This is a genomic window from Ruegeria sp. BHSC276, from assembly GCF_059612945.1.
The window spans coordinates 1-55,815 of sequence record NZ_JBXWRP010000006.1; the positions used below are offsets into that span (position 1 = coordinate 1).

The 55,815-nt window shown below is 62.7% G+C and carries 55 protein-coding genes, 3 tRNA genes and 1 pseudogene (1 of these 59 only partly in view); 28 read left to right on the plus strand and 31 right to left on the minus strand.

What is annotated here, in order from left to right:
- Together AC2FMD_RS10850 and AC2FMD_RS10855 are read left to right on the plus strand one after the other, a co-directional pair.
- Positions 1–642 (plus strand): aldehyde dehydrogenase family protein (locus AC2FMD_RS10850; protein WP_496794994.1); only part of this gene is annotated, 642 nt, incomplete at its 5' end.
- A 192-nt stretch (positions 643–834) separates the two neighbouring features.
- Positions 835–1,431 (plus strand): L,D-transpeptidase, encoded by a 597-nt coding sequence (locus AC2FMD_RS10855; RefSeq protein ID WP_496741287.1) that lies wholly within the window; start codon positions 835–837, stop codon positions 1,429–1,431.
- A gap of 60 nt (positions 1,432–1,491) precedes the next feature.
- On the opposite strand, the gene AC2FMD_RS10860 is transcribed toward AC2FMD_RS10855, so the two are convergent.
- Entirely contained in the window at positions 1,492–1,968 is a 477-nt protein-coding gene (locus AC2FMD_RS10860; RefSeq protein ID WP_490360983.1) for a fasciclin domain-containing protein, read from the minus strand.
- Between the two features lie 72 nt (positions 1,969–2,040).
- On the minus strand, positions 2,041–2,892 hold the full coding sequence (locus AC2FMD_RS10865) for a class I SAM-dependent methyltransferase (protein WP_496794995.1): 852 nt from the start codon (positions 2,890–2,892) through the stop codon (positions 2,041–2,043).
- Positions 2,893–3,033: 141 nt separating this feature from the next.
- On the opposite strand from AC2FMD_RS10865, the gene AC2FMD_RS10870 reads away from it, so the two are divergent.
- Positions 3,034–4,149 (plus strand): carboxylate-amine ligase, encoded by a 1,116-nt coding sequence (locus AC2FMD_RS10870; protein WP_149775208.1) that lies wholly within the window; start codon positions 3,034–3,036, stop codon positions 4,147–4,149.
- A 3-nt stretch (positions 4,150–4,152) separates the two neighbouring features.
- Here the strand turns inward: AC2FMD_RS10870 and AC2FMD_RS10875 are convergent, their stop codons facing one another.
- Entirely contained in the window at positions 4,153–5,010 is an 858-nt protein-coding gene (locus AC2FMD_RS10875) for a hypothetical protein (protein WP_496679829.1), read from the minus strand.
- Between the two features lie 176 nt (positions 5,011–5,186).
- Here AC2FMD_RS10875 and AC2FMD_RS10880 point away from each other — a divergent pair, with 176 nt between their 5' ends.
- The 4 genes from AC2FMD_RS10880 to AC2FMD_RS10895 all read left to right on the plus strand — a co-directional run bounded on the left by AC2FMD_RS10880 (position 5,187) and on the right by AC2FMD_RS10895 (position 8,739).
- Entirely contained in the window at positions 5,187–6,329 is a 1,143-nt protein-coding gene (locus tag AC2FMD_RS10880; RefSeq protein ID WP_496741289.1) for an acyl-CoA dehydrogenase family protein, read from the plus strand.
- Between the two features lie 7 nt (positions 6,330–6,336).
- Positions 6,337–7,371, plus strand: a complete 1,035-nt coding sequence (locus AC2FMD_RS10885; RefSeq protein WP_496741290.1) for an enoyl-CoA hydratase/isomerase family protein — start codon at positions 6,337–6,339, stop codon at positions 7,369–7,371.
- 3 nt (positions 7,372–7,374) lie between these two features.
- A complete protein-coding gene (mmsB, locus tag AC2FMD_RS10890) occupies positions 7,375–8,247 on the plus strand; it encodes a 3-hydroxyisobutyrate dehydrogenase (RefSeq protein WP_496727571.1) in 873 nt (290 codons plus the stop codon).
- 102 nt (positions 8,248–8,349) lie between these two features.
- Entirely contained in the window at positions 8,350–8,739 is a 390-nt protein-coding gene (locus AC2FMD_RS10895; RefSeq protein ID WP_496741292.1) for a hypothetical protein, read from the plus strand.
- 12 nt (positions 8,740–8,751) lie between these two features.
- Here the strand turns inward: AC2FMD_RS10895 and uvrA are convergent, their stop codons facing one another.
- The 3 genes from uvrA to AC2FMD_RS10910 all read right to left on the minus strand — a co-directional run bounded on the left by uvrA (position 8,752) and on the right by AC2FMD_RS10910 (position 11,993).
- A complete protein-coding gene (gene uvrA, locus AC2FMD_RS10900) occupies positions 8,752–11,610 on the minus strand; it encodes an excinuclease ABC subunit UvrA (RefSeq protein WP_496688273.1) in 2,859 nt (952 codons plus the stop codon).
- A 179-nt stretch (positions 11,611–11,789) separates the two neighbouring features.
- Positions 11,790–11,866 (minus strand) — tRNA-Asp (locus AC2FMD_RS10905).
- A 50-nt stretch (positions 11,867–11,916) separates the two neighbouring features.
- Positions 11,917–11,993 (minus strand) — tRNA-Asp (locus AC2FMD_RS10910).
- Between the two features lie 448 nt (positions 11,994–12,441).
- Between AC2FMD_RS10910 and AC2FMD_RS10915 the strand changes: the two genes are divergently transcribed.
- A complete protein-coding gene (locus AC2FMD_RS10915) occupies positions 12,442–14,292 on the plus strand; it encodes a M10 family metallopeptidase C-terminal domain-containing protein (RefSeq protein WP_496794996.1) in 1,851 nt (616 codons plus the stop codon).
- A 222-nt stretch (positions 14,293–14,514) separates the two neighbouring features.
- Positions 14,515–14,589: transfer RNA gene (locus AC2FMD_RS10920), tRNA-Val, on the plus strand.
- A 141-nt stretch (positions 14,590–14,730) separates the two neighbouring features.
- Here AC2FMD_RS10920 and lon read toward each other — a convergent pair.
- The 3 genes from lon to AC2FMD_RS10935 form a co-directional block, all read right to left on the minus strand.
- Positions 14,731–17,139 (minus strand): endopeptidase La, encoded by a 2,409-nt coding sequence (lon, locus tag AC2FMD_RS10925; protein WP_496741296.1) that lies wholly within the window; start codon positions 17,137–17,139, stop codon positions 14,731–14,733.
- A gap of 211 nt (positions 17,140–17,350) precedes the next feature.
- Entirely contained in the window at positions 17,351–18,481 is a 1,131-nt protein-coding gene (gene tgt, locus AC2FMD_RS10930) for a tRNA guanosine(34) transglycosylase Tgt (RefSeq protein WP_496688270.1), read from the minus strand.
- A 63-nt stretch (positions 18,482–18,544) separates the two neighbouring features.
- Positions 18,545–19,456, minus strand: coding sequence for a nucleoside hydrolase (locus AC2FMD_RS10935; RefSeq protein WP_496741298.1), 912 nt, complete (start codon positions 19,454–19,456; stop codon positions 18,545–18,547).
- A gap of 175 nt (positions 19,457–19,631) precedes the next feature.
- On the opposite strand from AC2FMD_RS10935, the gene AC2FMD_RS10940 reads away from it, so the two are divergent.
- The 3 genes from AC2FMD_RS10940 to AC2FMD_RS10950 all read left to right on the plus strand — a co-directional run bounded on the left by AC2FMD_RS10940 (position 19,632) and on the right by AC2FMD_RS10950 (position 21,257).
- Entirely contained in the window at positions 19,632–20,522 is an 891-nt protein-coding gene (locus AC2FMD_RS10940; RefSeq protein WP_496679807.1) for an SPFH domain-containing protein, read from the plus strand.
- A complete protein-coding gene (locus AC2FMD_RS10945) occupies positions 20,522–20,800 on the plus strand; it encodes an NfeD family protein (RefSeq protein WP_496679805.1) in 279 nt (92 codons plus the stop codon). The genes AC2FMD_RS10940 and AC2FMD_RS10945 overlap by 1 nt, the downstream gene beginning before the upstream one ends.
- A gap of 94 nt (positions 20,801–20,894) precedes the next feature.
- Positions 20,895–21,257 carry an SUF system Fe-S cluster assembly protein gene (locus AC2FMD_RS10950; RefSeq protein ID WP_005983465.1) on the plus strand — a complete coding sequence of 121 codons (363 nt, stop codon included), beginning with the start codon at positions 20,895–20,897 and terminating at the stop codon, positions 21,255–21,257.
- A gap of 204 nt (positions 21,258–21,461) precedes the next feature.
- Here the strand turns inward: AC2FMD_RS10950 and AC2FMD_RS10955 are convergent, their stop codons facing one another.
- Positions 21,462–21,629: a hypothetical protein gene (locus AC2FMD_RS10955; RefSeq protein WP_496741300.1), complete on the minus strand. Its 168-nt coding sequence runs from the start codon at positions 21,627–21,629 to the stop codon at positions 21,462–21,464.
- A gap of 194 nt (positions 21,630–21,823) precedes the next feature.
- Between AC2FMD_RS10955 and AC2FMD_RS10960 the strand changes: the two genes are divergently transcribed.
- The gene (locus tag AC2FMD_RS10960; protein WP_149775221.1) at positions 21,824–22,189 is read left to right on the plus strand and encodes a HesB/IscA family protein; all 366 of its coding nucleotides are present in this window, start codon (positions 21,824–21,826) and stop codon (positions 22,187–22,189) included.
- Here AC2FMD_RS10960 and AC2FMD_RS10965 read toward each other — a convergent pair.
- Positions 22,186–23,100, minus strand: coding sequence for an isopenicillin N synthase family dioxygenase (locus AC2FMD_RS10965; RefSeq protein ID WP_496741302.1), 915 nt, complete (start codon positions 23,098–23,100; stop codon positions 22,186–22,188). The genes AC2FMD_RS10960 and AC2FMD_RS10965 overlap by 4 nt on opposite strands.
- 133 nt (positions 23,101–23,233) lie before the next feature.
- Here AC2FMD_RS10965 and tpiA point away from each other — a divergent pair, with 133 nt between their 5' ends.
- Positions 23,234–23,980, plus strand: coding sequence for a triose-phosphate isomerase (gene tpiA, locus AC2FMD_RS10970; protein WP_496741304.1), 747 nt, complete (start codon positions 23,234–23,236; stop codon positions 23,978–23,980).
- A gap of 64 nt (positions 23,981–24,044) precedes the next feature.
- Entirely contained in the window at positions 24,045–24,851 is an 807-nt protein-coding gene (locus AC2FMD_RS10975) for a hypothetical protein (protein WP_496794997.1), read from the plus strand.
- 42 nt (positions 24,852–24,893) lie between these two features.
- Here the strand turns inward: AC2FMD_RS10975 and AC2FMD_RS10980 are convergent, their stop codons facing one another.
- The 5 genes from AC2FMD_RS10980 to AC2FMD_RS11000 all read right to left on the minus strand — a co-directional run bounded on the left by AC2FMD_RS10980 (position 24,894) and on the right by AC2FMD_RS11000 (position 31,291).
- On the minus strand, positions 24,894–26,270 hold the full coding sequence (locus tag AC2FMD_RS10980; protein ID WP_496688260.1) for a TRAP transporter large permease: 1,377 nt from the start codon (positions 26,268–26,270) through the stop codon (positions 24,894–24,896).
- Positions 26,270–26,947 carry a TRAP transporter small permease gene (locus tag AC2FMD_RS10985; protein ID WP_496679794.1) on the minus strand — a complete coding sequence of 226 codons (678 nt, stop codon included), beginning with the start codon at positions 26,945–26,947 and terminating at the stop codon, positions 26,270–26,272. The genes AC2FMD_RS10980 and AC2FMD_RS10985 overlap by 1 nt, the downstream gene beginning before the upstream one ends.
- Positions 26,948–27,058: 111 nt before the next feature.
- On the minus strand, positions 27,059–28,060 hold the full coding sequence (locus tag AC2FMD_RS10990; protein WP_496713163.1) for a DctP family TRAP transporter solute-binding subunit: 1,002 nt from the start codon (positions 28,058–28,060) through the stop codon (positions 27,059–27,061).
- A gap of 271 nt (positions 28,061–28,331) precedes the next feature.
- Positions 28,332–29,561, minus strand: a complete 1,230-nt coding sequence (locus AC2FMD_RS10995; protein ID WP_496794998.1) for a sigma-54-dependent transcriptional regulator — start codon at positions 29,559–29,561, stop codon at positions 28,332–28,334.
- On the minus strand, positions 29,558–31,291 hold the full coding sequence (locus AC2FMD_RS11000) for a sensor histidine kinase (RefSeq protein WP_496794999.1): 1,734 nt from the start codon (positions 31,289–31,291) through the stop codon (positions 29,558–29,560). Before AC2FMD_RS11000 ends, AC2FMD_RS10995 begins: the two co-directional genes overlap by 4 nt.
- A 47-nt stretch (positions 31,292–31,338) precedes the next feature.
- Between AC2FMD_RS11000 and AC2FMD_RS11005 the strand changes: the two genes are divergently transcribed.
- On the plus strand, positions 31,339–32,520 hold the full coding sequence (locus tag AC2FMD_RS11005) for a cytochrome P450 (protein WP_496795071.1): 1,182 nt from the start codon (positions 31,339–31,341) through the stop codon (positions 32,518–32,520).
- Here AC2FMD_RS11005 and AC2FMD_RS11010 read toward each other — a convergent pair whose 3' ends face one another.
- Positions 32,521–33,000, minus strand: coding sequence for an Lrp/AsnC family transcriptional regulator (locus AC2FMD_RS11010; RefSeq protein ID WP_149775231.1), 480 nt, complete (start codon positions 32,998–33,000; stop codon positions 32,521–32,523).
- Between the two features lie 162 nt (positions 33,001–33,162).
- Between AC2FMD_RS11010 and cobA the strand changes: the two are divergent.
- The 7 genes and pseudogenes from cobA to infC all read left to right on the plus strand — a co-directional run.
- A pseudogene (gene cobA / locus AC2FMD_RS11015) lies at positions 33,163–33,921 on the plus strand (uroporphyrinogen-III C-methyltransferase); the annotation flags it as partial.
- Positions 33,921–34,235: a DUF2849 domain-containing protein gene (locus AC2FMD_RS11020; protein ID WP_496679783.1), complete on the plus strand. Its 315-nt coding sequence runs from the start codon at positions 33,921–33,923 to the stop codon at positions 34,233–34,235. The pseudogene cobA and the gene AC2FMD_RS11020, both read left to right, overlap by 1 nt.
- Positions 34,236–34,301: 66 nt before the next feature.
- Positions 34,302–35,966 carry a nitrite/sulfite reductase gene (locus AC2FMD_RS11025; RefSeq protein WP_496741314.1) on the plus strand — a complete coding sequence of 555 codons (1,665 nt, stop codon included), beginning with the start codon at positions 34,302–34,304 and terminating at the stop codon, positions 35,964–35,966.
- Positions 35,956–36,717 (plus strand): phosphoadenylyl-sulfate reductase, encoded by a 762-nt coding sequence (locus tag AC2FMD_RS11030; protein WP_496741316.1) that lies wholly within the window; start codon positions 35,956–35,958, stop codon positions 36,715–36,717. The genes AC2FMD_RS11025 and AC2FMD_RS11030 overlap by 11 nt, the downstream gene beginning before the upstream one ends.
- Positions 36,714–37,121, plus strand: a complete 408-nt coding sequence (locus tag AC2FMD_RS11035; protein ID WP_496679776.1) for a DUF934 domain-containing protein — start codon at positions 36,714–36,716, stop codon at positions 37,119–37,121. The genes AC2FMD_RS11030 and AC2FMD_RS11035 overlap by 4 nt, the downstream gene beginning before the upstream one ends.
- Positions 37,122–37,210: 89 nt before the next feature.
- A complete protein-coding gene (locus tag AC2FMD_RS11040; protein ID WP_496741318.1) occupies positions 37,211–38,044 on the plus strand; it encodes a ferredoxin--NADP reductase in 834 nt (277 codons plus the stop codon).
- Positions 38,045–38,288: 244 nt separating this feature from the next.
- Positions 38,289–38,750, plus strand: coding sequence for a translation initiation factor IF-3 (infC, locus tag AC2FMD_RS11045; RefSeq protein ID WP_496741392.1), 462 nt, complete (start codon positions 38,289–38,291; stop codon positions 38,748–38,750).
- A gap of 63 nt (positions 38,751–38,813) precedes the next feature.
- On the opposite strand, the gene AC2FMD_RS11050 is transcribed toward infC, so the two are convergent.
- Together AC2FMD_RS11050 and AC2FMD_RS11055 are read right to left on the minus strand one after the other, a co-directional pair.
- The gene (locus tag AC2FMD_RS11050) at positions 38,814–40,130 is read right to left on the minus strand and encodes an aspartate aminotransferase family protein (RefSeq protein ID WP_496741320.1); all 1,317 of its coding nucleotides are present in this window, start codon (positions 40,128–40,130) and stop codon (positions 38,814–38,816) included.
- Between the two features lies 1 nt (position 40,131).
- Positions 40,132–40,896, minus strand: coding sequence for a beta-keto acid cleavage family enzyme (locus AC2FMD_RS11055; protein ID WP_496741322.1), 765 nt, complete (start codon positions 40,894–40,896; stop codon positions 40,132–40,134).
- A gap of 88 nt (positions 40,897–40,984) precedes the next feature.
- Here AC2FMD_RS11055 and AC2FMD_RS11060 point away from each other — a divergent pair, with 88 nt between their 5' ends.
- Positions 40,985–41,884: a MurR/RpiR family transcriptional regulator gene (locus AC2FMD_RS11060; RefSeq protein WP_496741324.1), complete on the plus strand. Its 900-nt coding sequence runs from the start codon at positions 40,985–40,987 to the stop codon at positions 41,882–41,884.
- Between the two features lie 36 nt (positions 41,885–41,920).
- Here the strand turns inward: AC2FMD_RS11060 and AC2FMD_RS11065 are convergent, their stop codons facing one another.
- The 7 genes from AC2FMD_RS11065 to AC2FMD_RS11095 form a co-directional block, all read right to left on the minus strand.
- Entirely contained in the window at positions 41,921–42,712 is a 792-nt protein-coding gene (locus AC2FMD_RS11065; RefSeq protein WP_496741326.1) for an FAD binding domain-containing protein, read from the minus strand.
- Between the two features lie 100 nt (positions 42,713–42,812).
- On the minus strand, positions 42,813–45,173 hold the full coding sequence (locus tag AC2FMD_RS11070) for a xanthine dehydrogenase family protein molybdopterin-binding subunit (protein ID WP_496713134.1): 2,361 nt from the start codon (positions 45,171–45,173) through the stop codon (positions 42,813–42,815).
- Between the two features lie 81 nt (positions 45,174–45,254).
- Positions 45,255–45,740, minus strand: coding sequence for a (2Fe-2S)-binding protein (locus AC2FMD_RS11075; RefSeq protein ID WP_073279505.1), 486 nt, complete (start codon positions 45,738–45,740; stop codon positions 45,255–45,257).
- Positions 45,741–45,888: 148 nt separating this feature from the next.
- Positions 45,889–46,893, minus strand: coding sequence for a molybdopterin-binding protein (locus AC2FMD_RS11080; protein WP_496795000.1), 1,005 nt, complete (start codon positions 46,891–46,893; stop codon positions 45,889–45,891).
- Complete coding sequence (locus AC2FMD_RS11085) at positions 46,890–47,858, minus strand: XdhC family protein (protein WP_496795001.1); 969 nt, start codon at positions 47,856–47,858, stop codon at positions 46,890–46,892. Before AC2FMD_RS11085 ends, AC2FMD_RS11080 begins: the two co-directional genes overlap by 4 nt.
- A gap of 107 nt (positions 47,859–47,965) precedes the next feature.
- Positions 47,966–48,559, minus strand: a complete 594-nt coding sequence (locus AC2FMD_RS11090; RefSeq protein WP_496741332.1) for a DUF6691 family protein — start codon at positions 48,557–48,559, stop codon at positions 47,966–47,968.
- 3 nt (positions 48,560–48,562) lie between these two features.
- Positions 48,563–49,114, minus strand: a complete 552-nt coding sequence (locus AC2FMD_RS11095) for a YeeE/YedE thiosulfate transporter family protein (RefSeq protein WP_496679757.1) — start codon at positions 49,112–49,114, stop codon at positions 48,563–48,565.
- A gap of 175 nt (positions 49,115–49,289) precedes the next feature.
- Here AC2FMD_RS11095 and AC2FMD_RS11100 point away from each other — a divergent pair, with 175 nt between their 5' ends.
- Positions 49,290–49,790 (plus strand): hypothetical protein, encoded by a 501-nt coding sequence (locus AC2FMD_RS11100; RefSeq protein WP_496679754.1) that lies wholly within the window; start codon positions 49,290–49,292, stop codon positions 49,788–49,790.
- A gap of 3 nt (positions 49,791–49,793) precedes the next feature.
- Here the strand turns inward: AC2FMD_RS11100 and AC2FMD_RS11105 are convergent, their stop codons facing one another.
- Both AC2FMD_RS11105 and AC2FMD_RS11110 read right to left on the minus strand, forming a co-directional pair.
- Positions 49,794–51,047, minus strand: a complete 1,254-nt coding sequence (locus tag AC2FMD_RS11105) for a vWA domain-containing protein (RefSeq protein WP_496741334.1) — start codon at positions 51,045–51,047, stop codon at positions 49,794–49,796.
- A gap of 37 nt (positions 51,048–51,084) precedes the next feature.
- Positions 51,085–51,993, minus strand: a complete 909-nt coding sequence (locus tag AC2FMD_RS11110) for an AAA family ATPase (protein ID WP_496741336.1) — start codon at positions 51,991–51,993, stop codon at positions 51,085–51,087.
- 144 nt (positions 51,994–52,137) lie between these two features.
- On the opposite strand from AC2FMD_RS11110, the gene pyrC reads away from it, so the two are divergent.
- Complete coding sequence (pyrC, locus tag AC2FMD_RS11115) at positions 52,138–53,175, plus strand: dihydroorotase (RefSeq protein WP_496741338.1); 1,038 nt, start codon at positions 52,138–52,140, stop codon at positions 53,173–53,175.
- Here pyrC and AC2FMD_RS11120 read toward each other — a convergent pair.
- Both AC2FMD_RS11120 and AC2FMD_RS11125 read right to left on the minus strand, forming a co-directional pair.
- Positions 53,172–54,467, minus strand: a complete 1,296-nt coding sequence (locus AC2FMD_RS11120; protein ID WP_496795002.1) for an MmgE/PrpD family protein — start codon at positions 54,465–54,467, stop codon at positions 53,172–53,174. The two genes, pyrC and AC2FMD_RS11120, sit on opposite strands and share 4 nt — an antisense overlap.
- A 38-nt stretch (positions 54,468–54,505) precedes the next feature.
- Positions 54,506–54,952, minus strand: a complete 447-nt coding sequence (locus AC2FMD_RS11125) for a type II toxin-antitoxin system RatA family toxin (protein WP_496688227.1) — start codon at positions 54,950–54,952, stop codon at positions 54,506–54,508.
- A 75-nt stretch (positions 54,953–55,027) separates the two neighbouring features.
- On the opposite strand from AC2FMD_RS11125, the gene hpt reads away from it, so the two are divergent.
- A complete protein-coding gene (gene hpt / locus AC2FMD_RS11130; RefSeq protein ID WP_149775254.1) occupies positions 55,028–55,570 on the plus strand; it encodes a hypoxanthine phosphoribosyltransferase in 543 nt (180 codons plus the stop codon).
- Positions 55,571–55,617: 47 nt separating this feature from the next.
- Positions 55,618–55,767: a hypothetical protein gene (locus AC2FMD_RS11135; protein WP_496795003.1), complete on the plus strand. Its 150-nt coding sequence runs from the start codon at positions 55,618–55,620 to the stop codon at positions 55,765–55,767.
- Here AC2FMD_RS11135 and AC2FMD_RS11140 read toward each other — a convergent pair.
- On the minus strand, positions 55,757–55,815 hold the 3' portion of the coding sequence (locus AC2FMD_RS11140) for an amidohydrolase (RefSeq protein ID WP_496795004.1). The gene runs 1,096 nt beyond the window's last position; only the last 59 of its 1,155 coding nucleotides appear in the window; its start codon lies beyond the right edge, outside the window — the gene reads right to left on this strand; it ends in the stop codon at positions 55,757–55,759. The genes AC2FMD_RS11135 and AC2FMD_RS11140 overlap by 11 nt on opposite strands.

Below are 55,815 nucleotides of genomic sequence, written 5' to 3' on the forward strand. Positions count from 1 at the left end.
GCCGTTCCGGTGGGCGAGGAAACCGCCGACGCGCTGATTGAAAAGCTAGTGCCGCGCATCGAAAAACTGAAGGTCGGACCCTATACCGCAGGCGATGACGTCGATATGGGGCCGGTCGTGACCGCCGCCGCCAAAGAACGCATCCTGGGCCTGATCAACTCGGGCGTTGAACAAGGCGCGAAGCTGGTGGTCGACAACCGCGACTTTAAGCTGCAAGGCTATGAAGACGGTTTCTTTGTCGGCCCGCATCTGTTCGACCATGTCACCCCCGACATGGACATCTACAAGCAGGAGATCTTCGGCCCCGTCCTGTCCACCGTCCGCGCCGGATCCTACGAAGAGGCGTTGAAGCTGGCGATGGACCATGAATACGGCAACGGCACCGCGATCTTCACCCGCGACGGCGACACCGCCCGTGATTTCGCCCACCGGGTCAACATCGGCATGGTCGGCATCAACGTCCCGATCCCGGTCCCGCTGGCCTATCACACATTCGGCGGGTGGAAGAAATCCATGTTCGGCGACCTGAACCAGCACGGCCCCGACAGCTTCAAGTTCTACACCCGCACCAAGACCGTGACGTCGCGCTGGCCGTCGGGCATCAAAGAAGGTGGCGAGTTCAACTTCAAGGCAATGGACTAACTATCCAAAAACAAATTAAAAGGCCGCCCAATCGTTGGCGGCCTTTTCTTTTTCTGAAACCTCTGTTCGGCGACGATGCGCCGGCACGGTCCACTCTCACGAAAAATTCAGCCAAGCCCTCTGGCCCAGCGTCCGCCAACGTCATAGATTGCCGGCCGAAATAAAAGAGCAGTCATTCGTCAGGAGGCTCCGTTGACCAGCAAGATCACCCGCCGCTCGGCCCTTTTGGGCGTCGTGTCTGCCCTGGCCGCTCCGTCGGTGTTGCGCGCTCAAAGCCAGGATGCGTTCCCGCAGTCCGAGGACGCGATCAGCGTGCAGCCGCCCGTGCGTCGGAACATCTCGTCCTTTTCGCAGCAAAACTGGCAGGACCATTTTGACGAAATCGGCGTCGGCTGCCTGCTGGCCGACATCACCAGCCGCGCGGTGCACTACTGGGGGCCGGACGGGACCTACAAGCTCTATCCCAGCTCGGTTCCGATGAGCGAGGAACTGACCAAGCGCGGCTATACCGAGGTGGTGCGCAAGGCGGAAAATCCCAGCTGGACCCCGACCTCGTCCATGCGCGAGCGCGACCCGACCCTGCCGCAGCGCGTCGAGGGCGGCGACCCAGGCAACCCGCTGGGCACCCGTGCCATGTATCTGTCATGGCCCGCCTATCTAGTTCACGGCACACATGATACGCGCAAGATCGGGCGTCAAAGCTCGTCGGGCTGCATTGGCTTGTACAACCAGCATGTCGAGGAGCTGTATCCGATGGTCCAGATCGGCACTCAGGTGCGGCTTTTGTGAATTGAAAAAGCCCCGGGCCGCGCAGGCACCGGGGCTTGTCTGCCTAGGTGAGTGGTAGCTTTATTCAGGCAGCAGAACCTTGTCGACCACGTGGATCACGCCGTTGCTGGCCTCGATGTCGGCCTGCACGACATTTGCGCCGTCAACCTTGACGCCGTTCTTTGCGTTCACGCTCAGGCGGTCGCCCTGAACGGTCAGCACCTTCGCGCGCTTGCCGGCGATGTCCCCGGACATTACCTTGGCCGGGACGACGTGATAGGTCAGGATCGCAACCAGCTGATCCTTGTTCTCGGGTTGCAGCAGGCTCTCGACAGTGCCCTCGGGCAGAGCGGCAAATGCTTCGTCCGTAGGCGCGAACACGGTGAACGGGCCCTTGCCCTTCAGCGTGTCAACCAGACCGGCGGCCTGTACGGCTGCGACCAGCGTGTTGAACGAGCCGGCGGCAACCGCGGTATCCACGATGTCTGCGGCCTTGGCATTGATCGGCAGAGCCAAGGCGATGGCGGCGGCTGCGCCCATGAAAGTGCGACGGAACATGGCTGATGTCTCCTCTCCAGCGTGTTATGGAAAGGGGTACGGCGCTTCCGTGAAACCGGATCACGAAAAATTTCAGGCCCCGGCCCGTTGCACCCAGATGCTCTGCGCCCTGCCTTCCTTAAGAAACGGAAGCGCCTCGACCGCGTCGGGGCGGGCGCGTTGCAGGAAATACCCGGGCCAAAGCATTGAAAACGCACCCGATTGCAGCAGCGCGTGCAGCATGTACTGCTCGCCCCATCCGGGGCAATCGTAGAAGAACCGCTTGGGGTATTCGTAGGGCAGAAAAACATCGTGCACATGGATCACCACCCCCGGCTTGAGGGTGGGTATGATCCGGCAGAACAGGTGCGCCACGTCGTTGCTCATCCGCACGACATGGCTGGAGTCGACGAACAAGACGTCGCCCGCCTCCAGTTCGGCGAACAGAGACGGGTCGACGTCCTCCAGCCGCTTCTGCTCGAACCGGTCGACCACATGGGCGATGTCGGCGCGGGGATAGGGGTCGATGGCCGTGAGTGTCGTGGCCAGCCCACCGTCGATGATCGCCTGCCGGGTCACACGGGTCGAGTTGCCGCAGCCGACCTCGATCACCCGTTCGGGGCGAAACCGCCGGATCATCAGATACAGCGCATCCGCGTCCGGGCTGTCATAATAACCGTTGCCGAAGCGGTATCCCGTCTGGTTGCGGGCCGGGTCCTTCAGGGCCGCCAGCGCATCCTTGTGCGCGGCGTATTCGGCAACCAAGGTTCTGATGTCGAAATCCTGCATCCCCGGAGACAGGGCATAGGCCGGACGCTCCAGCCCGCCGGCCCGCTCGAAGGACTCGAGCCGCGCGCGCTCATCTCGTTCCGGCGCCTTGTCGATCAGCTTGACACCGAACCGGTCCAGAACGGCGTTCAGCTTGGGAAATTTCCTGGGTTTCACGGTGGCGGCTCCGGCTTGGCATTTGGCTGCGGGCTGCTTACCGCCGCAAGCGGTGTCAGCGCAAGGCGGATCACCACAAACCCTTGGCAAATTAAGAAATTGCGTATTCACTGATCCCGAATGGGAACAGGGAGGCCCCGCATGCAGCAGGATTTCACCGTCGGCATCGAAGAGGAATACCTGCTGGTCGACCGCGACAGCCTGCAACTGACCGAGGCGCCTGCCGCGCTGATGGAGGCATGTCAGGCCGATTTCGAAGGCCAAGTCAGCCCGGAATTCCTGCAATGCCAGATCGAGGTCGGCACCCGCCCCCATGCCACGATCAAATCGGCGCGCGAGGATCTGAAACGCCTGCGGTCCTGCGTGGCCCGGCGCGCCGCCGAACACAACATGGCGCCGATCGCCGTGTCCTGCCACCCGTTCGCGGATTGGAAGGATCAGCACCACACGCGCAAGGAACGCTATGACAACCTGCAGCACGCCCTGGGCGGCGTGGCGCGGCGGATGCTGATCTGCGGCATGCACGTTCATGTGGGCGTCGAGGACAAGGCGCAGCGGGCCGACCTGATGCCGCAGCTCAGCTATTTCCTGCCGCACTTGCTGGCCCTGTCCGCCTCGTCCCCGTATTGGAGCGGGCGCGACACCGGGCTGTCCTCGTACCGGTTGACGGTGTTCGACAACCTGCCCCGCACCGGCCTGCCGCCCGTGTTCGGCAGTTGGGCAGAATATGAACGCACTACTGGGGTGCTGGTCGAGCTGGGGGTGATCGAGGACACCTCGAAGATCTGGTGGGACCTGCGCCCCTCGCACAGCTATCCGACTTTGGAAACGCGGATTATGGACGTGCAGCCGCGGTTGGAACACGCCCTGTCACTGGCGGCGCTGGTGCAGGCGCTGACCCGGATGCTGTGCCGACTGAAGGACCGCAACCTGCGCTGGCGGGTCTATGACCGGTTCCTGATCGGCGAGAACCGATGGCGTGCGCAGCGCTACGGCGTGGGCGAAGGTCTGATTGATTTCGGCGACCGGTCGATCAAGCCGATGCCCGAGCTGATGGGTGAGCTGATGGGCATGCTGGCCGAAGACGCCGAGGCCCTTGGCACGATGGCGGAGTTGGCGCAGTTGCGCCAGATTGCCGAAACGGGCACGTCGGCCACACGTCAACGGCGCGTACACGCCGAAGCCCAGGCCAGGGGCGATGACCCCGGCCAGGCGGTCGTGCGCCACCTGATCGAGGAATTCCACGCCGATCTCTGACCGTCAAACCGCCGCCAGAACCTTCTGGATGCGGGCGGCCACCGGCTCGTAAAGGTCGCGGTCTTTCCAGTATCCGTTGTGCGAGAGCGGGTTCCACGAGGTGAAGATCTTGCCCGCGTTGATCGGCAGGTCGCGTATGGCCTTGGATTGCACCAGCTGGGCATAGCTGGGCGCGATCTTGCCCAGCGGAAACCCAAGAACATCGTGCTTGTCGAAATAATTGTGCCACCAGGTACGGAACCGCAGCGCAGCAGGCAGGGCCCGATTGGGCGGCTGGATCGGAAAAATGCCTGCCTCGGGATAGGCGAACAGAAAGATCGGTATGTTGCAGCCGAAGGTGATCAACCCGGCCACGGTTTCCATGTTTTCGATCGGGGTCGCATGTTTGGGCGGGCCGCCGTTGCGCAGGTATCGCTGCGCGTCATAGATGTAGTTCGACATGATGTGACCGCCCAGCGAATGCGCCAGAATCAGAACCGGTGCCCGGTCGCTGATCTGGTGGCGCAGAACCTGCATCACCAGTTCCACCTTCTTGTGGATCTCGTCATAGGTCTTGTCGCTGGCATCCGGCGTCTGCCGGTACGAGGCCGCGTCCGACAGGTTGCACACCACGAACTCGCGGAGTTGATCATAGCCGGTGCTGCGCTTGATCTTGCGCAGATAGTCTTTTTGACGCTCCTGCAGGATCTGCGCCCAGACCACCTCGTGCCAGGCGACCTTGTTCATGTCCGCGCCGACCCGACGCGCCACCCGGCGGTGCAGGTCCTTCGAAAAGGTCGGCACCGAGGACGGCGGATGCGGCTTGCGGTACTGGCTGCCCATGCCGTGAATGACGACAACGGCCATCTTGTAGTTCGGCATAATACGCTCCGTATTAATTCCTGAATGAAAGACCCCATCATATCAGCCTTCGGCGCATGACCCAAATAAAGGTCCAAGCGGGTCATGGGGTTTGCCCCGCGTGAAAAAATTCTGTAAGGATTGAGCAATAAATAAACAGTTGTTCAATTCACGTCGCCACAAGGGGGAGACCGGCCATGGATTTCGCGCTGACCGAGGAACAGACGGCCATTTTCGATATGGCCTATGCGTTCGGGCAAGAACAGATCGCACCTTTCGCCCACCAGTGGGAGGCCGAGGGCACCATCCCCAAGGATCTTTGGCCCAAGGTCGGCGAACTGGGCTTTGGCGGGCTGTATGTGTCCGAGGAAAGCGGCGGCTCTGGACTGACCCGACTGGACGCCACGTTGGTGTTCGAGGCGCTGTCGATGGCCTGCCCCTCGGTCGCGGCCTTTTTGTCGATCCACAACATGTGCGCCAAGATGCTGGACAGCTTTGCCAGCGACGAATTGAAATCGCGCATCATGCCCGACGTTCTAAGCCTGAACACGGTTCTCAGCTATTGTCTAACCGAACCGGGCTCGGGCTCGGACGCGGCGGCGCTCAAGACGCGGGCCGAGCGCACAAACGAGGGCTATACGCTGAACGGCACCAAGGCCTTCATCTCGGGCGGCGGCTATTCCGATGCCTATGTCTGCATGGTCCGCACCGGCGGCGACGGGCCCAAGGGGATCTCGACCGTCTATGTCGAGGACGGCACACCAGGCCTCAGCTTTGGGGCGCTGGAACAGAAGATGGGCTGGAAAAGCCAGCCCACCGCGCAGGTCCAGTTCGACGACTGCAAGATCCCGGCCGAAAACCTTGTCGGGACCGAGGGCGACGGGTTCAAATACGCGATGATGGGCTTGGACGGCGGGCGCCTGAACATCGCCTCATGCTCGCTGGGTGCGGCGCAGGCGGGGCTGGACATGACGCTGCAGTACATGTCCGAACGCAAGGCCTTCGGCCAGACCATCGACCAGTTTCAGGCCCTGCAATTCCGGCTGGCCGACATGGAGATCGAGCTGCAGGCCGCTCGAACCTTCCTGCGTCAGGCGGCATGGAAGCTGGATCAGGGCGCGCCCGACGCCACCAAATTCTGCGCGATGGCCAAGAAGTTCGTGACCGAGACCGGATCGAAAGTGGTCGATCAGTGCCTGCAATTGCATGGCGGCTACGGCTATCTGGCCGACTACGGAATCGAAAAGCTTGTGCGCGATCTGCGGGTCCATCAAATTCTGGAAGGCACGAACGAGATCATGCGCGTGATCGTTGCCCGCCAACTACTCGCCCATCGCTGAGGTTTCCATGTCCGATATCGACATCCGCACCACGGGCCGTGCCGGCCGGATCACCCTGACCCGGCCCAAGGCCCTGAATGCGCTGAGCTACGAGATGTGCATGGCCATCGACACCGCCCTGCGCAATTGGCGCGAGGATGACGAGGTCGATCTGGTCATCCTTGATGCCGAGGGCGAAAAGGCCTATTGCGCGGGCGGAGACATTGCCGAGTTGTACGCAACGGGCACAAAGGGCGACTATGCCTATGGGCAGAAGTTCTGGCGCGATGAATACCGCCTGAACGCGATGATCTTCGAATATCCCAAGCCGGTGGTCAGCTTCCTTCAGGGCTTTACCATGGGCGGCGGCGTGGGCATCGGCTGTCACGGGACGCACCGGATCGTCGGCGAAAGCTCGAAGATCGCGATGCCCGAATGCTCGATCGGGCTGGTGCCGGATGTGGGCGGTTCGCTGCTGCTGGCGCTGGCGCCGGGGCGGCTGGGCGAATATCTGGGCGTCACCGGCGCGCGCTTGGGTCCGGGCGACGCGATCTATGCCGGGTTCGCCGACCATTTCATCCCACAGGACCAATGGCCTGACATGATCGAGATGCTCGAGGCCTCGGGCCAGGCCGACCTGCTGGCCGAACACGCCGCCCCTGCCCCTGATCGCACCTTGCCGCAGGACGAGATCGACCGTTTCTTCGGCGGTGAAACCCTGGGCGACGTTCTGACCGACCTGCGCAATGGCGACACCGAATTCACGCGCGGCGCACTCAAGGCGATGGGCCGCAATTCGCCGCTGTCCATGGCCTGCACGATCGAGATGCTGCACCGCCTGCGCGGTCCTGCCCTGACCATGCGCAAGGCGCTGGAGCTGGAATACCGCTGCACCTTCCGGTCGATGGAGCATGGCGACTTTCTCGAAGGCATCCGGGCGCAGATCATCGACAAGGACCGCAACCCGAAATGGCAGTTTGCGGACATGAACGTGCCGGCCACGGCAGTATCACGGATGCTGATGCCGCTGGGCGCGGACACGCTGACATTCGAGGAGGAGTGAAACATGAAGATCGGATTCATTGGCCTGGGCAACATGGGTGCGCCGATGGCGGCCAATCTGGCCAAGGCCGGTCACGACGTGACCGGGTTCGACACCGCGGGCGTGTCGGTCGAGGGCGTGACCAAGGCCGAAACGGCCACTGATGCGGTCCGCGGCGCCGAGGCGGTCATCACCATGCTGCCCAATGGCGACATCCTGCGCGCGGTGGCCGATCAGATCATTCCGCATATGGAAAAAGGGACGGTTTTCATCGACTGCTCGACCGTCGATGTGGACAGCGCCCGCGCCGTGGCGGATCAGGCCGAACAGGCCGGGCTTCTGGCCGTGGACGCGCCGGTTTCGGGCGGAATCGGTGGCGCGGCCGCGGGCACGCTGACCTTCATGGCCGGCGGCTCGAACGCGGCCTTTGCCAAGGCGGCCCCGCTGTTCGACATCATGGGCCAGAAGGCGGTGCATTGCGGCGCGGCGGGCGCCGGTCAGGCCGCCAAGATCTGCAACAACATGATCCTGGGCGTCACCATGATCGCCACTTGCGAGGCCTTTGCCTTGGCCGACAAGCTGGGCCTGGACCGGCAGAAGATGTTCGACGTGGTCAGCACCTCGTCGGGCTACAGCTGGACAATGAACGCCTATTGCCCCGCCCCCGGTGTCGGGCCGCAAAGCCCCGCCGACAACGGCTACAAGCCCGGTTTCGCTGCCGAGCTGATGCTCAAGGACCTGCGGCTCAGCCAGCAGGCCGCCGAAAGCGCCGATGCGGACACGCCGATGGGCCAGATCGCCACTGCACTGTACGAACAGTTCGTCGAATCCGAAGACGGCAAGGGCATGGATTTCTCGGCCATGCTGCCTCGGTTCGAAAAGCGCGGCCGCAGCTGAGCTTGGGCGGCATTTCGCCACCCAGGGCTTGCACTTCGGGCGGGCATTCCAAAATACTGGGAAACGCGGCATGACGGCGCGACGAACCGAGGGGAACCGCCCATGAAGACACTGTTGCATATTGCACTGCTTGCCGGCCTGTCACTGACCCCGGTCGCGACGCTGGCTGACAACGGCAAAGGCAAGGGAAAGAACAAGGACACGTTCTCGGTCGAGCGCGTGGCCCCGCAGAAGGGCGCAAAATCCGTTGCCAATTGTCCACCCGGGCTCGCCAAGAAGGCCGTGCCCTGCGTCCCGCCCGGACAGGTCAAGAATCGGTACAAGGTCGGCGATCGGATCGACCGCGATTATGTCTGGATCGACGATCCGTACCGCTATGGTCTGAAACGCGGCGGCAACTACGTTCGCGCGGGCGACTACGTCTACAGCATCGACCCCGATACGCGCAAAGTGCTGAACCTGATCGGCGCGGTGGCGGATATTCTGTACTGACGCCCAGGCAGCCTATTCGGCCGCCACGCGTTCGGGGTTCAGCATCGGTTTGAGGTATCGCCCGGTGTGGCTGCGCTCGCATTCGGCGACCTCTTCCGGGGTGCCGACGGCCACGATCTCGCCGCCGCCATCGCCACCCTCGGGGCCGATGTCGATGATCCAGTCGGCTGTTTTCACAACGTCCAGATTGTGTTCGATCACCACGACCGTGTTGCCTTGGTCGACCAATTCATGCAGCACTTCCAACAGCTTGCGCACGTCTTCGAAATGCAGGCCGGTGGTGGGCTCGTCCAGAATATACAGCGTGCGCCCGGTGGATCGCTTGGACAGTTCCTTCGACAGCTTGACTCGCTGCGCCTCGCCGCCCGACAGGGTCGTGGCCTGCTGGCCGACCTTGATGTAGCCCAGCCCGACCCGCGCCAGAGCATCCATCTTGTCGCGGATCGCCGGAACCGCCTTGAAGAACTCCTGAGCATCTTCGACCGTCATGTCCAGCACATCGGCGATGGACTTGCCCTTGAACTTGATCTCGAGCGTCTCGCGGTTGTAGCGCGCGCCCTTGCAGGTCTCGCAGGTGACGTAGACGTCGGGCAGGAAGTGCATCTCGATCTTGATGACCCCGTCGCCCTGGCAGGCCTCGCAGCGCCCGCCCTTGACGTTAAAGCTAAACCGCCCGGGCTTGTAGCCCCGCGCCTTGGCCTCGGGGAGACCGGCGAACCAGTCGCGGATCGGGGTGAAGGCGCCGGTATAGGTGGCCGGGTTCGACCGTGGCGTGCGTCCGATAGGCCGTTGGTCGATGTCGATCACCTTGTCCAGATGTTCCAGCCCCTTGATCGTTTCGCAGGGCGCAGGCGTTTGACGCGCGCCGTTCAGACGCATCGAGGCAGTCTTGAACAGCGTCTCGATTGTCAGGGTCGACTTGCCGCCGCCCGACACCCCGGTCACGCAGACGAACTTGCCCAGCGGAAACTCGGCCGTCACGTCTTTGAGGTTGTTGCCCGAAGCCTTTACAACCGTTACCTTTTTCTTGTTCCCCTTGCGCCGCTCGGCGGGCACCGGAATCTCACGCACCCCTGACAAATACTGCCCCGTGATCGAGGCCGCATCGGCCGCGATCTGCTCGGGTGTGCCGTGGCTGACCACCTGCCCGCCATGCACGCCGGCACCGGGGCCGATGTCGAACACATAGTCAGCCTCGCGGATGGCTTCCTCGTCATGTTCGACGACGATCACGGTATTGCCCTGATCGCGCAGGTTCTTCAGCGTGCCCAAAAGGCGGTCATTGTCGCGCTGATGCAGCCCGATCGAGGGTTCGTCCAGCACGTAAAGCACACCGGTCAAGCCCGAGCCAATCTGGCTAGCCAGCCGGATGCGCTGGCTTTCGCCCCCTGACAGGGTGCCACTTGAACGAGACAGCGTAAGGTATTCCAAACCAACGTTATTCAGGAATCCCAACCGTTCGCGGATTTCTTTCAAAATGGCGCGCGCAATCTCGTTTTTCTGGGCGCTCAGATGGTTCGGCGCGTCCTCGACCCAGGCCAGAGCTTCTTTGATCGACATTTCGACCACCTGGCCGACATGCAGCCCAGCGATCTTGACGGCCAACGCCTCGGGGCGCAAGCGGTAGCCCTCGCATGTGTGGCACGGCCGGTTGTTCTGATACCGTTCGAATTCCTCGCGGATCCACGCGCTGTCGGTTTCGCGATAGCGGCGCTCCATGTTCGGGATCACGCCTTCAAAGCTGCGGGTCACCTGATAGACCCGTCCGCCCTCGTCATAGCGAAACTGGATTTCATCATCGCCCGAGCCATACAGAAACACTTGCCGCACATGCGCCGGAAGGTCCTTCCACGGTGTGTTCTTGTCGAACTCGTAGTGGCGCGCGATCGCCTCGATCGTCTGCAGGAAATACGGCGATTTGCCCTTGCGCCACGGGGCAAGCGCGCCGTCATACAGTTTCAGCGTCTGATCGGGCACCACAAGCCGTTCGTCAAAAAACAGCTCGACCCCCAGCCCGTCGCAATCCGGGCAGGCACCAAAGGGCGCGTTGAACGAAAACAGGCGCGGTTCGATCTCGGGGATGGTGAACCCACTGACCGGGCAGGCAAAGTTCTCGGAAAACGTAATACGCTCGGGCTCTCCCTCGCGCGGGGCGGTCTCCAGAATCGCGATGCCATCGGCCAGATCCAACGCGGTGCGCAGGCTGTCGGCCAGGCGGGTCTCCATCCCCTCGCGCACGACGATCCGGTCGACGACCACGTCGATGTCATGGCGGAACTTCTTGTCCAGCGTCGGCGGCTCGTCCAGCTCGTAGAACTGGCCATCGACTTTGACGCGCTGGAACCCCTGCTTGCGCAGTTCCAGAAACTCTTTCTTGTACTCGCCCTTGCGGTCGCGAACAATGGGCGCCAGCAGATAGCCGCGGGTGCCCTCCTCCATCGCCATGATCCGGTCGACCATGTCCTGCACCTGCTGGGCTTCGATCGGCAAACCGGTGGCGGGGCTGTAGGGCGTTCCTGCGCGCGCGAACAGCAGGCGCAGATAATCATAGATTTCGGTGACGGTTCCCACGGTCGATCGCGGGTTTTTGGACGTGGTCTTCTGCTCGATCGAGATCGCTGGGGACAGGCCGCTGATGTGATCCACATCAGGCTTTTCCATCATGTCCAGAAACTGGCGCGCATAAGCCGACAGGCTTTCGACATAGCGGCGCTGGCCCTCGGCATAGATCGTATCGAACGCCAGAGACGACTTGCCCGACCCAGACAGACCCGTGATGACAACCAGCTGATCGCGCGGAATGTCCACGTCGATGTTTTTCAGGTTGTGCTCGCGCGCGCCGCGCACCTCGATATTCTTCAGCTCAGCCATTCAGGCCCCCAACACACAAGTGCCCTAGAGATAGGCGAGCGATGCCGAGTCTCCAACCAAAAAATCAGAACAAAGTGTGAACGCGCGACTTTTCTCCGATATCCGCATTCATGCCAGCAAGACAAAACGCAAAACCGTTTGTGCTTCAGGGGATATACCTGCGATTTCACTTGAAGAAATGGCGCGGTTGACGGGGCTCGAACCCGCGACCCCCGGCGTGACAGGCCGGTACTCTAACCAACTGAGCTACAACCGCGCATTAGGGTCTATGTCGATCCGTTTGCCCGGATCAAAGGCTAGCAGCGATGGCGCGGTTGACGGGGCTCGAACCCGCGACCCCCGGCGTGACAGGCCGGTACTCTAACCAACTGAGCTACAACCGCCCGCTGCCCGTTCATTGCTGAACGTTGGGGTGTATTATGGCCCCGCCCCGGCGTCGTCAAGCGGGGTTTTGAAGTTTTTTTTCGAGAACGAACGATTTTGTTCGATCCACCGCATCGAACGGGCCAAGCGCGCGCAATACGCTCCAACTACACGTATCTAATTGGCGCTCGCGAGGGTTGTTTACGACATCACGTTCATATTTAGCGGTCAAAATTATCGTTATGAATGCAAGAAATGAACGCTCTAGAAAACGCGGCTAAAATGATGCCCCACTTGAAAAAATCATGATTTTGCCTTGCTCCGACTAATCTGACCGTTCATGATTTGTAGTCAGTCGGCAAGCCGGTCTGGGCGATCAGAGCTGCCATATTCGTCTCAACCCCGAGCGTCCTTGATTATTCGTCCAAAGACCAAAACTGTTAGGAACAGAAAGCAGCACTAAAACCAATGGCAATTGCAAGACCAACCACGCCCGGAACGAACCCGACCGGGAATCCATTTCTCGACAGCCTGATCTGGGGCTCATCCTGGGGCGGAAGCACGATTACCTTTTCCTTCGACAATGGAACTGTCGGCGACCGGGGCTTTACCAGCGCCATGAAAAGCGCCGTGCGCATGGCCTTCAATACGATCGAGAAGATCATCCCCGTCACCTTTCTGGAACGGCCGTTCCTGACCCCCGTCGGGCAAGTGGCCGAGGTGAATGTCATTTATGCCCTGACCAGCGTGGATACCTTGGGTGGCGCCGTCGGCTTTCACGAAGTACCTGGTGAGACACCGTATCTTGCCAATTATGGGCTGAACACACTGATCGGTGTCTTCGGGTTCGATTCGCCGATCTTCACGGCACCTGGCTTGAAGAAGGGAGGCGAAGGATTCGCGACCATTCTGCACGAGATCCTGCACGGGCTTGGCCTTGCGCATCCGCATGACAACGGCGGAGGATCGTCGACTTTTCCCGGCGTTACCGCAGCGTTCGATGACTATGGCAACCACGGCCAAAATCAGGGCATTTATACGATCATGTCCTACAATTCGGGGTATGCGGAAAAGCTGCCGTTGAAAAGCTATGCTTACGGCAGCACCGCTACGCCGATGGCTTTGGACATCGCTGCACTGCAGACGATCTATGGCACCACCGCGCACAAAAACGGCAACAACGTGTACGACCTGCGCGACGTGAACGGCGCCGGCACCTATTGGTCGTGCATCTGGGATACCGGCGGCGTCGACACGATCTCGGCTGCCGGTCTGAATCGGAACACCGTCATCAACCTGAATGATGCGGATCTTTCTGGCTCGGATGCCGGAGGTGTTCCGTCTTATGCCGGCGGAATTCGCGGCGGGTATACCATTGCAAACACGGTCGTGATCGAAAACGCGATCGGCGGCAACAGATCCGACCGAATTCTGGGCAACGAAGCCGCCAACCGCCTGGAAGGCCGAGCGGGTAATGACATTCTCTATGGACGGGGCGGCAGCGACGTTCTGCTCGGTTCGCACGGGAACGACACGCTGTCGGGAGACAATGGATCGGACCGCATGATCGGTGGGAACGGAAACGACAATTTCGTGGCGAAGGTGGGCGACGGCGATGACGTGATCAACGGCGGCAACAACTCGGACTGGATCCGATTTGTCGGATCCGTTGGCGCAACCGTCAATCTGTCGAATTCGACGCGGCAGGATACCGGCTATGGCATGGATACGGTCGTAGATGTTGAGAACGCAAGTGGCACCGGGGCCGCCGATGACTTCACCGGGTCGGCCGACGCCAACGTGCTGAATGGTGGCAGCGGAAACGACTCTCTGTCCGGGCTCGGCGGCAATGATCGGCTGAACGGCGGAAACCACAACGACACGCTGATCGGCGGCGGAGGACGCGACACGTTGAATGGCGGGAACGGTGCCGACGCGATCTTCGGTGGCGCCGGTTTGGACATCATGACCGGCGGCGCCGGAGCCGATACCTTCGTATTCCTGACCGCGCGGGAAAGTACCGCATCGACCCGTCGCACGGACAAGATCAAGGATTTCCGCCCCGGGCAGGACAAGATCGACCTGAGCGCCATCGATGCCAGCACAGTTTTCGACGGCGATGATGCGTTTGTCTTTCGGGGGCAAAAGCCGTTCGGCCTGTCGAACCAAGGCGAGGTCTATTTCGAGAAAGTCAACGCGCCCGGCAGCACAAATGATCGCACCTATGTCTATCTTGACACCGATGGCGACCGGGCGCCTGAAATGGTGATCGAACTGACGGGCTTGCACAATCTGACCGCAGGCGACTTTATTTTGTGATCGCACGCCGCACGGCAGAGGGCCAGTTTTGCCGCCCTTTGCCCTGCGGGAACATCAGTGGATGTGACGCCCTAAAGACCTGCCCGCGGCCACCGGTGACAGAGGGTCGGCCGCTTGAGGGCCCGACTCTTCTTACCTTTTATCCCCGCTCGGGAAGACCAGAAAATTTTTCCTCGAACCGGCTTGAAGCCGGTTCGCAGACACTGTAGAGAGCGTTCCGACGGGTGATTAGCTCAGTGGTAGAGCGCTTCGTTCACATCGAAGATGTCAGGAGTTCGAATCTCTTATCACCCACCATTCTCTCTCTTTTTGTGCGACCATCTGCCTGAACCCTGCTAGCAGGCATCCGCCGCAATGGTTCGACACTGCCGCCGGTGAGCGGCATGAAAAAAAGGGCGGGATGAAACCCGCCCTTTCAAGATTTCTTGCGCTGTCCGGTCAGTGCGCCGTGGCGACCGGGGTGCCGCCATCAACGGCCTTGGCTGCTGCTGCCGCGGCCTCTTCGTCGGCCTCGTCCCATTCGATCGGCTCGGGTTTGCGCACCAGCGCAAGTTCCAGAACCTCGGACACGTGCTTGACCGGGATGATCTCCAGCCCTTCCTTCACGTTGTTCGGGATGTCGGCCAGATCCTTCTCGTTCTCTTCGGGAATCAGCACCGTCTTGATGCCACCCCTCAGAGCCGCGAGCAGTTTCTCCTTCAACCCGCCGATCGGCATAGCGTTGCCGCGCAGCGAAACCTCGCCGGTCATGGCGATATCCTTGCGGACCGGAATGCCGGTCAGGACCGACACGATCGAGGTCACCATCGCCAGGCCGGCGCTGGGGCCATCCTTTGGCGTCGCGCCGTCAGGCACGTGCACGTGGATGTCGATCTTGTCGAACTGCGGCGGCTTCACACCGATCTCGGGCGCGATCGAGCGCACATAGGACGAAGCGGCGTCGATGGATTCCTTCATCACTTCGCCCAGCTTGCCCGTGGTCTTCATGCGGCCCTTGCCTGGCAGCTTCAGCGCCTCGATATGCAGCAGATCGCCGCCGACCGAGGTCCAGGCCAGACCGGTCACCACGCCCACCTGATCGTCCTGTTCAGCCAGACCATAGCGGTATTTGGGCACGCCCAAGAATTCGTGCAGGTTTTCGGCGGTCACGGTCACGGACTCGGATTCCTTCTTGATGATCCGGGTCAGCGCTTTGCGCGCCACCTTGGCGATTTCGCGTTCCAGGTTCCGCACGCCCGCCTCGCGGGTATAGAACCGGATGATCGCAGTCAGCGCCTCGTCAGTCAGTTCGAATTCCTTGGTCTTCAGGCCATGGTTCTTGACCTGCTTTGGGATCAGGTGGCGCTTGGCGATCTCGCGCTTTTCGTCCTCGGTATAGCCGGCCAGCGGAATGATCTCCATCCGGTCCAGCAGCGGCCCAGGCATGTTGTAGCTGTTGGACGTGGTCAGAAACATCACGTTCGACAGGTCATATTCGACCTCAAGGTAGTGGTCCATGAACGTGCTGTTCTGTTCCGGGTCCAGCACCTCGAGCATGGCCGAGGCCGGATCACCACGGAAGTCCTGCCCCATCTTGTCGATTTCATCAAGCAGGATGAGCGGGTTCGTGGTTTTCGCCTTTTTCAGCGCCTGGATGATCTTGCCGGGCATCGAGCCGATATAGGTCCGACGGTGGCCGCGGATCTCGGATTCGTCGCGCACCCCACCCAATGAGATGCGGATGAACTCGCGCCCCGTAGCCTTGGCGACCGATTTGCCCAGCGAGGTCTTGCCCACGCCCGGAGGGCCGACAAGGCACATGATCGGGCCTTTCAGCTTCTTCGAACGTTGTTGCACCGCGAGATATTCGACGATCCTCTCCTTGACCTTTTCGAGGCCATAATGATCGGCGTCCAAGATCTCTTGCGCGCGGCTGAGGTCTTTCTTGACCCGCGACTTGGTGCCCCACGGCAGCGACAGCAACCAGTCGAGATAGTTCCGAACTACCGTCGCTTCGGCCGACATCGGGCTCATGTTGCGCAGCTTCTTAAGCTCGGCCTCAGCCTTTTCGCGGGCTTCCTTCGACAGCTTGGTCTCGGCGATCTTGGCTTCCAGTTCGGCAATCTCGTTCGCTCCGTCCTCGCCATCTCCCAACTCTTTCTGAATGGCCTTCATCTGCTCATTCAGGTAATACTCGCGCTGGGTCTTCTCCATCTGCGACTTGACGCGGGTCTTGATCTTCTTCTCGACTTGAAGAACCGACATCTCGCCCTGCATCAGGCCATAGACCTTCTCGAGCCGCTCGCTGATGCTGAGCGTTTCCAGCAGGTCCTGTTTCTGTTCGACCTCGATGCCCAGATGGCCCGAAACCAGATCGGCCAGCTTGGCTGGGTCGGTGGTGTCGCTGACCGCGGTCAAGGCTTCTTCGGGGATGTTCTTGCGGACTTTGGCGTAACGCTCAAATTCATCCGAAACGGTGCGCACCAGTGCCTGGGTCGTGGTCACGTCGCCAGGAATTTCATTCAGGTATTCGGCGCGGGCTTCGAAGAACTCGACGTTGTCCACGAATTCGGTGATCCGCACGCGCGCCTGACCTTCGACCAGAACCTTTACGGTTCCGTCGGGCAGCTTCAACAGCTGCAGCACATTGGCCAGCACACCGGTGCGATAGATTCCATCCGTATCCGGATCATCGACCGCTGGGTCGATCTGGCTGGACAGCAAAATCTGCTTGTCGTCCTGCATCACCTCTTCCAGCGCGCGCACCGATTTTTCACGGCCCACGAACAGCGGCACGATCATGTGCGGAAACACAACGATGTCGCGCAGCGGCAGGACGGGGTATGAGGAATTAAGAGGCTCTTGCATGCTCTATCCTTATCATTGGCAAGACGGCACTGACCCCTGTCGCAGGCAGCCCTTGGCCATCTCCTTCATTCGACGATAAAGGTGGGGCGCGGATCGCCCGGTTTCAACCTTTTCGCCGTACCTGTCCGAACACAATGACCTGACGCTGACGCGACTGCAAGGCATCAGCTGAGGCCCGATGCAGTTTTGGTCGCACGTGCATCAGATCGTATCAGAGCGGCTCGATGTCGCCCTGCGCCCGTTGCGCGTGGAACTCCGCCTGCCAGGCTCCGAAGGTGCCGGCGGCGATGGCGTCCCGCATACCCTGCATGATTTCCTGGAAGTAGTGCAGGTTGTGCCAGGTCAGCAGCATGCCCGAAATCATCTCGTTGGCGCGGAACACATGGTGCAGATAGGCACGCGAATAATTCGAGCAGGCCGGGCAAGTGCACTGTTCATCCAGCGGGCGCGGATCGTCGGCGTGGCGGGCATTCTTGATGTTTACCACGCCGCGGCGGGTGAACACCTGGCCCGTCCGCCCCGAGCGCGACGGCAGCACGCAATCCATCATGTCGATCCCGCGCGCCACGGCGCCCACGATGTCATCGGGCTTGCCCACGCCCATCAGATAGCGTGGTTTGTCGGTGGGCAGGAAATCGGGCGCATAATCCAGACAGCCGAACATGGCCTCCTGCCCTTCGCCCACGGCCAGGCCGCCAACGGCATAGCCGTCGAACCCGATGGCCTTCAGGGCCTCGGCGCTTTCCTCGCGCAGGTCCCGCTCCAACCCGCCTTGCATGATGCCGAACAGCGCGTGGCCGGGCCGATCGCCGAACGCCTCGCGGGACCGTTCGGCCCATCGCATCGACAGGCGCATCGACTCGGCGATCCGGTCGCGGTCGGCAGGCAAGGCGGGGCATTCGTCAAAGCACATGACGATGTCCGACCCCAGCAGGCGCTGGATCTCCATCGACCGCTCAGGTGTCAGCTCGTGCTTCGATCCGTCGATATGCGATTTGAAGGTCACGCCCTTTTCGGTGAGCTTGCGCAGGCCGGCCAGCGACATGACCTGAAACCCGCCCGAGTCGGTCAGAATCGGCCGGTGCCAGTTCATGAACTTGTGCAGGCCGCCCAAACGGTCGATCCGTTCGGCCGTGGGCCGCAGCATCAGGTGATAGGTGTTGCCCAGCAGGATGTCGGCGCCGGTCGCCCGCACGCTTTCGGGCATCATAGCCTTGACCGTCGCGGCCGTGCCCACGGGCATGAAGGCCGGCGTGCGCACCTCGCCCCGCGGCGTGTGGATCACGCCGGTGCGGGCCTTGCCGTCGGTGGCCTTCAGTTCGAATGAAAAACGCTCGGTCATGTCATCGCCTCGGGTCGCTGAACCGGGCAGGCTTTGCCCGATCGACGCGCGCAATGCAACCCGTCAGGGCAATGCCGCAACCCTTCGCGTGAATAGATCGACGACCTGATCGCCGTTCACGTCGGTGCACACCAGTACCGGCGGCCGCGACGGATCGGGCCGGGTCGCGCCCCGCGCCTCGCCATCAAGCGCGACCCGCAAACCGGTTTCGTGCAGGCTGAACATCGACCGGTGCGAACAGGCAATGACGGCGGTCGAGTCGTGCAGGCCGCAACCGTCCAACCCCGCCACCTCGCGGTAGAATTTCAGGTAGAACCGGGAAATGTCACGCAGGAACCCACCTGTTTCCGGGGCGCTTTGGGCCAGCGTCTCGAAATCATCGGCGCGGTACAGCGTTTTCAGCGTGACATCCAACCCCACCAGAACCGTTGGCGCCGGGGTCGAGAACACCTCGTCCGCCGCCACCGGATCGTGAAAGATGTTGGCCTCGGCATGGGCATTGATGTTGCCAGGGCAGAACACTGCCCCGCCCATGATGACCAACTGCCCGATATTGCCAGCAAATTCCGGGTCCAGCCGCATCGCGTCGGCAATGTTGGTCAACGGCCCAACCGCGCAGACCGTCAGGTCCTTGCCGTGCCGGCGCGCCATCTCCACCAGGAAGTCCGCCGCCGGCAGATCGTGGTTTTGCCCGATCTCGGGTATCTGGGTCAGGTCACCAAACCCCTCTTTGCCGTGAACGTGCCGCGATGGCACATGACCGTCGGCGCCACGCGCGACGCCGGCCCCCAAGGCAACCGGAACGTCCAACCTCAGCCGGTACGCAAGATAGCGGGCGTTGCGGCTGGATTGTTCCACATGCGTGTTGCCGAATACCGTGGTCAACCCCACCAGGTCGAATTCCGGCGCAGCGGCGGCATAGGCGATGGCCATCGCGTCGTCGATGCCCGGGTCGGTGTCGATGATCAGTTTCATCCCGCCCCGATAGCGCAATCAGTTGCGGATGCAAAGCAGTCACAGACCGGAATTTCGGCATTGCCCCGCGAATATCCGGCATGGGATTCCACTGCCGTTCCCGCCATACCAGAGTTGAAATCATGGGACTCAATCCCCAAATGTATACAATCGTACACAATAAAAGAGGACAGATATGACCGAAGACCAGATTATCGGACTGCTTTCATCCAACATCATTTACCTTCTGGCGGCCGTTCTGGTCGTCGTCGTCATCCTGAAGGGCATCAAGATCGTTCCGCAATCCGAAAAATATGTGGTCGAACGGTTCGGGCGCCTGCATTCGGTGCTGGGCCCCGGCATCAATTTCATCGTGCCGTTCCTGGACGTAGCGCGCCACAAGATCTCAATTCTGGAACGCCAGCTTCCCAACGCCACGCAGGACGCCATCACCAAGGACAACGTTCTGGTGCAGATCGACACATCTGTCTTCTACCGCATTCTGGAACCCGAAAAGACCGTGTACCGCATCCGTGATGTCGATGGCGCCATCGCCACCACTGTGGCGGGCATCGTGCGCGCCGAGATCGGCAAGATGGATCTGGACGAGGTTCAGTCGAACCGCGCGCAGCTGATCGAACGTATCCAGGAAAGCGTGGAAACCGCCGTTGATGACTGGGGCATAGAGGTGACCCGGGCCGAAATTCTGGACGTGAACCTTGATCAGGCCACCCGCGACGCCATGCTGCAGCAGTTGAACGCCGAGCGCGCCCGTCGCGCCCAGGTGACCGAGGCCGAGGGCCAGAAACGCGCCGTTGAGCTGCAGGCCGACGCCGAGCTTTATGCCGCCGAGCAGGCCGCCAAGGCGCGCCGTGTGCAGGCCGAAGCCGAGGCCTTTGCCACCGAGGTGGTCGCCAAAGCGATTCAGGCCAACGGTCTGGAAGCGGCCCAGTACCAGGTTGCCCTGAAACAGGTCGAAGCCCTGAACGCCCTGGGCAAAGGCAGTGGCAGCCAGACGATCGTGGTGCCCGCCAATGCGCTCGAGGCCTTCGGCAATGCCTTCAACATGTTGAAAGGGGGGAAATGATGGCTGACCCGTTCTGGCTGACCTGGTGGCTCTGGCTGGCGGCAGCGCTGGTTCTGGGCATCCTCGAAGTCGCCCTGCCCGGTTTCATCTTCCTGGGTTTCGCGATCGGCGCCGCCATCACGGGACTGCTTCTGGCGATCCCCGGCATTGGGCCGGACCTGGCCGTGCTGCTGCTGATCTTTGCGGTGCTGTCGCTGATCGCGTGGCTGATCCTGCGGCGCATGTTCGCTCTGCCGCACGGACAAGTGAAGACCTTTGACAAGGATATCAACGAATGACCACGATGGCGCCCCTTTCCCGGGCGCCATCCGCCTCTGGACGCTGGCGGCGGCTTTCCCTATATAATCGCTCAGGTAACAACCCGAGGCATCCATGACCCACCCAAGCGAACAGTTGGAAGGCACCCCTTTGATCGCGCCTTCTACGGTTGAGCACCCTCTGTACGAGTCCGTGGTCGAGGCCTGCCGGACCGTCTATGACCCTGAAATTCCCGTGAACATCTATGATCTGGGTCTGATCTACACGATCGAGATCAGCGATGACAACGCGGTCAAGGTCATCATGACACTGACCGCTCCGGGGTGCCCCGTGGCGGGCGACATGCCGGGCTGGGTAGTCGAGGCGATCGAGCCGGTGGCCGGGGTCAAGGAGGTGGACGTCGAACTGACCTGGGAGCCGCCCTGGGGCATGGAAATGATGTCGGACGAGGCCCGCCTGGAATTGGGCTTCATGTAACGCCGCAAGTCCGGGGTCGTCCCGGCACCCGGCATCGCGATCGCTCTTTGCCTGCGCTCATTTCAGGTCACAGGTTGCCTTGATCTCGGCGGCACGGGCGTCCAATTTATCGACATCTTCGCCCGACAACATCTTCAGCCTTTTCTGCTCGGCCCCCGCGACCAACCCGAGCAAGGCGCCGGTCGGCGTGATGACCAGAATGCTTTAGACCTGCTGCGCCCGGGCATTTTTCCGTTCGACGGAAATGGCTCTCAGATCGCCCTCGGCGGTGGTGCAATCGACCGGATGCTTGGCCGGATCACCCACGGCCGGCGAGGCGGACAGGGCAGCGACGACGCCGCACAGGATCGGTTTGAATGAGGATCGTATCATTTCCAGGCCTCCTGTCCAAAAGCGGTGGCGCGATCACACCGAACCGCCTTCAGCGTATAGGGATGCTCGCCACGGGCAATCTCGGTCATGGGCGAGGCGCGCCCGGCAGAAAAAGACACGAAACCACTGGGCCGGCTTGAGCCTTGCCCTCGGCCACCCTAGATTATGAACAACGCGCGAATACGGAGAGCATGATGTTTGGCATTCCCGGCAAGCAAGCCGTGACGATGACCCCGAAAGCGGCCGAGCAGATCGTTCGGCTGATGAAGTCGGGCGGCCATGCCGGCCTGCGCATCGGCGTCAAAAAGGGCGGATGCGCCGGCATGGAATACACAATGGAATATGTCGATCAGGCCGACCCGAATGACGAGGTCGTCGAACAGGACGGCGCCCGGGTAATGATTGCGCCCATGGCACAGATGTTCCTGTTCGGCACGGAAATCGACTATGAAACCTCGCTGCTGGAATCGGGGTTTAAATTCAAGAATCCTAACGTGGTCGATGCCTGCGGCTGCGGCGAATCGATCAAGTTCGACGAGTCGCTGGCCCAGCAGGGCTAAGGGTTCTGTTTCAGGTGCAGATAAGTTTCCTGAAAGCGCCGGGTCAGATGTTCCCCGGCGCTGATCGTCCGGCCTGAACCGGGCGGTGCGACATTTGTGTCGTAGGAGGGGTTGAAGAACAGCGGAACCGAGATCCGCTCGTCCCGGCCGCCCCTGACGCGGTGCATGGTGGCCTTGACGCGCCCGGCGGTCCAGAATTCCAGCATTTCCCCGAAATTGATGATGAAGGTGCCGGGGTCAGCCTGCACCGGTTGCCATTCGCCCCCGGGCATCTGAACCTCGAGCCCGGGCTGGCCGTCGGTGGCCAGAAGGGTCAGACAGCCATAGTCGGTATGCGCGGCGATTCCGAAATCCTTGTCACCCGCCCAGTCCGGGCGCCGGGGATAGTAGTTGCCGCGCAGCAAGGCCATCGGCGTATCGAATGCTCGGTCGAAGCTGTTTGCATCCCGCCCCAGGGCACAGGCAATGGCCCGAAGGATCCGCATCGCCACGGCACAGGCGTCCGCGTAATAGGCCTGGATGACGGCGCGAAACTCGGGCGGCTGCACGGGCCACAAGTTCGGCGCATAGACGCTCAGCCCCCGGCCCTGGTACGGGTTTCCCGGCGGCAGTTCGAACCCGCAATCGAACACTTCCTTGTAATCGGGGTTGGCGTCCGGGTCGACCTGCTCGGACCCGGGCGCGCCCCAGCCGCGGTTCGCGCCCGTCCGCGCCATGTCGACGGCCCGCTTGTCGGCGCGCGGCAGGTGAAAGAACACGCGGTAGGTCTCGATGACAGAACGCACGCGATCTGCGGTCAATCCGGTATTAGAGACGGTCAGAAACCCGACCCGCTGCGCAGCATCGGCAAGGCGCGTCAGGTCCTCGGGCGCGCGGTGGTCCAGTTTCGCAAGATTAAGGTCGTCAATCATCGGCATACAGGGCAAATTGGCCCCCGCAGAGTGGCGGCGAACCCGGTGCTCTGCAACCGGAATTGTCACGCCCGACCAGCGGTGCTAACTGGGATGCGACCATATTTGCATCAACGACCGCGGAGGACCCGACATGCGACGCAAGCTGGCGGCAGGCAACTGGAAGATGAACGGAACCGGGGCCGCGCTGTCCGAGTTGCAAACGCTGAAACAAAGCCACCCCGCGCCCACGGTCGACATCCTGATCTGCCCACCGGCCACCCTGATCCACCGCGCGGCGCAGACGGTCGGGGGTGGCATCGCCATCGGCGGTCAGGACTGCCATGCCGAACGCTCAGGCGCGCATACGGGCGACATCAGCGCCGAGATGCTGAAGGACGCGGGTGCGACCCATGTAATACTGGGGCATTCCGAGCGGCGCGAGGACCACGGCGAACAGGATGAGGACGTGCGCGCCAAGGCCCGCGCGGCCATGGATACCGGACTGATCGCCATCATCTGCGTCGGCGAAAGCCTCGAGCAGCGCGAGGCAGCCAATACGCTGGACATCATCGGCGGGCAACTGTCGGGGTCGGTGCCCGACCAGTCGACCGGCGAAAACCTGGTGATCGCCTACGAGCCGATCTGGGCCATCGGCACCGGCAAGGTCCCGACGCTTGACGAGATCGGCGAGGTTCACGACTTCATCCGCGCCCGGCTTGAACGGCGGTTCGGCGAGGGCGTGGGGCGGTCGGTGCGGTTGCTGTACGGCGGCTCGGTAAAACCGGCCAATGCGGCCGAGATCTTCGGCGTGTCGAACGTGGATGGCGCGCTGGTCGGCGGGGCCAGCCTGAAGGCCCGCGATTTCTCGGGCATCATCTCGGCGCTCGAACAGGCCTGACCCGTCTACTGCCACATGGATGCCGGCCTGGCCGTGCGATCACCTGAAACCCGGGACCGGAACCATGAAAGTCTGTGTCATCTGCATGAAATGGGGCGATGTCTATGGCCCCGAATACGTCAACCTGTTGTACCGGTCGGTTCAGGACAACCTGTCGATCGAGCATGACTTCATCTGCATTTCCGATGATTTCACGGGGCTCGAGCCCGGCATCAAACGGCAGCCCTTTGCCTTTCCCCAGTTGGACCGCCCGCTGTGGACGCATGGAAAATGGCCCAAGCTGCAGATGTTTGACCGCCGGCTCGTCGGCCAGTACGATGCGGCGCTGTTTCTGGACCTCGACCTGCTGATCACCGGCGATCTCGATCCGCTGTTTCAGATCACGCTGGACAAGGGCGGGCTGTATCTGATGCCCAAATTCCGCGGCTTCGTCTGGCGGATGATTCCGGCTGGTGTCTGGGATCTTGTGCCGTGGCTGATGAACAAGGTCACCCGTGGCAATTCATCCGTGGTGGGCTTTGTCCCGTCCCAGCAATATCACCTGTTCGACGACTTTGACGGCGACACCCATCTGCCGAAATACGAAAACGACCAGAACTATATCTCGGACCTAGCCTACAAGCGTCGGTGTTTCCCCAAGAACTGGTGCATCGGACTGATTCATCTGGTGCCCTACTGGCCGTTCGGCCTGGTCTACAGACCCTACCGAAACCTGCCCCGGCGCCCCAAGATCGTGATCTTCAATGGCCGGCCCAATCCCGATGAACTTGTCAACGATGACATCGGATCTTGGGGCGCACGGCGGCGGCGAGGCTACGGGGGCATCCGGTGGGTCGCGGACTATCTGGCGAAATACGGCGACCCGGCCTGAGGGACCCGAACCGGCGCACCGGTTCGGATCGGATCTTTCCCGCTAGTTCGTTATGATCTCGGGGCCCATGAAGGTGTTCGGTAACACCGTCGAGATCCACGGGATGTAGGTGACCATGATCAGGAACACGAACAGCACCGCCAAGAAGGGCAGCGCGGCGCGGACCACGCTCATCATCGGCATGCCTGCGACGCCCGAGGTGACGAACAGGTTCAGACCGACGGGCGGCGTAATCATCCCGATCTCCATGTTGACCACCATGATGATCCCTAGGTGAATCGGGTCGATGCCCAGTTCGATGGCGATCGGGAACACCAAGGGCGCCACGATGACCAGCAGCCCCGAGGGCTCCATAAACTGACCGCCGATCAGCAGGATCACGTTCACCACGATCAGGAAGGTCACCGGCCCCAGCCCCGCTGACAACATCGCGTTGGCGATATGCTGCGGCACCTGCTCGTCGGTCAGAACATGCTTGAGGATCAGTGCGTTGGCGATCACGAACAGCAGCGTCACCGTCAGCTTGCCGGCCTCGAACAACGTGTGCTTGGTGTCCGCATGGAAGAACGCGGTGATCAAGGCATGGGGCTTTTTCAGCAGCGACATATTCTGTTCGCCATCGGCCGTGCGTAGCGGTCCCATGTCCTTGTAGACGAAGCTGGCGATGAAGAAGGCGTAAACAGCCGCCACCGCCGCGGCTTCGGTCGGGGTAAAAATCCCGCCGTAGATACCGCCCAGGATAATGACGATCAGGAACAGACCCCAGGCCGCCTCGCGCGCCGATTCAAAGATCTCGCCCCAGCCCAGCCAATCGCCCTTGGGCAGGTTCTTGACCTTGGCCATGACATAGATCGTCACCATCAGCATCAGTCCTGCCATCAAGCCCGGGATCACGCCGGCCAGGAACATCCGGCCCACCGACACTTCGACGGCGGCGGCATAGACGACCATCACGATCGACGGCGGGATCAGGATGCCCAGCGTACCCGCGTTGCAGATCACCCCCGCGGCGAATTCTTTCGAATAGCCCACCTGCCGCATCCCGGCGATCACGATCGACCCGATGGCAACCACTGTTGCGGGCGACGAACCCGACAAGGCCGCGAATAGCATACACGCAAACACGCCAGCAATCGCCAGACCGCCCGGCAGGTGTCCGACGCAGGCGATGGAAAAACGGATGATCCGCCGCGCCACCCCGCCCGTCGTCATGAAGGACGAGGCCAGGATAAAGAACGGGATCGCCAGCAGGGTGAAATGCCCCTCGAAGGCTTCGAACAGCGTTGCGGCGACCGAGGCCAGCGAGCTGTCGGAATAGATCAGCAGGAACAGGGTCGAGCTGAGGCCGAGCGCCACCGCGATCGGAACGCCGATCAGCAGCAGCCCCACGACCATTGAGAAAAGAAAGACAACGTCCATCAGTCATGCTCTCCCTGCTGGGCCCGGACTTCTTCGATTTCGTCCTCGACTTCGTGACTGGCTACAAGACGGTCGGTTTCACCGCGCCAGATCTGCACGCCCACCTGGGCGAAGCGGATCACCAACAGCAGCATGGAAACCGGCAGCACCAGATAAGGCACGACTTTGGGAAGTTTTTCGTAATGTTCGCCATAGTTTATGAGGTCTTCCAGGAAGCGCAACGGCGCGACCATGGGAATGTCGTCGACCTCATAGAAACTCTGGCTGCGGGCCGAAAAGTCAAAGCCTGTGGGGAACCAGCGCCCCGAGGTCGGCGGTAGGTCGGCAAATACGGCCCAATAGTCGTAGGCCCCTTTCAACATCAGCAGCGAGAAGATCAAACAGAAGCCAACGGATACCAGCGCCATGATCCGGCGCGGCCCAGGCGCCAGCATGTTCAGGATCGCATCCACACCCAGATGGGCGTGCTTCTTGACCGCGTACGACGCTCCCAGCAGAACCAGCCATCCAAAGGCGAACACGGTCAGTTCCAGCGCCCACAGGATGTTGGAATTGAAGACGAAGCGCGCGATTACGTTGGCGAAGGTCACCACGGTCATCAAACCAAGCAACGCCGCGATCAGGGTTTCTTCGATATGGTCGACCAGCCCGGTCGGGCCGGATTTCGCACCAGACATCTTTCTGTCCCCACGTTTTTTTTCATTGAGAGAATTAGTAGCGGGCCGTCGGGCCCGCCCTGCCCGTCCCTCGGCAACGCGCAGGTTGCCAAGGGGTCGGGCGCGGCCGGATCAGAACCCGGCGTTGATGGCCTGCGCCGCGTCGATCTTGTCCTGACCAACGTCGCCGGCGAACTTCTCCCAGACCGGCTTCATCGCGTCGACCCAGGCCTGACGCTGTTCTGGCGTCAGCTGGCGGATGGTGCCGCCGGCGTCGATGATCGCCTGCTTGGCCTGTTCGTTGACCGCGAACGACTCTTTGTTTCGCTGCTCGGTCACCTCGGCAAGGATCGTCAGGAACTGCTCACGCACGTCCGGTTCCAGGCTGTCAAGCCAGTCCACCGAGGTCACGACAAGATAGTCGATGATGCCGTGGTTGGTTTCGGTAATGCCGTCCTGCACCTCGAAGAACTTCTTGCCGTAGATGTTCGACCAGGTGTTTTCCTGCCCGTCGACAACGCCCTGCTGCAGGGCACCATAGACTTCCGAGAAGGCCATTTTCTGCGGACTGCCGCCGATGGCTTCCATCTGTGCCACCAGCACGTCAGACGACTGCACGCGGAATTTCAGTCCGTTTGCATCACTGGGCAGAGTCAGCGGCTTGTTGGCCGACATCTGCTTCATGCCGTTATGCCAGAAGGCCAGGCCCTGCAGGCCGCGGCGCTGCATGCTGTCCTTCATCGCCTGACCGGCCTCGGAGGCCTGGAAGGCATCCACCGCGTCGATGTTCTTAAACATGAACGGCAGGTCGAACAGGCGGAACTGCTTGGTGAACTTCTCGAATTTCGACAGCGAGGGCGCGGCTAGTTGCACGTCACCCTGCAGCATCGCCTCCAGCACCTTGTCGTCGTTGTAGAGCGTAGAGTTCGGATAGACCTCCATGCACATCTTGCCATTCATTTCCTCGTTCACGCGCTTTTCCAGCAGAGAGGCGGCGATGCCCTTGGGGTGCTTGTCGGTGTTGGTCACATGCGCGAATTTGACGACGATCTCGCCCTCATCGCACTGGGCGAAGCCGGCCGTAGCGGTCACGGACAGGGCCAGAGCGGTCGCAGCTGTTGCAAGAAATTTCATGTTGGTGTCCTCCCAGACGTTTTGAAACCTCCGTTGGCGCCCACCAAGGCGCCAGATGCGAAGAAGTGAAGCGAATCGGAGGTAGCCAATCAACGTTTCGGAGATTTTGCGCGAATTTTGATTTTTTCTGTTTATTATCTGATTGTTGAAAAGCGTATTCAACATGCTTGTCTGACCGCCGGGGGCGCGATGTGCGAAAATCCGCACACCAAGGTGGCCACCCGTGCGAAAATCCGCACACCTGTCGAATCGCCTGCGAATCGCCAACGGCCTAGCGGCGATAGTCCTCCGGGCGGATGCCATAGCGCGCCAGCTTGTCATAGAAGGTTTTGCGCGGCAGCTTCAGCGACCGAGCAGCCTCCGAGGCCTTGCCGTTGTGCCGCCCCAGCGCTGCGATCAAGAGCGACCGCTCGACCCGGGCCATCTGCTCGGCCAGTCCCAGATCGGCCGCCGTCGCCACCTCCTCCGGCATACCCAGGACAAATCGCATGGCCGCCGACATCAGCGACCGGGCGTTGCCCGGCCAGTCGCGCGCCATCAGGCTGGCCAGGTGTTCGGGCGTGACCTCGGGCGCGGCGATCCCGGCCTGTTCTGCCGCCTGAGCCACATAGTGGCGAAAGATCACGGGGATGTCTTCGGGGCGTTCCGCCAGGGACGGCACCCGAACCCGCATCACGTCCAGCCGATAGAACAGATCGGCGTTGAACTGACCCTCGGCCACCAGCGCGGCAAGATCCGCGGTCGTGCCGGCGATGATGCGCACCCCTGCGCCCGCCTCGATCAGGTCGAGCGTGGCGTATTGTGTGGCCTCGGGCATCGCCGACACCTCGTCCAGAAACAGAGAGCCACCAGCCGCATCCCCAGCCACCTGACGCAGATCCTGCGCCGTCAGCCCGGCCGCCGGGCGCTTGACGAACGGTCCCTGCGCCCGCGGCGACATCAGGTGGACCACCTCGGCGACCTTCGAGATGCCGCTGCCCGGCGGACCAGTCACCAGAACCTCGGCTTGGGTCGGGGCCACGCTGCGCACGCGGGCGCGCAGGTCCTCGGCCTGGGGGGAGTGTCCGAACAGCAGCCGCGCGGCCGGGTCGCCCTTTTCCAACTCGCGTTTTGCCCGGCGTTCGGCCAGCACTTCGGCCCGGTTGGCGAAGGCCCGATCGAGCACTGCCAACAGATCCGCGGCCGCGCAGGGTTTTTCAAGAAAGTCGAAAGCTCCCTGCCCCATGGCCTGCACCGCCATGGGTATGTCGCCCTCGCCCGTCAGCAGGACTACCGGCAGGTCGGGATCGGCCGACCGGGCATACGACAGCAGATGAAACCCGTCGCGCCCCGGCATGCGGATGTCCGACAGGATCACGCCGGGAAAGCCGGCGTGGATATGATCCTTGGCGGCCACGAACGACCCCGCCGGAATGACCGTCAGTTCGGCCAGTTCCAGCGTCTGGGCCAGGGCCTCGCGCACGGCGGCGTCATCATCTACCAACAGGACCGAGCGGATCATGCGGCGACTTCCTTTTCGAACGGTTCCAGTTCGACGGTGAATACGGCACCATCCTCCGTGTTGGCGCCGCGTATTTCGCCGCCGAAGCTTTGCACCAGACCGTACGAGATGGACAGGCCCAACCCCATGCCCTCGGACGAGCCGACCGTCTTGGTGGTATAGAACGGCTCGAACACGCGGTCGGGGTCGGCGATGCCGGGACCGGTGTCGCGGATGCCGACCCGGATGCGCTCGGCCCGGTCAAGGGTGATGGTCAGCTGCCGCCGGTCGCGGCCCTCCATGGCGTCTGCGGCATTGTTGATGAGATTCACGAAAACCTGCACCAGCCGCACCTCGCCGCCCCAGGCCGGAACGGGTGTATTGGGCGGTTGCCAGTCCACGGCGATGCCATCGGATTTCAGGCGGCTTTCGGTCAGTTCGACGGCGGTGTTCAGCACTTGCACCAGATCGACCTTGCCCATCGGCTCGCTCTCATTGCGCGCAAAGGCCCGCAAGTTCTTGATGATACGCGCCATCCGCGCGGCCATGTCCGAGATACGACCCAGGTTTTCGCGCGCTTTTTCGGTGTTGTCCCGAGCCAGAAAGGCGGCGCCGTTGTCGGCGAATTGGCGGATTGCCATCAGCGGCTGATTCAATTCGTGGCTGATGCCGGCCGACATCTTGCCAAGTGCGCTGAGCTTGCCCGCCTGGACCAGATCGGCCTGCGCGCGTTTCAGCGCGGCTTCGGCCTCCTGCCGTTCGGCCACCTCTCGGCGCAGGGCGGCGTTCGCGGCCGTCAGCGCGCGGGTGCGCTGGGCCACGCGGCTTTCCAGGACCGCGTTGGCCTGCGCCAGGGTGCGCCGACGTTCAGTGGCCAGAAATAGCAAGGCCCCGAAGGCCATGCAGATCGCCGCGACCGCCGCCGCCTGCAAGGCGGCAAGCCGGCGGGCCGGTGCGACATCCATCAGCACTTCTCCGGTCATGCCGATCACAGGCAGATCCCGGGTCAGGTGCAAGGCCCGCCGGGGCAGATACGGGCCCCAGCCGATGGTCCACACTTCATGCGGACCGATCCGGGTGGACCGGAAGTCCCCCGCCGGCTGACCGGGTGGCCGCAGGCCCACCACGCCGGGTGGTCGGGACCAGAACAGCAGCTCGGACCGGTTGGTGATGAAGACCTGCCCCGACCGGTCGACGAAGAACACCGCCTCGGTGCTGCCGCGCCAGGTGCGTTCGACATCTTCGACATCGGCAATCACCATCAACACGCCTCTGACCCGTCCGTCGGGCGCAAAGGACGGCGCGGCGTAGGAATAGATCCGGTTCCCAGTTTCCCCCAGCACGCCATGCGCGCTGCCCAGGGCGCCCTGCATCGCGCGCCGAAACGCCGAGAGGCCGGCCACATTGCCGCCCACCACGTCCAGCGCCGCGGCCAGCACGCGACCCGAAGTATCCGCAAAAATCACATCCACCGCCGAGGACTTGTCGGCGACCTCCAGCAGCAGCGCCCGCGCGGCGGCCCGGTCGGCCTCGGTCTCCAGATCGCGCAGCGCCGGATGCTCGGACATCAGAACCGCCAGTTCCTGATACACCTGCAACTGCGAGCTCAGCCGGTCCGAAGCCAGTTCCAGATCGGCCTGTGCCTTTTCGCTCAGCTGAAACAGGGCCTGACGATAGCCGTAAGACCACACCCCGGCCGCCAACAGCGCGACCGCCAACAGAAAACCGACCGGAACAAGAAGCCTTTGCATGTTACAGGGTCTTGCATTCACGAAGGCTCATGGCAAGTCTGTCGGCCATGATCATTCTGTCGCAAGCCCCCACCGACCAAACCTTCGTGCAGAACCCCTATGCGTTCTATCACACCGCGCGACAGCATAGCGATCTGGTGTACTGGCCCGAATATGACATGCCCGCCGCAGTGTCTCATGCCGCCGTGCAGGCCCTGCTGCGCGACCGGCGGTTCGGGCGCGAGGTGCCACCCGAGCAGGCGACCGCGGGCCCAGACCACCTGGCGCCCTGGCTTACTGTCGAGGCGCATTCGCTGCTTGAGACCGAACCGCCCCGCCATACCCGCTTGCGGTCACTAGTGCTGCGCGCCTTCACCTCGCGGGCGATCACCGCGCTGGCGCCCGATATCGAACGCTTGTGCCATGACCTGATCGACGCCTTCCCGGACGCGCGCTTCGACCTGCTGGATGCCTATTGCACCCAGGTTCCGGTAATCACGATCTGCCGCCTGCTGGGTGTGCCCGAATCCATGGCGCCGCAACTGCTGGACTGGTCGCACGCGATGGTGGCCATGTATCAGGCCAGCCGCACGCGCCATACCGAGGACGATGCCGCCCGCGCATCCGCCGCGTTCACCGCGTTTCTGAACGACTACGTCGATCAGCGCCGCTCAGACCCGCGCGACGACCTGATCACCCGGCTGATCGCCGCCGAGGAGGACGGCGAGAAACTTTCGCGCGATGAACTGATCGCCACCTGCATCCTGCTGCTGAATGCCGGTCACGAGGCGACGGTGCATTCCCTCGGCAACGGCGTGAAAACCCTGCTTGAGACGGGAACCGGGGCCGAGGCGCTGACAGCCGACCGCATCGACGCCACGGTCGAGGAGATCCTGCGCTATGACCCGCCACTGCACATGTTCACCCGGTACGCCTACGAGGAGGCCGAGGTATTCGGTCACAGCTTTGCCCGCGGCGACCAGGTGGCGCTGCTGCTGGGGGCGGCCAATCGCGACCCTTCGGTATGGGCCGACCCCGACCGGTTCGACCCGACGCGCGAGATCCAGACCAACACCAGCTTTGGCGGCGGCCTGCATTTCTGCGTCGGCGCGCCGCTGGCGCGGCTGGAAATGCGCATCGCCCTGCCCATCCTGTTCGACCGCTGCCCCGGCCTGCACCTGACCGAACCGCCGGTCTATTCCAACAGCTACCACTTCCACGGGTTGCGACGGCTGATGGTGCGGGTCTGATCAGGCCTCGGCCAGCGCGTTAAGGGGCAGCATGGTGGTCGACTTGATCTCTTCCATCGACAGCAGGGCGGTCACGTTGTAGACCCGCACCTCGGAAATCAGCGCCTGATAGAACGCATCATACGCGCGCGCGTTCCTGACCCGCACCTTGAGGATGTAATCGATATCGCCCGCCAGCCGGTGCGCCTCCTGCACTTCGGGACGATCACGCAGGGCCTTGAGGAACTTGCGCTGCCAGTCGGCCTCGTGTTCCGAGGTACGGATCAGTACGAAGAACGTGGCCTCGAACCCCAGCGCCTCGGCATCCAGCAGAACGGTCTGCTGCCCGATGATCCCGGCTCCCTTCATCTTGCGGATGCGATTCCAAACCGGCGTCTTCGAACTGCCGACGCGGGCCGCGATTTCGTCCAGCGACTGGCTGGCGTCGCGCTGCAGCTCGGCCAGAATTTTCCGATCCATGTCGTCAATGCGCACCGACATTCCAATTTTCCTTTCGTTTCGAAACTCACGTCCTGAATGGTGGATCCATTGGAACGTTCGTTCTTATTTGTCGCGCAATCTGGCGAATAATGGGGAATATTTCCTATATTGCAGGTCAAGTCAAACAACCGGCGGACCGCCCAGATGCAACAAACGCACACAGCCCAAAAGACCTGCCATGTCGATTTCGTCGGCGCGGGTCCCGGTGATCCGGACCTGCTGACGGTCAAGGCTCTGACCGCGTTCGGCAGGGCCGACGTGGTGCTGCACGACCGGTTGATCAGCGACGCCATCCTGCAGATCGCCGGCCGGTCGGCCCGGCTGATCGACGTGGGCAAGGCCGGTTTCGGCCCCTCGTGGCGGCAAGAGGACATCGACGCACTGCTGGTACGGCTGGCCTTGGAAGGGCAGCGCGTGGTGCGCCTGAAATCCGGAGACGCCACCGTCTTTGGCCGCCTAGACGAAGAAATCGAAGCGCTGGATGCGGCGGGCATTTCCTGGGCCATCATTCCCGGAATCACCGCCGCCTCGGCCGCGGCCGCCAGCATCGGGCAAAGCCTGACGCGCCGAGGCCGCAATTCGTCGGTCCGGTTCCTGACCGGGCACGACATGCAAGGCTTTGCCGATCACGACTGGGCCGGGCTGGCGCGTCCGGGGTCGGTGGCCGCGATCTACATGGGCAAGAAATCCGCCCGTTTCATCCAGGGTCGCCTGCTCATGCACGGCGCCGACCGGGCCACGCCCGTTACCCTGATCGAAAACGCCTCGCGCCCCGACCAGCGGATTTTGGAAACCACGCTGGACCGGTTGGCGTCCGACCTGTCGCAAGCCGACATGACCGGCCCTGCGCTGATGTTCTATGGCCTTGCCCCGCGCGCCGCGGTCCGGGCCGCAACCGAATTGAAGAAGGAGCACGCCTGATGGCCCGCGCTTTTACACCGAAAGTCGTTACCGCCAACGATCTGCTGGAAGGCGACGTGATCTATCTGACCGCCGATGACCGCTGGTCGCGCGATCTGCGCGAGGCCGAGTTGATCACCGACGAAGCGCACGCGCAGCTGCGCCTGCTGGACGCGCAGCGGCAGGTGGACAAGATCGTCGGCGCCTATCTGGCCGATGCCGTCGCCGGGGAAAACGGCCCCGAACCCACCCATTTCCGGGAAGACTTCCGCCGCACCGGCCCGTCCAACTATGCCCACGGCAAACAGGAATCTTCCCCGCAGCCCCGGGCCTGACCTTAGGCCCCTCTCTCCCCATAAAAAGGCCCCGGGCTCCGGGGCTGCAAAAAGGACAGCCAGACCATGTATCGCTACTCCGAGTTTGACAAAGCCTTTCTGACCGAACGCAACAAGCAGTTCCGCGCCCAGGTCGAGCGCCGCATCGACGGTTCGCTGACCGAGGACGAGTTTAAGCCCCTGCGCCTGATGAACGGCCTGTATCTGCAACTGCACGCCTACATGCTGCGGGTGGCGATCCCCTATGGCACGCTCAACAGCGCCCAGATGCGTCAGCTGGCCCTGCTGGCCGAGAAGTGGGACAAGGGTTACGGCCATTTCACCACGCGCCAGAACATTCAGTACAACTGGCCCAAGCTGCGCGACGTGCCCGACATGCTGGACGCGCTGGCCGAGGTCGGCCTGCACGCGATCCAGACCAGCGGCAACACCATCCGCAACGTGACCGCCGACCATTTCGCCGGTGCCGCCGCGGATGAGATCGCCGATCCGCGCCCCTATGCCGAGCTGCTGCGCCAGTGGTCCACAGACCACCCGGAATTCCAGTTCATGCCACGCAAGTTCAAGATCGCCATCACCGGGTCCGAGCACGACCGTGCCGTGATCAAGGCCCACGACATCGGCCTGCAACTTGTCGAGCGCGACGGCGTTCTGGGTGCCCGCGTTTTGGTGGGGGGCGGCTTGGGCCGCACGCCGATGATCGGCAAGGAGCTGTCTGATTTCGTCGCCTTCGACGACCTGCTGGCCTATCTCGAGGCCACCGTTTCGGTCTGGAACCAGATCGGCCGGCGCGACAACAAGTACAAGGCGCGCATCAAGATCACCGTGCATGAACACGGCATCGACGCCATCCGCACCAAGGTGAACGAGCGCTTCCTGCAGGTGCGCCCGCAGTTCAAGGGCGCCGACATGGCGCTGCTGGATCAGATCAAGGCGCATTTCGCGCCGCCCGCCTTCCGCGAAGTCTCGGTCGCGGCGTTCGAGAGCGCCTATTCGAACGACCCGGTCTTCCGGTCGTGGATAGACACCAACATTGCACCGCACAAGCAGGCGGATCACGCGATCGTCACGATCTCGCTCAAGAAGCACGGGGCAACGCCGGGTGATGCGACCGCCGAGCAGATGCGCGTGATGGCCGATCTGGCCGAGCAATACGCCTATGACGAGCTGCGCATCAGCCACGAGCAGAACGTGATCCTGCCGCATGTCCACAAATCGGACCTGCCCGCGATCCACGCCAAGCTGAAAGAGCACGGACTGGCCACCGCGAATATCGGCCTGATCAGCGACATCATCGCCTGCCCCGGCATGGACTATTGCGCGCTGGCGACGGCCCGCTCGATCCCTGTCGCGCAGCAGATCGCGACCCGGTTCGACGAGCTGAAGCTGGAGCACGACATCGGCCACCTGAAGATCAAGATTTCGGGCTGCATCAACGCGTGCGGGCACCACCATGTGGGCCATATCGGCATCCTGGGCCTGGATCGCGCCGGAGTGGAGAACTACCAGATCACGCTGGGCGGAGACGCCACCGAAACGGCCGCCATCGGCGACCGCACCGGTCCGGGCTTTGCCTATGACGAGATCGTTCCGGCCATCGAGCGGATCATCGAGACCTATCTGGACCAGCGCGAAAGCCCCGAGGAGACCTTTCTGGAGACCTATCGCCGGATTGGAATGGCCCCGTTCAAGGCGGCCCTCTACCCCGAGGCCCGGGCCAATGCCGCTTGACGAAATCCAGACCGAGCTGGGCAAGGAGCGCCAGGTGCTGACCGAGAAGGTCGAGGCGCTCAACGCCCGCTACCGGCATCACAGCGCCCACGACGTCATGCATGGGGCGCTGGAAAATGCGGGCAAGATCGCCCTGGTTTCCAGCTTTGGTGCCGAGTCTGTGGTGTTGCTGCACATGGCTGCGGTGATCGACAAGAACACCCCGGTGCTGTTCGTGGACACCCAGATGCTGTTCGCCGAGACGCTGATCTATCAGCAGGAGGTGAGCGAGCGCCTTGGGCTGAAGAACGTGCGGGTCATCCGCGCCGACGAAGAGGACCTGCAGCGGGACGACCCCTATGGCGCGCTACGGCTGAAGGACCCGGATGCCTGCTGCACCCTGCGCAAGACGATCCCGCTGCAGCGGGCGCTGGCGGGTTATGACGGCTGGATCACCGGGCGCAAGCGGTTCCAGTCGGGCACCCGCGCCGCACTCGAATTCTTTGAGGTCGAGGACGGCACCGGCCGGATCAAGGTCAACCCGCTGGCCCACTGGGCGCCCGAGGACGTGCGCGCCTACATGGAAGAAAACCGGCTGCCGCGGCACCCGCTGGTGGCCAAGGGATACCCTTCGATCGGCTGTGCGCCCTGCACCTCGCCGGTGAAGGAAGGCGAAGACCCCCGCGCCGGGCGCTGGCGCGATCAGAACAAGGAAGAATGCGGCATCCATTTCGTGAACGGCAAGATGGTGCGCAGCGGAGAGAAAACATGACTGTTATCGTGACCGATGGGGGCTTTGCCCCCGATGACTGGACCGACGGCTTCGTCTCGCTGGACGATGCCGCAAACGACGTGATCGCGTTGGACGTGACGTCGGACACCGACCCCGACGCGCTGTTCGAGCGGCTGGGCAATGCACAGATGGTGCGGGTGGATTTCCCCTCTTTCGCCGACGGGCGCGGTTTCACCATCGCGCGCGTCCTGCGCCTAAAGGGCTATACCGGCCGCCTGCGCGCCAAGGGGCACGTTCTGGCCGACCAATACGCAATGGCACGGCGCAGCGGCTTCGACGAGGTCGAGATCGACGCCGAGCTTGCCGCCCGCCAGCCCGAGGACCAATGGCTGGCCCGCGCCAACTGGCAGGGCCACGACTATCAGGCCCGCCTGCGCGGCTGACGCGACAAACGGGGCAATCTGCCCCCTTTTCCTGACATGGATCAAAGATTAAACGGAGATGCCGGTTTAGCAGACCGGCAGGTGAAACGATGACCGAGATGAAGCCCGTGACCGAAGCAACCGCCGTGAAGGCCCCTACCCTGCCTGACGCTCAGACCGTCACCGAAGTGAAGCACTGGACCGACAGTCTGTTCTCGTTCAAGGTGACGCGCCCGCAATCGCTGCGGTTCCGCTCGGGCGAGTTCGTGATGATCGGCCTTCTGGGCGACAACGGCAAACCGCTGCTGCGCGCCTATTCCATCGCTTCGCCAGCCTGGGATGACGAGCTGGAATTCTACTCGATCAAGGTGCCGGACGGCCCGCTGACCTCGAAACTGCAGCACATCAAGCAGGGCGACCAGATCATCCTGCGGCCCAAGCCGGTGGGGACGCTGGTGCATGACGCGCTGCTGCCGGGCAAACGGATCTGGTTCTTTGCAACCGGCACCGGGTTTGCGCCCTTTGCCTCGCTGCTTCGCGAACCGCAGACATATGAGGACTATGACGAGGTCATCATCACCCACACCTGCCGCGAGGTGGCCGATCTGGAATACGGCCGCCAACTGATCGAGAAGATCAAGCAGGACGAGATGCTGTCCGAACTGATCGGCGAAGGTTTTGCCGACAAGATCCGCTATTACCCGACCACCACCCGCGAACAGAGCCCCAAGATGGGCCGGATCACCGACCTGCTGAAGGACGGCACCGTGTTCAAGGATCTGGGCATCGAGGGCGGGATCAAGCCCGAAACCGACCGCGCCATGGTCTGCGGGTCGCTGGCCTTCAACCACGACATCAAGGCCATTCTCGAAGAGTTCGGCCTGCGCGAAGGCGCCAATTCCGACCCGAAAGAGTTCGTGATCGAAAAGGCCTTTGTCGGCTGAAGTAGGAAATGGCCGGTGCCCCAGGCGCCGGCCGCCGCCCCGGGCGCGGTCGGGGCAAAGAATTTCGCGCGCCGCCTGCTTTATCCCGCTTGAAAGACGCGGGGTCTCAGTTTAAATTCCCGGCTCGAAATTCTGCAATTATCAAAGGAATGAACCCATAGCTCGCAGACCTCACAACGCGCCGCCGCAACGCGACACCGGCCCGCGCGTCAATGACAAGATCCGTGCCCCCGAAATCCGCCTGATCGGCGCCGATGGTGAAAATATCGGGGTGGTTCATCCCGCCAAAGCCATGCAACTCGCCGCCGACGCCGGCCTGGACCTGGTCGAGATTTCGCCCAACGCGAATCCGCCGGTCTGCAAGATCATGGACTTCGGCAAGTACAAGTACGAAACGCAGAAGCGCGAAGCCGAAGCCCGCAAGAAACAGAAAATCATCGAAGTGAAAGAGGTCAAGTTCCGGCCCAACACCGACACGCATGACTATGACGTGAAGATGCGGAACGTGGTCAAGTTTCTTGAGAAGGGCGACAAGGTCAAGGTGACCCTGCGCTTCCGCGGCCGCGAGATGGCGCACCAGAATCTGGGGCGCGAACTGCTTGAGCGCGTGGCCGAGGACGTCAAGGAAATCGGCAAGATCGAGAACATGCCGAAGATGGAAGGCCGCCAGATGATCATGATGATCGGGCCGCTGCCACAGAAGTAACCCAGCACCTGTTCAGGGCATCAAGGCTCCCTCGGATCGAGGGAGCCTTTTTCGTTGGCCGGCTCAGATCACCCGCGACATCGCGCGGCCCAGCTTTTCGACCAGTTCGTCCAGCTGCACTTCTTCGATGATGAATGGCGGCGCCAGCAGGATATGGTCGCCGTTCCGGCCATCGCGGGTGCCGGACATGGGATAGCAGATCAGCCCTTCGTCAAACGCTGCCTTCTTGATCTTCGCTGCCACGCCCAGGCCCGGATCGAACGGCGCGCGCGTGTCACGATCGGCCACCAGCTCGATCCCGCGGAACAGGCCGCGCCCACGCAGGTCGCCGACATTGGGGTGCTGGCCGAAAGCGGCCTGCAGCCTTTCGTGCAGCGCATCTCCCATCGCCCGCGCCCGCTCGGGCAGGTGGCGATCGGTCAGCTTCTGCACCACGGCCAGCGCCGCCGCGGTCGCGACCGGATGACCGACATAGGTATGCCCGTGCTGGAAGAACCCCGACCCGTCGCGGATCGCCTCGTAGATTGCCCCAGTACACAGGGTCGCACCGATGGGCTGGTACCCGGCCCCCAACCCTTTGGCGATGCACAGGATATCCGGCGCGACCCCATCGTGGTCGCACGCGAACAGGTGGCCGGTGCGGCCCATGCCGCACATGACCTCGTCCAAGATCAACAGAACGCCGTAGCGGTCACAGATTTCGCGGATCCGCTTGAAATAGCCCTCGACAGCCGGCACCGCCCCCAGCGTGGCCCCGACCACCGGCTCGGCGATGAAGGCCATCACGGTGTCCGGCCCCAGCCGCAGGATTTCGGCCTCAAGCTCATCCGCGACGCGCTGGCCATAGTCAAAGCTGGTCTCGCCGTCCTGCTTCTCGGCATATTCATAGCAGGGCGCGATATGGCTCATCTCGATCAACATCGGCGCGAACTGCGCCCGGCGCCACGCATTGCCACCGGCCGACAGCGCCCCCAGCGTGTTGCCGTGATAGCTCTGGCGGCGCGCGATGACCCGCGAGCGCTCGGGCTGCCCGACTTCCAGGAAATACTGACGCGCCAGCTTGATCGCCGCTTCGGTCGCCTCGGACCCGCCCGAGACGAAATAGACCCGCTCCAGCTCGCCCGGCGCCTGTGCGATCAGCAGATCCGCCAGCGCCTCGGCCGGTTCCGACGTCATGAACCCGGTATGGGCAAAAGCGACCTTTTCAACCTGTTCCTGCACCGCGCGGATCACCTCAGGGTCGGAATGCCCCAGGCACGATACCGCCGCGTCGCCGCAATCTAGGTACCGTTTGCCCAGAGTATCGATCAGATAACACCCGTCGCCCTTGGCGGCTGTTGGCAACTGGGCCTTGGTGTGGCGGGGAAAAACATGGCTCATGTCAAAGTCCTTTCAAACGGGCCACAAGCGCCGCGACCGAGGCTGCGTTGTCCGGCCAGATATTTCCATCGGCGTCCGTCAGGCTGTTCTCGAACCCAACCCGCACATCAGCGCCACGACACGCAGCCGCAAGCAAACAGTCATGTTCGCGCCGGCCGAACGCACACACCATCCATGGCGCGTGGGTTTCGGGAAAGGCGTCCAGATCGGCGGGCAGGGATTCCTGGCCCGTCGCATAGCGCCCTAAAACAAGCAGGCGTTCTTCCTGCCCGGCCCGCACGACACCGCGCGCCTGCCAGTCCCGCAACAGCTCCGCATCGGCCGCATCATACAGGATATGCTGAACCCGCGTGCCCTGTTCGGCGCACAGCGCATAAACCCGCTCTGCCAGCTGGGGCGCGCGGGCCATCTCTCGCACCGCGATCGACGCCCATGCGGGCTGAACCAGACGCAGGCAGTCGTACTGCGCTGCAACATCAAAGATGCCTGCCGCCTCGGTGGTGATCTGGATGTCCAGCGCGGGAACGGTGCGGCGCAACTCGGCCAGTGTCTCGCGGTATTTCCCCGCATCCAGCGAGTGCGTCCCGTCACCTTCACGCACATGCAGGTGCAGACCATCGGCACCGGCCGCATGGCAGGCCCGTGCCGCCGCCACGATCTCGCCGATCGTCAATGGGATCGCCGGGTGGTCCGAATACTGACGGCGCGCCCCATTCGGAGCGACCAGCACATAGGGAAGCATCTTTGGCCGTTGAGTTTCGCTCATGGTCTCATCCGTTCATTCTGCCCGAGATGTATACCTCAGCACGCTGTTTTGTGGTTGAAATTTTCATAACATATGTTTTTCTTCTCTCATGCAAAACTCGACCCCTCAACTGATCGACCGGCTGCGCCATGAGATCGAGCGTATGCCGGCCCAGCTTCAGGCCGCCGCCAAGTATGTCATCGACCACCCGGCCGATTTCGCGTTGGATTCGATCCGCACCACGGCTGACAAGATCGGCGTCAGCACGAACGCGGTCATCCGGCTTGCACGGTACATGGGCTATGAGCGTTTCGAGGACTTTCGAAGACCGTTCCGCCACGACCTGACAACCGACCGGGAAGACCGGCTCAATCAAGGCTGGCTGTCGCGCATGGCCGACAGCGGAGAGTTCGGCGCCGCCCAGGCGGGATTCGCCCGGAACGAGTTGAACGTGGTGGCGCGCTCATTGCGCCTGCTGGATCCGGCCAAGGTGGAGCGCGCGGTGACACTCATGACTTCGGCGCGCAGGTGCTTCGTGACCGCCACGCGCGCCAGCTACGCGCTGGCCTATTATTTCCACTATGCGGGCCGAATGGCGTATCCCGGCCTGCACCTTATCCCGCGCCACATGGGATCAGCCATCGACGATCTTCTCGAGGCCGATCATGGTGACTGCCTGTTTGCCATGACGGTGTACCCCTATTCCGCCGATACGATCCAAGCCATGCGATTTGCCCGTAACCGGGGGCTTCGGCTGATCCTGCTGGCCGACAGCGACGTAATCGCGCCGGGCATTGACGCGGACGTGACCCTGACGGTCAGCACACGGTCGAGACATCTGTTTTCAAGCTTTTCCGGGTCCATGGCCGCAATCGAAGTTCTGCTGGGTCACCTTTTCGCGCAGAGCGGTGACGCCGCCGCAGAACGGGTCCGCCGATACCAGCAAGCCCGCGAAGACGCAGGCGCATATTGGCAACCCGCCAAACTGCCGCGCCTGCGCTCCAAATGAAAAGCCCCATCACCGGGGCTTTTCGCAGTTGCGATGTCAGATGCAGGCCTGCACGGCCCGTCGTGTCATCACGCCCACCAGGTGGGCGCGGTACTCCTTGCTGCCGTGCAGATCTCCGATCATGTTCATCGGATTGACCCGCAGGTCCATCAGGGCATCGGGCCGGAACTCCTTGTTCAGCGCCTGCTCGGCCTCGGTCCAGCGGAACACACCATCCTCGCTGGCCCCGGTTACGGCCACCCTCACCCCACTGGCAAAGCGCGCGAGGAACACGGCAACCAATGCAAAGCGCGAGGCCGGCTGCAGGAATTTCTGATAGCTCGCAGCCTGCGGCACCGGGAACCGAACCGAAGTGATGATCTCCCCCTCGTCCAGTGCAGTGGTGAACATGCCCTGAAAGAAGTCATCGGCAGCGATCTGACGGGAATTGGTCACGACCACGGCACCCGATCCCAACACCGCCGCCGGGTAACAGGCCGCGGGGTCGTTGTTGGCCAGCGAACCGCCGATCGTTCCCCGATTGCGCACGGCCGGGTCTCCGATATGTCCGGCAAGATCGGCCAGCGCCGGATACTTGTCGGCAACCTCTCGCGCCACGGTCGCATGGGTCGTCGCTGCACCGATGGCAATCGATCCGTCATCCTCGACACACACCCCCTTCAATTCGGGAATGCCGCCCAGGCTCACCAGTGTCTCGGGCGCAGCAAGGCGCTGTTTCATAGTCGGGATCAGGGTCTGCCCGCCCCCCAACGCCTGTGCATCCTCCCCCGCCAATGCCGCAACCGCGTCGGCAATGGTCGAGGGACTCTTGAACTCGAAATTGTACATTTCGCTCTTCCTTTCCGAAAGGCGAGGAACCGCCCTTCATCTGGCTGTAAATATCCCGGGGAGCGCGAGGGGCTGCCCCCTCGCACACCAACCTCTCCACTCAGCTGTTCATCGCCGCCCAAACACGCGACGGGCTGACCGGCATGTCGATGTGGTCCACCGCCTTGCCACCCGAGTTCAGCGCATCGATCACGGCATTGACCACCGCAGGCGGCGATCCAATCGCCCCGGCCTCGCCACAGCCCTTTACACCCAACGGGTTGTGCGTGCACGGCGTCTGGCTCGAATGATCCACGGTATAGAACGGCACGTCATCGGCCCGCGGCATGGCATAGTCCATGAAGGACGCGCTCAGCAGCTGACCGTTCTCGTCATAGACGCAGTTCTCGAGCAAGGCCTGACCGATCCCCTGTCCGATACCGCCATGCACCTGGCCATCAACGATCATCGGGTTGATGATGTTGCCGAAATCATCCGCCGCGGTGAACCGTTCGATGGTCACCTGCCCGGTCTCGGGGTCAACCTCGACCTCGCAGGCATAGGCGCCGGCCGGGAAGGTAAAGTTGGCCGGATCATAGAACGCGGTCTCCTCCAGCCCCGGCTCGACCTCTAGCGGGAAGTTGTGCGGAACATAGGCCGTCAGGGTCACATCGCCCCAGGCCACCGACTTGTCGGTGCCGGCCACGGTGAACTGGCCATCCTTCAGCTCGATATCGGCCTCGGACGCCTCCAGCAGATGCGCCGCGATCTTCTTGGCCTTTTCGATCACCTTCTCGGTCGCCTTGACCATGGCCGATCCACAAACCGCCAGCGAGCGCGAGCCATAGGTGCCCATACCGAACGGGATCTTCGAGGTATCGCCGTGCACGATCTCGACCATCGACTCGTCGATGCCGATCATGTCGGCCACGACCTGCGGAAAGGCCGTCTCGTGCCCCTGCCCGTGGCTGTGGGCCCCGACCATGACGCTGATCGAGCCGGTGGCGTTCACCCGCACGGTTGCCGCGTCATACAGGCCCGCACGCGCCCCCAGCATCCCCACGATGTTCGAGGGCGCGATGCCGCAGGCCTCGATATAGCAGTTCACGCCCAGGCCGCGCAGCTTGCCCCGCGCCTCGCTTTCGGCGCGTCGCGCCGGGAAGCCCGCGAAATCGGCGGCTTGCTCCAGCTTGTCCATGGTGCCGTTGTAGTCGCCGGTATCATAGGTCAGCGCCACCGGCGTGTCATAGGGGAACTGCGTGATGAAGTTCTGCCGACGCAGCGCAACCGGATCAACGCCCAGCTCGCGCGCGGCCTTGTCGATCACGCGCTCCAGCTGATAGGTCGCCTCGGGGCGGCCTGCGCCGCGATAGGCATCCACCGGCACGGTGTTGGTGAACATCGCCCGCACGTTCACCTGAATGACCGGCGTCTTGTAGTTGCCCGCCATCAGCGTCCCGTGCAGCCAGGTCGGCACCGAACTGGAAAACGTCGACAGATACGCCCCCAGATTGGCATAGGTATGGGTCCGCAGCCCGACGAAATTGTTGTCGGCATCCAGCGCCAGCTCGATCTTGCTGACATGGTCGCGGCCCTGCGCATCCGACATGAACGCCTCGGACCGGCTGGCCGTCCACTTGACCGGGCGGTTGCACGCCTTGGCCGCGAAGGTGCAGAACGCCTCTTCTGCGTAGTGGAAGATCTTGGTGCCGAAACCGCCACCCACGTCCGGCGCCACGACGCGGACCTTGTGCTCGGGCAGGCCCAGCACGAAGGCACACATCAGCAACCGGATCACATGCGGGTTCTGCGAGGTGGTATAGAGCGTGTATTCATCCGTGCCCCGGCTGTATTCCGCCACGGCCACGCGCGGCTCCATCGGGTTGGCGACCAGACGATTGTTCACCAGTTCCAAGGTGGTGACATGCGCCGCATTGGCGAACACCTCGTTCACCTTGTCATCGTCGGCCTCGCCCAACTGCCAGTCATAACAGATATTGTTTTTCAGATCGTCATGGACCAACGGCGCGCCCTCTTCAGCGGCGGCTTTCATGTCCAGAACGGCGGGCAATTCCTCGATATCCACGTCGATTGCTTCGGCCGCGTCACGGGCCTGTTCCAGGCTGTCGGCCACGACGGCCGCGATCGGGTCGCCCACATGGCGCACCTTGCCTTGCGCCAGGATCGGGTGCGGCGGTTCCTGCATGGGCGCGCCATGCTTGTCGGTCACCTCCCAGCCGCAGGGCATGCCGCCCACGCCTTCGAAATCTTTGCCGGTAAACACCCGAACCACGCCGGGCATGGCCTCGGCGGCGGACGTGTCGATGCTTTTGATCCGGCCATGTGCGATGTCAGATCGCAGAAAATACACATAGGCCTGACCGCGGATGTTGATGTCGTCGGTGTAATTGCCCGCTCCGGTCAAAAAGCGCACGTCCTCGCGGCGCTTGGAACTGGCTCCGATGCCACTGTCTTTGGGCATAGCTTGTTCTCCTCCCATAAACGGATGCTTGTGCGCATCCCTGTCATCCCACGGGCGCCTCCTCCTGCGCCCGCAGCGGCATCACTCGGCAGCGATGTGGCTGACGTCCTGGCCGGACGCGGCCATGATCGCCTTGACGATGTTGTGGTACCCGGTGCAGCGGCACAGGTTGCCTTCCAGGTATTTGCGGATTTCGGCCTCGGTCGGGCGCGGGTTCTCCTTCAGCAGGGCCGCGGCCGACATTACCATGCCGGGCGTGCAGAAACCGCATTGCAGGCCGTGATGATCCTGAAACGCCTGCTGAATCACGTTCAGCGATCCGTCCGGGTTGGCCTGCCCCTCGATGGTGCCGACCTCGGCCCCGTCCGCCTCGAGCGCCAGCATGTTGCAGGACTTCACCGCCGCGCCGTTCACATGAACCACGCAGGCGCCGCATTGGGCCGTGTCACAGCCCACATGGGTACCGGTCAGCGACAGGTGATCGCGCAGAAAGCTGGACAGCAGCGTCCGGCCCTCGACATCACCGCTCACGGTCTTTCCGTTCACGGTCATTGAGACCTGTGTCATAAGTTCCTCCCATTTTCGTATTTATCCTTGGCCCGAGTTAAACACGGGAAAAGTCGTTTGAGAACAAAAATCTTGGCCGTTTCGAACCCGTCCATTGGGGGGCAATTGCCAACATGTATTGCAGGTCGCCAGCGGAGCGAAACTGCCGTTACGTCACTTTGTGTTTCGCGCGGGGTTGCGGACGGGTCGGGATTTCCTTGAGCAGACCGCCGACGCCCATCGCCGCGATATCCGCACCCGTCGTCGGGATTCCGCAGGCCACCCGCGAGAGCACCCAGTCGGCCCCGTTCAACGCGGGCGAGCGTGCGCATCCCGGCAAACCGATGACCGGCCGCTTGCCCAAAGCCCCGAGAAACAACAGGTTGCCCGGATCAACCGGCATGCCGAAGCGCTCCACCTGTCCGCCCGCGCGCCGAACAGCCTGCGGCGCGACGTCCTCGACATCGGATGTGGCCGAGCCGGTCAGGATCATCACGATATCGGTGTCCATCCGGGACAATGCCTGCGCCAGAGCGTCGATCGCGTGCGGAACGATCTGCACGTCGTCCAGGCTCAGACCCAGGGCCTCGACCCGGCCGCGCATCGCGACGATACCCTTTTCGTTGGGCGGCCCGCCGGGGATGTCGGTCACCACCAACCCGGCGCTGCCAAACTTCGGCGTGGCAAGGCGAATGGCTCCTTTGGCCAGCTTCGCCGCACGCTGAACGTCCGCCAGCGGCACCGCGTAGGAAATGACCTTGATCGTGGCGACCATGCCGCCCGCACCCATCTGCTGATGCTGAGGAACGGTGGCCACCGTGATCATCGGGTTGACCTGATTGAACGCAAGCAGAGCCTCAACGTCCAGAACGGCAACCCCAGCTTGATCCGCAATCAGGTTGACGCGGCCCGTAAACGGATCGGTCACGCGCAAGTTGGCACCCTTCGGATCCGGGGTCAGCGCCGCGGCCAATTGGCGCGCTGCCTCGTCCTCGTGACAGTCGCCGGGTTCCAGCCGCGCTACGACCACCTCGGACACGCCCGCCTCGGTCAACAAGGCAACATGCGCGTCGCCTAGCATCATTCCCTTGCGCAGCTTTTTCGTGCCAGCCATGACCGAATGCGCAAGGATCGCACCCTTCGCGTCCGCAACCGGTAATGGGCCGAACTTCATGCCTTGCCCCGCAGCACGGCCGTCATCTGCGCGATGATCGCAACAGCGATCTCAGCTGGTCCTGCAGCACCGATATCCAGACCGATCGGCCCATGAATGCGCTGCAACTGCGTTGCCGAGAATCCCGCCTCGGTCATCCGCTGCACCCGTTTGGCATGGGTGCGCGACGACCCCAGCGCGCCGATATAGAACACGTCCGAGTTCAGCGCAGCCTGCAGAGCCGGATCATCCAGCTTGGGGTCGTGGGTCAGCAGAACCATCGCCGTGCGCGCATCCAGACCGATGCTGGCCATGGCCTCGTCCGGCCAGTCGGTCAGCAGCTTTTCACCGGGAAAACGGGATTTGGACGCAAACGCCTCGCGCGGGTCGATGATGATCGGGTCATAACCCGCGATCCGCACCATCGGCACCAGTGCCTGCGCGATATGGACCGCGCCCACCACGATCAGCCGCAAGGGCGGGTTGTGCACGGCCACGAAGGTCTGACCATCTTCTTCGAACCCCGAGCGATCCATGCGCAGCCGGTCCGCATAGGCGTTGCGCCGCAGCGCGCGGTGGCCGGTCTCGACATTGACCTCATAGGCCATGGGCTCGCGCCGCGCCCGCGCCGCCACCAGTTCGGCCAGCATCGGTTCTGGCAGGACCGAGCCCACCGGCTCGACCAGAACCCGGATCGTGCCTCCGCAGGCCAGCCCGACGGCAAAGGCATCCTCGTCGCTGACACCGAATTCCAACAGGCGCGCCTCGCCCTCCTGCATGGCCTCGAGCGCCTCGACGATCACCGCGCCTTCGACACATCCGCCCGAGACCGAGCCTTCGATCCGGCCGTCGCCGCCGATGACCAGCTGGGCACCCACCCGCCGGGGCGCGCTGCCCCAGGTTTCGACGACGGTGGCCAACGCGGCTCCACGCCCTTTGCGGAACCACGCCAGAGCCGTTTCCGGGCTGTTGTCAAATCTGTCCATCGGAGCCTCCCGCCTGATCCGCTTCAACATAAGCAGGTTTTGCGGGATGAAAAGCAACCCGGCACGTCACCGCGCGCCGGGCTTTCAAGGATATGCGCAGCGGGCCGTCACTCGGCCGGATGCGCTTGCTCTGAGGGTTGGCCCAACAGCCGTTCGGGCAGCGCAAAGGCAATGGCGATGAACGCCAGGCCCAGAACAATGCCCAGAATGTCGCCAGGCAGGCCTGTTACAGCATCATAGCCCGACCCCGGTACGATACCGAGTGTTACCTTTCCGCCCCAGATCGGGTCGAGCAGGCCGCTGGCCTTCCACATCGGATAGGTCATCATGTAGGCCGCAGCGCCCAGCAATCCGCCCGCCACGAAGAACAGCGCGTCCTTGCGCCCCGAGGCCGCGGCCACCAAGCCCGTTCCGGGGCAAAAGCCGGCCATCGCCCAGCCGGCCCCCAGCAGCAGCCCGCCCAAGAAGACGCCGGCATAGGCCGCCTTGATCGACATGTGGCCCACATCGACCAGCCCGATCATCTGACCGCCGAACATCAGAACCGAACCAAGTCCGATGGCCAGCATGATCGCCTTGGCCAACCGCAGATCCGTCAGGTTCAGCATCTTGTTGATGGTCGAAGGGTTCGACGCGCCGGCCCGATCAAGGACCGCGCCAAATGCGACCCCGATGACAATTGCAAGTATGATCGACATCATGGCTCAGGCCTCCTTCTTGAACATCAGGATCGAAACGGTGATCGCGGCGGCAAAAGCTCCGGCGGCGAAAATGTACCCGCTGACGGCCGTCTGCATCATGCCCGACATCATGTGCCCGGACGTGCAGCCCCCGGCCAGCCGTGCCCCGTACAAAACGATGAAACCTCCCAGAAAGGCGACCAGATAGCGTTTCAACGGGTCGTCGCCGTAATTCGCCCGCCACAATGCGGGAACCTTGCGGTCCTGGCCCTCGATACCGCCCCGGGCCCTAGCCGACAGGAACCCGCCCAACATCATCGCAAGGACGAAGACAAAGGAATAGTTCAGCGGGTTCGCAACCGATTTCGCGTATTTGCCCCCGGATTTCGCCAGATAGGCGTTGGTCGAGGTATAGCCCTCATCGGTTGCGGTCACGAAATCCGGGTTGACGGCATCGGCGATGATGCCGTCCAGAATGACGAACTGCGTGGACACGCCGATCGGCTTGACCAGCAAGATCGCCAAAAAGAACACAAGGCCGAGCAGAACTCCACCCGCTTTCCAGGTCATTGGCATGGCATTTCCTCCTGAAGATTCTCACATTCCATTTCCTTTATATTTTAAGCATTCCGTTTCCTGCATGATTTGGATCAAATGGCCCGGGAGCCTCCGGTTGATTAACGCGAGCCGCCGCTCTACGCTCGCGGCGCCGGTCTGCGGTATCCCTGATTTTCGAGATTTGGAGACGAACATGTTGAAACACATTTCCGCATCTTTCTTGGCGGCGCTTGTCGCGGCAGCCCCCGCCTGGGCAGACACATTCGAAAAATACGGAGAGGTCGAGGGCTGGAAGGTCTTCATCGACAACGACAAGAAATCCTGCTTGATCGAGGCCGTGGACGACGTGGAAAACGTGGTTCAGATGGGCCTGACCGAAGATCGCGGCGTGGGATATGTCGGGGTCTTTACCAAGGCTGAAACCGACATCAAGCGTGGCGAGAAGGAAGGGGTCGCGATCCTTTTGGGCGACAACCTCTATGTCGGCGAGGCAACTGGCATGAAGGGCAACATCACCAAGGGCTATTCGGGCGGCTATGTCCTGTCGGACGATCCGCAATTCGCCGATGATCTGGCGCGCCAGAAGGTGATGATCGTCTTCCCCGAGAAGTCTTTTGGCTTCACCGTCGATCTGACCGGCACCTACAAGGCCATGGAAATGGCACGCGAATGCAATGAGAAACTGATGCAGTAACTACTATGACAAAGCCGCCATCAGGCGCGCTTTTTCTCCCTGGTCGTCGGGTCTTGAGATCACGGCGGCCAGATCCTCGAGCGATGCAATAGAGTGACCGGCGCGGAAGCTGTCCACATGCGGCAGCATGGCGGCGACGCCCTGCGCCTTGGGCGCGAACCCGTCCCAGCGCAGCAGCGGGTTAAGCCAGATCAGTCGACGGGCCGACAGGTGCAGGCGTTCGATCTCTTTTTCCAGCAGATCGGGGTCACCCCGTTCCAGCCCGTCTGTGATCAGCAGCACGACGGCCCCCTGCCCCATAACTCGGCGCGACCAGTCTCGGTTGAACTGGTGCAGGCATTCGCCGATGCGCGTGCCGCCCTCCCAATCCTGCGCCTCGGCCCCGGCGTCGGCCAGCGCCGCATCGACGTCGCGCTGATGCAGGTGCCGTGTGATGTTCGTCAGCCGCGTGCCGAAGGTGAACGCATGCACCTTGGCCCAGCCGGCCCCCTTGGCGTTCGAGACCGTGTGCAGGAAGTGCAGGATGATCCGGCTGTACTGGCTCATCGACCCCGAGATGTCACACAGCGCGATCAGGTTGGGCCAGCGCGGTTTCGGTTGGACCAGCGCGATCTCTCGCAGTTCGCCGCCCTGGCGCATGGCCGCGCGCAAGGTGCGCGCCCGGTCGATCCGCCGACCCAGATGGCTGGCTTGTCCCCGGCGCGAGGCGATCGGGTCCACAGGCAATTGCAACCGTGCCAGAATGCGCTTGGCCTGCGCGGTTTCCGCGGTGCTCATCTGTTCGAAATCCAGCGACCGCAGCCGTTCCTCGGACGAGGCGGTCTGCGTGGCATCAATCTCGATTTCGCTTTCGCCCTCTTGCTCCGCGCCTTTCGGTTCGTCCCGCTCGACACCGTCCAGCAAGGCCTCGGCCGCGCGTTTTTCGCCGGCCTCGGCCGCGCGTTCCTCCTGAACTCCGCGAATGGCCGGCAGCATCATCGACATCATGTGTTCCAGATACCTTGGATCGCGCCAGTACAGGCGGAAGATCTGGGCAAACACGGTGCGATGCTCGGGTCGGTTCACGAAACAGGCGTGCAGGGTCCAGTAGAAATCCTGCTTGCGGGTGAAGCCCGCCGCCTGCACCGCGCGGATGGCGTCAACGACGCGGCCGGGGCCGATCGGCAGCCCGGCCTTGCGCAAAGCGCGCGCGAAATGGGTGATGTTCTGCGCCAGTTTCGGATCGGCCGGAATATCCAGTGGAAGCTGTTCGGCCATCGCTAGGCCCCCGGAGTGTTTTGGCGCAACAACGACATCAGACCGGTTCGAGCGTGGATTTGGCCTGATCCAGAATCCGCTTGGCCTCGGAGCCCTGCAGTTTCTGGATGTCGTCCTGGTATTTCAGGATCGCGCCCAGCGTGTCGCCGATCACCTCGGGGCTGAGGTTGATCACGTCCAGCGCCAGCAGGCATTTCGCCCAGTCGATGGTCTCGGCCACGCCGGGTTTCTTGAACAGGTCCTCGGTGCGCAGGTGCTGGACAAAGGCCACCACTTCGCGGCTCAGCGCCTCGGCGGCCTCGGGCGCGCGGGCGTGCAGGATCTCCAGCTCGCGGTCGAAATCGGGGTAGTCGACCCAGTGGTACAGGCAGCGGCGCTTGAGCGCGTCATGCACCTCGCGCGTGCGGTTCGACGTGACGATGACGATGGGCGGTTCGGGCGCCTTGATCGTGCCGATCTCTGGGATGGTCACCTGGAAATCGCTCAGCGCCTCCAGCAGAAAGGCCTCGAACGGTTCGTCCGTGCGATCCAGCTCGTCGATCAGCAGCACCGGCGGGCCAGCCGGATCGGGCTCCATCGCCTCGAGCAGCGGTCGGCGGATCAGATAGTCGCCGCTGAACAGTTCCTCCTGCAGACCCTTCCGGTCGGACCCTCCGACCGCCTCGGCAGTGCGGATGGCCACCATCTGCGCGGGAAAGTTCCATTCATAGACGGCCGATGACGCATCGAGCCCTTCATAGCATTGCAGCCGGATCAGGCGGCGGCCAAGTCCAGAGGCGAGGGCCTTGGCGATTTCGGTCTTGCCGACACCAGCCTCGCCCTCAAGAAACAGCGGCCGGCCCAGTTTGAGCGACAGGAACACCACGGTGGCCAGGGCGCGGCCACAGACATAGCCCTGTTCGCCCAGCATCTTCTGAACGGCGTCGATGGAATCTGGCTGGCTCATGTGTCTCTATCTCCCTTGGCACAACAGGTCATGGCTGCCGCTGCGCGTCAAGACCGTGATCTTTCCGGGACTTGCGGCAATCTGGTCGTCTGGCAAGGTTTGTTGTCACTTTCCCGTGCGGCCTACCTGTGCTAGCCCGGCGCCATGACCGATACTCTGACGCTCCGCCGCCCCGATGACTGGCACCTGCATCTGCGCGATGGCGCCATGCTGCAGGCCGTCCTGCCCGAAACCGCCCGCCATTTCGCGCGGGCCATCATCATGCCCAATCTTGTGCCCCCGGTGGTGACCGGCGCTCAGGCCGCGTCGTATCGCGACCGTATCCTGGCTGCCCTGCCCGACGGCATGAGCTTTGAGCCGTTGATGACCCTGTACCTAACCGAGGATACCGACCCCGACGACATGGCCGCGGCCCATGCAAGCGGTCTGGTCAAGGCGGTCAAGCTGTACCCGGCAGGGGCCACGACCAACTCGGCCTCGGGCGTGCGGGATTTCGACAAGGTGCGCCCCGTGCTGGAACGGATGGCCGAGATCGGCCTGCCGCTCTGCGTGCATGGCGAGGTCACCGATGCCGAGATCGACATCTTCGACCGCGAGGCGGTGTTCATCGACCGCGTTCTGGACCCGATCCGCAAGGCCACGCCGGGCCTGCGCGTGGTGATGGAGCATATCACCACCCGCGACGGCGTGGAGTATGTGCGCGCAAACGAAACCGACCTGGGCGCAACGATCACAGCGCATCACCTGATCATCAACCGCAACCACATCCTTGTGGGCGGGATCAAGCCGCACTACTACTGCCTGCCCGTCGCCAAGCGCGAAGAGCACCGCAAAGCGCTGGTCGATGCCGCGACCTCGGGCGACGAACGGTTCTTTCTGGGGACTGACAGCGCCCCGCATACGGACGCCAACAAAGAGACGTCCTGCGGCTGCGCGGGATGTTTCACTGCCACGAATACCATGTCGCTGGTGGCCGAGGTCTTTGACCGCGCGAGTGCTCTGGACAAGCTGGAAGGGTTTACCTCGGTCAACGGGCCCAGGTTCTACCGGCTGCCCGTCAACGATCAGACCATCACCCTGCAGAAGGGCGAACCGGTCACCTACCCCGACAAGATCGAAACGCGCGATGGCCCGGTCACCGTGTTCGACCCCGGCTTCCCGCTGCACTGGCGCGTGGTCTAGTCAACCAATCGTTTTGCCAGATCCGCTGCGCGCCCGCCGGTGCGCAGCATCGACCAGATCGCATCCGCTTCGTCCGCGCCGATCAGTTTGGCGGCCTTGCCGCGCACGCGATCCTCGCGGTCGGACAAGGCCATCGGCGCGGCCAGATCGTGGGTCGCCTCGCGCCGCGCCCCGTCCCGCCGCAGCAGCGCCAAGCGGGCCTCAGTCTCGGACAGCGTTTCGTCCGCTTCGACCGTGATCCGGTCGCGCAGCGATTGCAGGCGCGGATCGGCGCAGACCTTGTCCGTGTAGCTTTCAGGCAGGCCGGTATCGTATCCCAATGCCTGCATTGCGATCACCGTCCGATAGGAAAACTTGGCGCCCAGCCCGGTTGTCGGCGCGGTCTGATTGCAGACGCTCATCCATCGGGGATGGGTGCGAATCTTGATCTCGGCCACCTCGGGTTCGGCGATGTCCAGATCGCGCGCCGCCTCGAGCGCGGCGTGCAGCCCGTGGCAGCAGGCGTGGAACTTGTGGCTGACACTTTCGATCAGCCACTCATCCCCAAGTCCCGACAGAGCTGAGGCTGTATCATCGGCACCGTGATGCGTCGCGCCAAACCCGAACGGACCGGTCAGGGCGTCGGGATTGGGAACGAACCCCCGCTGCACCAGCAGCGCGGCCTCGACCCCGACCGAAGCCGCCTGCCCCGCATTGTAAGGCTTGCCCATGGTGCCAAACTGCGCCTTGAGGCCCGCCGCCCGGGTCGCGGTCAGCCCCAGAATCCGGCGCATGGCCGCCGGATCGCATCCCAGCAGGCGGGCAGCTGCCACGGCCGCTCCGAACGCCCCCGCCGTCGCGGTCTGGTGAAACCCGACCTGATAATGCCCGCGCCCTAGCCAAAGGCCGACACGGATGGACAGCTCCATCCCCACCAAGGCCGATTCCAGCAGATCGACGATGGGTTGGTCCTGCCATTCGGCCACGGCCAGTGCGGCGGGAAACACCGCCACCGAGGGGTGGCCGATGTGGGCGAAATGCGTGTCGTCATAGTCCAGCGCGTGCGAAACCGTGCCATTGACCAAAGCCGCCGCGCGCACCGGCGCGGCCCCGCCGCCGAACAGGGTGGCCTGTCCGGACCCGCCTTCGTCCAGTACCATCTCCCGCAGGATGCGCGAGACCGATTCGTTGACCCCTGCGCGCCCGACCGCCAACCAATCGAGCGCGGACAAAGACGTGACGATCCGAGCCTGCGCAGTCGTCGACACAGGACCCGCGGCTAATTCGGAAAGAGCGCTTGTGAAATCAGTCATGCGGCGCAGTCTAACGTACGCCTGCGCCGGGTAAACCCTCAGCCGTAGAGGCTGGCCGCGCGTTGTTCGAAGGCGCGCACGATCCGGTGCATTGCCTCGTTGAAGACCACGCCGATGATGCCTTGCAACACGGCGTTCTTGAACTCGAAATCCACGTGGAAGGACACGTTGCAGCCGCCTTCGGGGGCGTCCTCGAAATGCCAGTCGGATTTCATGTATTTGAACGGGCCGTCCAGGTATTCGGTGTCGATCTTCCTTTGATCGGGGTGCAGCGTAACCCGGCTGCCGAACCGTTCGCGGAACACCTTGAACGAGATCACCAGATCGGCCTCCATCACCTGCGCCTCGCCCGCCGCATAGGTCCTCCGGATCCGAGCGGCTGCACACCAAGGCAGAAACTCGGGGTATTTCGCCACATCCGCGACCAGATCATACACCTGCTGCGCGCTGTATGGGAGGTGGCGAGTTTCCGAATGAGTGGGCATGGCAACCTGGGCATTTGAAACGTGACAATGGCGCGTCATGTCGTATGTTGCGCGCCAAAGATCAAGGGGGCAGCCATGAGCCAGCGCGCATATGTGATAGATGAGATGATCTCGGCCAAGGCCATCGCGGCACGGATCGAGGAATTGTGCCGCGAAATCACTCGCGAATTCGGCGATACCGACAAGCTGGTGGTCGTAGGCCTGCTACGCGGCAGCTTCGTGTTCATCGCCGACCTGGTACGCGAACTGGACCTGCCGATCGAGGTCGATTTTCTTGAGGCGTCCTCCTATGGCGATTCAATGGAAAGCAGCCGGGAAGTGCGCATTCTCAAAGACTTGCGCGGCGCAATTGAAGGGCGCGACGTGCTGGTGGTCGAAGATATCGTCGATACGGGGCACACGCTGAACCACGTCACCAACCTGCTGCGCAGCCGCCAACCAAAACGGCTCAAGTCGATTGCCTTGCTGGACAAACCCAGCCGCCGCGAGGTCGATTTCCGCGCCGATTGGATCGGCTTTGAAATCCCGGACGAATTCGTCGTGGGCTATGGCATCGACTATGCGCAACGCAACCGCAACCTGCCCTTTATCGGCAAGGTCCGCTTTACCCAAGACTGATCCCGCCGCGGATTCGAGGCCCCATGATCCTGCGCCACCTTCTGCGAATGTCCCGCTGGGCGCGCAATCCGCCCTCGGACCAGCGGGTCAAGCTGGTGCTGGGCCTGATCGTGCTGTGTCTGGTGATTGCCGGCATTGAATACATGGGCTGGTGGCCCGAATGGGCAACCAGCCAGCCGCGCAAGCTCAGCCCGTGACCGGCGCGTCCAGCACCTGACGGATTGCCGCCAGAAAGATGCCCGCGC

Bases quoted from the DNA above. Each gene is read 5' to 3' on its own strand.
- AC2FMD_RS10860 (WP_490360983.1), bottom strand. From the start codon at position 1,968: ATGTTCCGTCGCACTTTCATGGGCGCAGCCGCCGCCATCGCCTTGGCT.
- AC2FMD_RS10870 (WP_149775208.1), top strand. From the start codon at position 3,034: ATGCAGCAGGATTTCACCGTCGGCATCGAAGAGGAATACCTGCTGGTC.
- AC2FMD_RS10875 (WP_496679829.1), bottom strand. From the start codon at position 5,010: ATGCCGAACTACAAGATGGCCGTTGTCGTCATTCACGGCATGGGCAGC.
- AC2FMD_RS10880 (WP_496741289.1), top strand. From the start codon at position 5,187: ATGGATTTCGCGCTGACCGAGGAACAGACGGCCATTTTCGATATGGCC.
- AC2FMD_RS10885 (WP_496741290.1), top strand. From the start codon at position 6,337: ATGTCCGATATCGACATCCGCACCACGGGCCGTGCCGGCCGGATCACC.
- mmsB (WP_496727571.1), top strand. From the start codon at position 7,375: ATGAAGATCGGATTCATTGGCCTGGGCAACATGGGTGCGCCGATGGCG.
- AC2FMD_RS10895 (WP_496741292.1), top strand. From the start codon at position 8,350: ATGAAGACACTGTTGCATATTGCACTGCTTGCCGGCCTGTCACTGACC.
- uvrA (WP_496688273.1), bottom strand. From the start codon at position 11,610: ATGGCTGAGCTGAAGAATATCGAGGTGCGCGGCGCGCGCGAGCACAAC.
- AC2FMD_RS10915 (WP_496794996.1), top strand. From the start codon at position 12,442: ATGGCAATTGCAAGACCAACCACGCCCGGAACGAACCCGACCGGGAAT.
- lon (WP_496741296.1), bottom strand. From the start codon at position 17,139: ATGCAAGAGCCTCTTAATTCCTCATACCCCGTCCTGCCGCTGCGCGAC.
- tgt (WP_496688270.1), bottom strand. From the start codon at position 18,481: ATGACCGAGCGTTTTTCATTCGAACTGAAGGCCACCGACGGCAAGGCC.
- AC2FMD_RS10935 (WP_496741298.1), bottom strand. From the start codon at position 19,456: ATGAAACTGATCATCGACACCGACCCGGGCATCGACGACGCGATGGCC.
- AC2FMD_RS10940 (WP_496679807.1), top strand. From the start codon at position 19,632: ATGACCGAAGACCAGATTATCGGACTGCTTTCATCCAACATCATTTAC.
- AC2FMD_RS10945 (WP_496679805.1), top strand. From the start codon at position 20,522: ATGGCTGACCCGTTCTGGCTGACCTGGTGGCTCTGGCTGGCGGCAGCG.
- AC2FMD_RS10950 (WP_005983465.1), top strand. From the start codon at position 20,895: ATGACCCACCCAAGCGAACAGTTGGAAGGCACCCCTTTGATCGCGCCT.
- AC2FMD_RS10955 (WP_496741300.1), bottom strand. From the start codon at position 21,629: ATGATACGATCCTCATTCAAACCGATCCTGTGCGGCGTCGTCGCTGCC.
- AC2FMD_RS10960 (WP_149775221.1), top strand. From the start codon at position 21,824: ATGTTTGGCATTCCCGGCAAGCAAGCCGTGACGATGACCCCGAAAGCG.
- AC2FMD_RS10965 (WP_496741302.1), bottom strand. From the start codon at position 23,100: ATGATTGACGACCTTAATCTTGCGAAACTGGACCACCGCGCGCCCGAG.
- tpiA (WP_496741304.1), top strand. From the start codon at position 23,234: ATGCGACGCAAGCTGGCGGCAGGCAACTGGAAGATGAACGGAACCGGG.
- AC2FMD_RS10975 (WP_496794997.1), top strand. From the start codon at position 24,045: ATGAAAGTCTGTGTCATCTGCATGAAATGGGGCGATGTCTATGGCCCC.
- AC2FMD_RS10980 (WP_496688260.1), bottom strand. From the start codon at position 26,270: ATGGACGTTGTCTTTCTTTTCTCAATGGTCGTGGGGCTGCTGCTGATC.
- AC2FMD_RS10985 (WP_496679794.1), bottom strand. From the start codon at position 26,947: ATGTCTGGTGCGAAATCCGGCCCGACCGGGCTGGTCGACCATATCGAA.
- AC2FMD_RS10990 (WP_496713163.1), bottom strand. From the start codon at position 28,060: ATGAAATTTCTTGCAACAGCTGCGACCGCTCTGGCCCTGTCCGTGACC.
- AC2FMD_RS10995 (WP_496794998.1), bottom strand. From the start codon at position 29,561: ATGATCCGCTCGGTCCTGTTGGTAGATGATGACGCCGCCGTGCGCGAG.
- AC2FMD_RS11000 (WP_496794999.1), bottom strand. From the start codon at position 31,291: ATGCAAAGGCTTCTTGTTCCGGTCGGTTTTCTGTTGGCGGTCGCGCTG.
- AC2FMD_RS11005 (WP_496795071.1), top strand. From the start codon at position 31,339: ATGATCATTCTGTCGCAAGCCCCCACCGACCAAACCTTCGTGCAGAAC.
- AC2FMD_RS11010 (WP_149775231.1), bottom strand. From the start codon at position 33,000: ATGTCGGTGCGCATTGACGACATGGATCGGAAAATTCTGGCCGAGCTG.
- AC2FMD_RS11020 (WP_496679783.1), top strand. From the start codon at position 33,921: ATGGCCCGCGCTTTTACACCGAAAGTCGTTACCGCCAACGATCTGCTG.
- AC2FMD_RS11025 (WP_496741314.1), top strand. From the start codon at position 34,302: ATGTATCGCTACTCCGAGTTTGACAAAGCCTTTCTGACCGAACGCAAC.
- AC2FMD_RS11030 (WP_496741316.1), top strand. From the start codon at position 35,956: ATGCCGCTTGACGAAATCCAGACCGAGCTGGGCAAGGAGCGCCAGGTG.
- AC2FMD_RS11035 (WP_496679776.1), top strand. From the start codon at position 36,714: ATGACTGTTATCGTGACCGATGGGGGCTTTGCCCCCGATGACTGGACC.
- AC2FMD_RS11040 (WP_496741318.1), top strand. From the start codon at position 37,211: ATGACCGAGATGAAGCCCGTGACCGAAGCAACCGCCGTGAAGGCCCCT.
- AC2FMD_RS11050 (WP_496741320.1), bottom strand. From the start codon at position 40,130: ATGAGCCATGTTTTTCCCCGCCACACCAAGGCCCAGTTGCCAACAGCC.
- AC2FMD_RS11055 (WP_496741322.1), bottom strand. From the start codon at position 40,896: ATGAGCGAAACTCAACGGCCAAAGATGCTTCCCTATGTGCTGGTCGCT.
- AC2FMD_RS11060 (WP_496741324.1), top strand. From the start codon at position 40,985: ATGCAAAACTCGACCCCTCAACTGATCGACCGGCTGCGCCATGAGATC.
- AC2FMD_RS11065 (WP_496741326.1), bottom strand. From the start codon at position 42,712: ATGTACAATTTCGAGTTCAAGAGTCCCTCGACCATTGCCGACGCGGTT.
- AC2FMD_RS11070 (WP_496713134.1), bottom strand. From the start codon at position 45,173: ATGCCCAAAGACAGTGGCATCGGAGCCAGTTCCAAGCGCCGCGAGGAC.
- AC2FMD_RS11075 (WP_073279505.1), bottom strand. From the start codon at position 45,740: ATGACACAGGTCTCAATGACCGTGAACGGAAAGACCGTGAGCGGTGAT.
- AC2FMD_RS11080 (WP_496795000.1), bottom strand. From the start codon at position 46,893: ATGAAGTTCGGCCCATTACCGGTTGCGGACGCGAAGGGTGCGATCCTT.
- AC2FMD_RS11085 (WP_496795001.1), bottom strand. From the start codon at position 47,858: ATGGACAGATTTGACAACAGCCCGGAAACGGCTCTGGCGTGGTTCCGC.
- AC2FMD_RS11090 (WP_496741332.1), bottom strand. From the start codon at position 48,559: ATGATGTCGATCATACTTGCAATTGTCATCGGGGTCGCATTTGGCGCG.
- AC2FMD_RS11095 (WP_496679757.1), bottom strand. From the start codon at position 49,114: ATGCCAATGACCTGGAAAGCGGGTGGAGTTCTGCTCGGCCTTGTGTTC.
- AC2FMD_RS11100 (WP_496679754.1), top strand. From the start codon at position 49,290: ATGTTGAAACACATTTCCGCATCTTTCTTGGCGGCGCTTGTCGCGGCA.
- AC2FMD_RS11105 (WP_496741334.1), bottom strand. From the start codon at position 51,047: ATGGCCGAACAGCTTCCACTGGATATTCCGGCCGATCCGAAACTGGCG.
- AC2FMD_RS11110 (WP_496741336.1), bottom strand. From the start codon at position 51,993: ATGAGCCAGCCAGATTCCATCGACGCCGTTCAGAAGATGCTGGGCGAA.
- pyrC (WP_496741338.1), top strand. From the start codon at position 52,138: ATGACCGATACTCTGACGCTCCGCCGCCCCGATGACTGGCACCTGCAT.
- AC2FMD_RS11120 (WP_496795002.1), bottom strand. From the start codon at position 54,467: ATGACTGATTTCACAAGCGCTCTTTCCGAATTAGCCGCGGGTCCTGTG.
- AC2FMD_RS11125 (WP_496688227.1), bottom strand. From the start codon at position 54,952: ATGCCCACTCATTCGGAAACTCGCCACCTCCCATACAGCGCGCAGCAG.
- hpt (WP_149775254.1), top strand. From the start codon at position 55,028: ATGAGCCAGCGCGCATATGTGATAGATGAGATGATCTCGGCCAAGGCC.
- AC2FMD_RS11135 (WP_496795003.1), top strand. From the start codon at position 55,618: ATGTCCCGCTGGGCGCGCAATCCGCCCTCGGACCAGCGGGTCAAGCTG.